At 45.2% G+C, this 57,671-nt stretch carries 39 protein-coding genes (2 of these 39 cut by a window edge); 28 read left to right on the plus strand and 11 right to left on the minus strand.

Translation table 11 applies throughout. The features are described from left to right. The 5 genes from OH455_RS11405 to OH455_RS11425 form a co-directional block, all read left to right on the plus strand. Positions 1 to 861: the 3' portion of an amino acid ABC transporter permease gene (locus OH455_RS11405; RefSeq protein ID WP_269981459.1), read on the plus strand. Its footprint begins 237 nt before the window's first position; 861 of the gene's 1,098 nt are visible here — the last part of the coding sequence; the start codon falls outside the window, past its left edge; the stop codon is at positions 859 to 861. 22 nt (positions 862 to 883) lie between these two features. Next, positions 884 to 1,633: an amino acid ABC transporter ATP-binding protein gene (locus tag OH455_RS11410; RefSeq protein WP_006962120.1), complete on the plus strand. Its 750-nt coding sequence runs from the start codon at positions 884 to 886 to the stop codon at positions 1,631 to 1,633. A 196-nt stretch (positions 1,634 to 1,829) separates the two neighbouring features. Continuing rightward, entirely contained in the window at positions 1,830 to 2,498 is a 669-nt protein-coding gene (locus tag OH455_RS11415) for a Bax inhibitor-1 family protein (protein WP_045973438.1), read from the plus strand. A 131-nt stretch (positions 2,499 to 2,629) separates the two neighbouring features. Beyond that, positions 2,630 to 2,959: a TusE/DsrC/DsvC family sulfur relay protein gene (locus tag OH455_RS11420; protein ID WP_045973436.1), complete on the plus strand. Its 330-nt coding sequence runs from the start codon at positions 2,630 to 2,632 to the stop codon at positions 2,957 to 2,959. 217 nt (positions 2,960 to 3,176) lie between these two features. Next, positions 3,177 to 4,370: a class I SAM-dependent methyltransferase gene (locus tag OH455_RS11425; RefSeq protein WP_206372935.1), complete on the plus strand. Its 1,194-nt coding sequence runs from the start codon at positions 3,177 to 3,179 to the stop codon at positions 4,368 to 4,370. A 42-nt stretch (positions 4,371 to 4,412) separates the two neighbouring features. Here the strand turns inward: OH455_RS11425 and OH455_RS11430 are convergent, their stop codons facing one another. Then, on the minus strand, positions 4,413 to 19,055 hold the full coding sequence (locus tag OH455_RS11430; protein ID WP_269981460.1) for an Ig-like domain-containing protein: 14,643 nt from the start codon (positions 19,053 to 19,055) through the stop codon (positions 4,413 to 4,415). 412 nt (positions 19,056 to 19,467) lie between these two features. Here OH455_RS11430 and OH455_RS11435 point away from each other — a divergent pair, with 412 nt between their 5' ends. The 3 genes from OH455_RS11435 to OH455_RS11445 all read left to right on the plus strand — a co-directional run bounded on the left by OH455_RS11435 (position 19,468) and on the right by OH455_RS11445 (position 21,841). Next, the gene (locus OH455_RS11435; RefSeq protein WP_269981461.1) at positions 19,468 to 20,772 is read left to right on the plus strand and encodes a TolC family outer membrane protein; all 1,305 of its coding nucleotides are present in this window, start codon (positions 19,468 to 19,470) and stop codon (positions 20,770 to 20,772) included. A 1-nt stretch (position 20,773) separates the two neighbouring features. Next, positions 20,774 to 21,382 carry an OmpA family protein gene (locus OH455_RS11440; RefSeq protein WP_269981462.1) on the plus strand — a complete coding sequence of 203 codons (609 nt, stop codon included), beginning with the start codon at positions 20,774 to 20,776 and terminating at the stop codon, positions 21,380 to 21,382. 105 nt (positions 21,383 to 21,487) lie between these two features. After that, on the plus strand, positions 21,488 to 21,841 hold the full coding sequence (locus tag OH455_RS11445) for a DUF2750 domain-containing protein (protein WP_019278084.1): 354 nt from the start codon (positions 21,488 to 21,490) through the stop codon (positions 21,839 to 21,841). A 65-nt stretch (positions 21,842 to 21,906) separates the two neighbouring features. Here the strand turns inward: OH455_RS11445 and queC are convergent, their stop codons facing one another. Both queC and queE read right to left on the minus strand, forming a co-directional pair. Next, on the minus strand, positions 21,907 to 22,602 hold the full coding sequence (queC, locus tag OH455_RS11450; protein WP_269981463.1) for a 7-cyano-7-deazaguanine synthase QueC: 696 nt from the start codon (positions 22,600 to 22,602) through the stop codon (positions 21,907 to 21,909). Between the two features lie 10 nt (positions 22,603 to 22,612). After that, positions 22,613 to 23,263, minus strand: a complete 651-nt coding sequence (queE, locus tag OH455_RS11455; protein ID WP_269981543.1) for a 7-carboxy-7-deazaguanine synthase QueE — start codon at positions 23,261 to 23,263, stop codon at positions 22,613 to 22,615. A gap of 176 nt (positions 23,264 to 23,439) precedes the next feature. Between queE and OH455_RS11460 the strand changes: the two genes are divergently transcribed. Continuing rightward, entirely contained in the window at positions 23,440 to 24,249 is an 810-nt protein-coding gene (locus OH455_RS11460) for a Cof-type HAD-IIB family hydrolase (protein ID WP_269981464.1), read from the plus strand. Between the two features lie 28 nt (positions 24,250 to 24,277). Here OH455_RS11460 and OH455_RS11465 read toward each other — a convergent pair whose 3' ends face one another. From OH455_RS11465 to OH455_RS11500, 8 genes are all read right to left on the minus strand, one after another. Then, positions 24,278 to 25,705, minus strand: coding sequence for a bifunctional NUDIX hydrolase/phosphatase PAP2 family protein (locus OH455_RS11465; RefSeq protein ID WP_269981465.1), 1,428 nt, complete (start codon positions 25,703 to 25,705; stop codon positions 24,278 to 24,280). A 15-nt stretch (positions 25,706 to 25,720) separates the two neighbouring features. Continuing rightward, the gene (locus OH455_RS11470) at positions 25,721 to 26,197 is read right to left on the minus strand and encodes a GNAT family N-acetyltransferase (protein ID WP_269981466.1); all 477 of its coding nucleotides are present in this window, start codon (positions 26,195 to 26,197) and stop codon (positions 25,721 to 25,723) included. Between the two features lie 113 nt (positions 26,198 to 26,310). Then, positions 26,311 to 28,188: a propionyl-CoA synthetase gene (locus tag OH455_RS11475; protein ID WP_269981467.1), complete on the minus strand. Its 1,878-nt coding sequence runs from the start codon at positions 28,186 to 28,188 to the stop codon at positions 26,311 to 26,313. A gap of 57 nt (positions 28,189 to 28,245) precedes the next feature. Then, positions 28,246 to 29,436 (minus strand): 2-methylaconitate cis-trans isomerase PrpF, encoded by a 1,191-nt coding sequence (prpF, locus tag OH455_RS11480; RefSeq protein ID WP_269981468.1) that lies wholly within the window; start codon positions 29,434 to 29,436, stop codon positions 28,246 to 28,248. Positions 29,437 to 29,445: 9 nt separating this feature from the next. Further along, positions 29,446 to 32,037, minus strand: a complete 2,592-nt coding sequence (gene acnD / locus OH455_RS11485) for a Fe/S-dependent 2-methylisocitrate dehydratase AcnD (protein ID WP_269981469.1) — start codon at positions 32,035 to 32,037, stop codon at positions 29,446 to 29,448. An 80-nt stretch (positions 32,038 to 32,117) separates the two neighbouring features. Further along, positions 32,118 to 33,245, minus strand: a complete 1,128-nt coding sequence (prpC, locus tag OH455_RS11490; protein ID WP_269981470.1) for a bifunctional 2-methylcitrate synthase/citrate synthase — start codon at positions 33,243 to 33,245, stop codon at positions 32,118 to 32,120. Positions 33,246 to 33,367: 122 nt separating this feature from the next. Continuing rightward, complete coding sequence (gene prpB / locus OH455_RS11495; protein ID WP_269981471.1) at positions 33,368 to 34,264, minus strand: methylisocitrate lyase; 897 nt, start codon at positions 34,262 to 34,264, stop codon at positions 33,368 to 33,370. 12 nt (positions 34,265 to 34,276) lie between these two features. Next, positions 34,277 to 34,981, minus strand: coding sequence for a GntR family transcriptional regulator (locus OH455_RS11500; RefSeq protein ID WP_269981472.1), 705 nt, complete (start codon positions 34,979 to 34,981; stop codon positions 34,277 to 34,279). Positions 34,982 to 35,253: 272 nt separating this feature from the next. Between OH455_RS11500 and OH455_RS11505 the strand changes: the two genes are divergently transcribed. The 19 genes from OH455_RS11505 to tssK form a co-directional block, all read left to right on the plus strand. After that, positions 35,254 to 36,060 (plus strand): hypothetical protein, encoded by an 807-nt coding sequence (locus tag OH455_RS11505; RefSeq protein WP_333482727.1) that lies wholly within the window; start codon positions 35,254 to 35,256, stop codon positions 36,058 to 36,060. A 191-nt stretch (positions 36,061 to 36,251) separates the two neighbouring features. Next, a complete protein-coding gene (locus OH455_RS11510) occupies positions 36,252 to 38,234 on the plus strand; it encodes a type VI secretion system Vgr family protein (protein WP_269981473.1) in 1,983 nt (660 codons plus the stop codon). 4 nt (positions 38,235 to 38,238) lie between these two features. Next, positions 38,239 to 38,808 carry a DUF6931 family protein gene (locus OH455_RS11515; protein WP_269981474.1) on the plus strand — a complete coding sequence of 190 codons (570 nt, stop codon included), beginning with the start codon at positions 38,239 to 38,241 and terminating at the stop codon, positions 38,806 to 38,808. Beyond that, entirely contained in the window at positions 38,805 to 39,107 is a 303-nt protein-coding gene (locus tag OH455_RS11520; protein ID WP_269981475.1) for a PAAR domain-containing protein, read from the plus strand. Before OH455_RS11515 ends, OH455_RS11520 begins: the two co-directional genes overlap by 4 nt. Before the next feature lie 397 nt (positions 39,108 to 39,504). Further along, a complete protein-coding gene (locus OH455_RS11525; RefSeq protein WP_269981476.1) occupies positions 39,505 to 40,881 on the plus strand; it encodes a type VI secretion system protein TssA in 1,377 nt (458 codons plus the stop codon). A 34-nt stretch (positions 40,882 to 40,915) separates the two neighbouring features. Continuing rightward, positions 40,916 to 41,437, plus strand: coding sequence for a type VI secretion system tube protein Hcp (locus tag OH455_RS11530; RefSeq protein WP_045976068.1), 522 nt, complete (start codon positions 40,916 to 40,918; stop codon positions 41,435 to 41,437). A gap of 19 nt (positions 41,438 to 41,456) precedes the next feature. Beyond that, entirely contained in the window at positions 41,457 to 41,963 is a 507-nt protein-coding gene (tssB, locus tag OH455_RS11535) for a type VI secretion system contractile sheath small subunit (RefSeq protein WP_045976067.1), read from the plus strand. Continuing rightward, positions 41,963 to 43,441 carry a type VI secretion system contractile sheath large subunit gene (gene tssC, locus OH455_RS11540; protein WP_045976066.1) on the plus strand — a complete coding sequence of 493 codons (1,479 nt, stop codon included), beginning with the start codon at positions 41,963 to 41,965 and terminating at the stop codon, positions 43,439 to 43,441. Before tssB ends, tssC begins: the two co-directional genes overlap by 1 nt. 61 nt (positions 43,442 to 43,502) lie before the next feature. Then, positions 43,503 to 44,897: a type VI secretion system contractile sheath domain-containing protein gene (locus OH455_RS11545; RefSeq protein ID WP_045976065.1), complete on the plus strand. Its 1,395-nt coding sequence runs from the start codon at positions 43,503 to 43,505 to the stop codon at positions 44,895 to 44,897. Further along, complete coding sequence (gene tssE, locus OH455_RS11550; RefSeq protein ID WP_045976064.1) at positions 44,897 to 45,319, plus strand: type VI secretion system baseplate subunit TssE; 423 nt, start codon at positions 44,897 to 44,899, stop codon at positions 45,317 to 45,319. The genes OH455_RS11545 and tssE overlap by 1 nt, the downstream gene beginning before the upstream one ends. After that, positions 45,312 to 47,063: a type VI secretion system baseplate subunit TssF gene (gene tssF, locus OH455_RS11555; RefSeq protein ID WP_206372952.1), complete on the plus strand. Its 1,752-nt coding sequence runs from the start codon at positions 45,312 to 45,314 to the stop codon at positions 47,061 to 47,063. The genes tssE and tssF overlap by 8 nt, the downstream gene beginning before the upstream one ends. 20 nt (positions 47,064 to 47,083) lie before the next feature. Beyond that, entirely contained in the window at positions 47,084 to 48,013 is a 930-nt protein-coding gene (locus OH455_RS11560) for a type VI secretion system baseplate subunit TssG (RefSeq protein ID WP_269981477.1), read from the plus strand. Positions 48,014 to 48,084: 71 nt separating this feature from the next. Next, positions 48,085 to 50,697 carry a type VI secretion system ATPase TssH gene (gene tssH, locus OH455_RS11565; RefSeq protein WP_269981478.1) on the plus strand — a complete coding sequence of 871 codons (2,613 nt, stop codon included), beginning with the start codon at positions 48,085 to 48,087 and terminating at the stop codon, positions 50,695 to 50,697. A 36-nt stretch (positions 50,698 to 50,733) separates the two neighbouring features. Continuing rightward, positions 50,734 to 53,268 (plus strand): MFS transporter, encoded by a 2,535-nt coding sequence (locus OH455_RS11570; RefSeq protein ID WP_269981479.1) that lies wholly within the window; start codon positions 50,734 to 50,736, stop codon positions 53,266 to 53,268. Then, positions 53,265 to 54,266: an ABC transporter substrate-binding protein gene (locus tag OH455_RS11575; protein ID WP_269981480.1), complete on the plus strand. Its 1,002-nt coding sequence runs from the start codon at positions 53,265 to 53,267 to the stop codon at positions 54,264 to 54,266. The genes OH455_RS11570 and OH455_RS11575 overlap by 4 nt, the downstream gene beginning before the upstream one ends. Further along, the gene (locus tag OH455_RS11580; RefSeq protein ID WP_045976093.1) at positions 54,263 to 54,976 is read left to right on the plus strand and encodes a substrate-binding periplasmic protein; all 714 of its coding nucleotides are present in this window, start codon (positions 54,263 to 54,265) and stop codon (positions 54,974 to 54,976) included. Before OH455_RS11575 ends, OH455_RS11580 begins: the two co-directional genes overlap by 4 nt. Before the next feature lie 3 nt (positions 54,977 to 54,979). Further along, a complete protein-coding gene (locus OH455_RS11585; RefSeq protein WP_269981481.1) occupies positions 54,980 to 55,918 on the plus strand; it encodes an FHA domain-containing protein in 939 nt (312 codons plus the stop codon). Continuing rightward, a complete protein-coding gene (gene tssJ, locus OH455_RS11590) occupies positions 55,918 to 56,400 on the plus strand; it encodes a type VI secretion system lipoprotein TssJ (protein WP_045976057.1) in 483 nt (160 codons plus the stop codon). The genes OH455_RS11585 and tssJ overlap by 1 nt, the downstream gene beginning before the upstream one ends. Before the next feature lie 20 nt (positions 56,401 to 56,420). Further along, positions 56,421 to 57,671 carry the 5' portion of a type VI secretion system baseplate subunit TssK gene (gene tssK / locus OH455_RS11595; protein ID WP_269981482.1) on the plus strand. 81 nt of this gene lie beyond the right edge of the window, so only the first 1,251 of its 1,332 coding nucleotides appear in the window; it begins with the start codon at positions 56,421 to 56,423; the stop codon falls past the right edge of the window.

Below are 57,671 nucleotides of genomic sequence, written 5' to 3' on the forward strand. Positions count from 1 at the left end.
AGCGTACGATGGGAACAGTTTATGTATGGTTTTTATCCCCAAGAAGAACTGTGGCGCCCTCGACTGTTTTACTTTACGCTTGCCATTTTTACCATATTGCTTGCGTATGAGAAGACACCAAAACGTCTTTGGATCTGGCTGTTTTTCGTCAACATCTACCCATTTATCATTGCGGCATTACTTTACGGTGGTGTGTTTGGACTAGAAGTTGTAGAAACACACAAGTGGGGCGGATTGCTGGTTACTTTAATCATTGCGTTGGTCGGTATCGTGGTGTCGCTGCCTATTGGTGTCGCACTGGCGCTGGGTAGACGTTCTGAAATGCCAATTATTCGAAGTATTTGTACCGTATACATTGAGATTTGGCGTGGCGTACCGCTTATCACGGTTTTGTTTATGGCATCAGTGATGCTGCCATTGTTCCTTGCAGAAGGCTCTGAAACCGATAAACTTATCCGTGCTCTAATCGGTGTAGTTATGTTTAGTGCAGCTTACATGGCAGAAGTGGTCCGTGGTGGTCTTCAGGCGATACCGAAAGGTCAGTATGAAGCGGCGGATGCATTAGGGTTAAGCTATTGGAAAAAGATGGGCTTAATTGTCCTTCCTCAGGCGTTAAAGATCACTATTCCATCTATTGTGAACACCTTCATTGGCCTGTTTAAAGACACCAGTCTAGTACTTATCATCGGTATGTTTGATGTACTGGGCATTGGCCAAGCGGCTAACACTGACCCTGAATGGTTAGGGTTTGCCACTGAAAGTTATGTATTTGTCGCGTTAGTGTTCTGGGTATTTTGTTTCGGCATGTCGAGATATTCGATTTGGCTAGAGAACAAACTTCATACCGGTCACAAACGATAACCAGGAAGCTCAAGGACGTATTATGACGCAACAACAAGATTACATGATCCAAATTAAGGATATGAATAAGTGGTACGGAGAGTTTCACGTACTGAAAAACATCAACCTTGATGTCAAAAAAGGCGAAAAGATCGTTATCTGTGGTCCTTCAGGCTCAGGAAAATCGACCATGATTCGCTGTATCAATCGCCTTGAGGAGCACCAAAAAGGGCAGATTATCGTCTCTGGTAATGAGTTGACCGAAGACTTAAAAAATATCGAGGCGGTTCGTCGTGAAGTCGGTATGTGTTTCCAACACTTCAACCTATTTCCCCACCTGACCGTATTGGAAAACTGCACACTGGCACTGATTTGGGTGAAGAAAATGCCCAAAGAAGAAGCCAAAGCCATTGCGATGAAGTATTTAGAGCGGGTTAAGATCCCTGATCAAGCAGAAAAATACCCGGGCCAGCTTTCTGGTGGTCAACAACAGCGTGTGGCTATCGCTCGCTCGTTATGCATGAGCCCTCAAGTGATGCTGTTTGACGAGCCAACATCAGCACTTGACCCAGAAATGGTGCGCGAAGTACTCGATGTTATGGTTGAGTTAGCCGAAGAAGGCATGACTATGCTCTGCGTGACTCACGAAATGGGCTTCGCGAAAGAAGTCGCAGACCGTGTGATTTTTATGGATGCCGGTGAAATCATCGAAGAAAACAACCCTGTCGATTTCTTCGAAAACCCTCAGTCGGATAGAACACAAAACTTCCTGGCACAAATCTTAAGTCATTAACAAATAATGAGTTAATAATCCAAGAGGCGATTCAGTTCGCCTCTTTTTATTTGTTATATTGTGTTACATATTTCATAATACACAACTTTGTATTTCTATTATCATTTATCCAACTGCATACATTGATAGGGCTTGATTTTTTTACGGTTCACCCTCATAAATGTAGTTATAAACATAAAACCTCACGAGGAAGATTATGAAAAGCCCTATGTTTACGCACTCTTCAAGTGGCACTAGTACACTTGAAATCAACAAGACCCTTAAAAATACGTATTTTTTGCTATCGATGACACTAGTGACCAGTGCTATCGCTGCAATGGCAACAATGGCTATTGGTATTTCACCAATGATGGCGCTTGTTATGCAAATCGCAGCCATTGGTATTCTTTTCTTTGCAATCCCAAGAAGCATTAATTCTTCAATGGGTATTGTATGGACGTTTGTCTTTACAACATTGATGGGTGGCGCACTGGGTCCAATGCTAACCTATTACGCCTCTATTGCTAATGGCCCTTCGATCATTGCACAAGCACTCGGCCTAACTGGTATGGTATTCCTTGGCCTATCGGCATACACAATCAGTAGTAAGAAAGACTTCTCTTTCATGCGCAACTTCCTGATTGCGGGACTTATCATTGTTATCGTGGCGGCAATAATCAACATCTTTGTCGGCTCAACAATCGGGCAATTAGCGATCAGCAGTATGTCAGCTTTGGTTTTCTCAGGTTTTATTTTATATGATACAAGCCGTATTGTACGTGGCGAAGAAACTAACTACGTCAGTGCGACCATCTCAATGTATCTAAATATTCTGAATCTGTTTACTAGCCTACTTAGCATTCTAGGCATCATGAATGACGATTAATTCGTAGACTCAAGTTGGTTAAATAGAGCCCGGAATGTGAAACTTCCGGGCTTTTTCTTTTCTTACATATTGTTGTTCTAACCTAAGCTGCGCTACCCTATTCCCTATCTGAGTTTTTGAGACCTAAAACAATGTTTGAATACAACGGCAAATCAATCGAGACCGATGCACAGGGCTACCTACTCGATCATACTCAGTGGGAAGAAGGTATGATTCCAATACTTGCTGTGCAAGAAGGTATCGAACTGACTGACGCTCATTTGGAAGTTGTTCATTTTGTTCGCAATTTCTACGAAGAATTTAATACATCTCCGGCGGTAAGAATGTTGGTCAAAGCGATGGAAAAAGCACACGGTCCAGAAAAAGGCAACAGTAAATACCTGTTTAAGCTATTTAAACAAGGGCCCGCAAAGCAAGCAACTAAACTTGCTGGGTTGCCCAAACCCGCTAAGTGTTTATAACCCCATAGAGCTATTTGAGGGTTTACAGGTCAAGCCATAGTCAGTGAGTACGAGGAATCTATGCGCAATATCCATCAGCCAATGACTCGGCAACGGGGCCCCATAAGCCCTATAGCATAAAGTACTGAGCTGCCAATCGGCGGCTCTTTTATTTGCTTTTCATTCCTACATCCCTGAGAATATTCAACCTTTCAAAACCAATCAATTGGCTAAACATATGACTCCAGCTATTTATCTTGAAAAAGGCCGTGATAAATCCTTAAGACGTCGACATCCTTGGATTTTCTCTCGCGGTATTCGCAAAATTGAGGGGGAACCTTCATTAGGTGAAACAGTGGACATTTTTACTCATGACGGTAAATGGCTGGCGAAAGGCGCTTACTCTCCTCACTCTCAAATTCGTGCCCGCGTTTGGAGCTTTGACAAAACCGAGATAAACGAAGACTTCTTTGTTAAGCGTATCCAAGACGCACTATTGCTCCGTCAAGACGTGATCGAGCGTGATGGCCTCACAGGCTATCGATTGATTGCAGCTGAGTCAGACGGTCTGCCCGGTATTACCATCGATAAATATCAAGATTATCTAGTTTGTCAGCTTCTAAGTGCAGGCGCAGAATTCCAGAAGCAATCGCTGATAAATGCTCTCCTAAAAGTATTCCCGCAATGTAATATTTACGAACGTTCGGATGTAGCGGTACGCAAGAAGGAAGGCTTAGAAGAACGCACAGGTGTTTTACACGGTGATGAGCCACCAAAGTCTGTTGTTATTGAAGAGAATGGCGTCAAAATCAGCGTTGACATCGTTGGCGGACATAAAACAGGTTTCTACTTAGATCAGCGCGACAGCCGCCAACAAGCGATGAAATACGTCAAAGGCAAAGAAGTGCTTAACTGCTTCTCCTATACTGGCGGGTTCGGTTTGTACGCGCTTAAAGGTGATGCGAAGCGTGTGATTAACGCAGATGTCTCTCAACCAGCACTGGACACAGCGAAATTCAATGCCGAGATTAATGAATTCGATATCTCTAAAAAGCGCGCGGTGTTCCTCAATGCTGACGTGTTTAAGTTACTACGTGAATATCGCGATCAGGGTACCAAGTTCGATGTTGTCATCATGGACCCACCAAAGTTTGCAGAGAGCAAAGCTCAGATCAATGGCGCATGTCGCGGCTACAAAGACATCAACATGCTGGCAATGCAGATTCTAAAACCTGGAGGAACGCTGTTAACATATTCATGTTCAGGTCTTATGGACCAGGTCCTTTTCCAAAAAATCATCGCCGATGCTGCAGTCGATGCAGGCCGACAAGTCAAGTTTGTCGAGCGCTTTGAACAAGCTGCAGATCATCCTACTGATACCGCTTACCCGGAAGGTTTTTACCTTAAAGGGTTTGCTTGTAAAGTTATCTAAGCAGACAAATTCATTTATAGAAAAGGGCCTTATGGCCCTTTTTCAATCATGCGATTTGATGATTTCATTCAGTAAGCTGGTCAAATCGTTGCCCGTGATACTGCCATGGCTAGTATCAATACCATTGAGTTGGTCGACGACGTTATCCAGCTTAATCGACTGAGTGGTTTGTCCGTTATCCCTCTGAATGCTGAGTTCAATGCCATTACTATCGACAACATTGGCAGAGACATCAGATAGTAACTCTTCCATGGTTTCATCTTGTCCTAACAGGTCAGAAATATCGATCTTATCTTCTGACACATGGAAGTCCGTAATTACGTCGGTACCACCATCTAGGTCGCCATCATGCCAAACAAATTCATCTTCGCCATCGCCGCCAGATAGAATATCACTACCTAAGCCACCGATGAGCGTATCATCACCCGCTCCACCGAACAGGATGTCATTACCTGCGCCGCCATCCAAAGTATCATCGCCCCCTTGCCCGAACAGGATGTCATCTCCTGCTCCACCAGTAAGAGTGTCGTCCTGATCACCATCACGGGAAACATCAAAGTCACTGTAATTCTGGCGAACATAGCTATGAACATCTTCTGCGGACACATCAGCTAATGGGCTGCTGGTCTCTGACGCGACGTATTTCTGTAGTGCGGCAATACCTTGGCCATCAATGTTATCGAAATCAATGAGGTCGCCAAATAGAATATCGTCGCCGTGCCCACCTTCGATGTTGTCTTCACCCTGTTCTAAGGTCACTTCCTGACCAAGGATGGTTTCAGCCAGCTTATCTACGTTGATGTTAGGGACAACGACACCATCAGAATCATATTGCGATAATGTGGCTTGATTAATTCCACTGCCAATACCCACCGCTTCGACAGCTGAGATTAACGCCAACACCTGATACATATGACGAGCCTGCACTGATGCATTACTACCATCGGTGTATCTCAATCCACCTGAGTAGCTTAAGTTACCAAGCGTAGCGCCTGTCAGCGGGGATTTAACAGTACCTGAACTTGAGACAATTTCTTCACCTTTATAAGAGACTGCAGTTCCCACAGAATAATTGTCAGGCAGAATATTCTCTAAGGTTACAACATCCTTGGTAGATGCATCATAATCCAACACAAGCTGGTCAAAATCCTCAGAAGTCACATTGAGGTGATTGCTGGTGTTAGGATAACCGTCGGTAATAAAGTAAGTAATATTTTCGGCTTGGTCGTTAGTATTGTCGTCAAACCATTCAACCGCTGCGTCGAAGCTGGTTTCGTAGTTTGTAAGACCACTACCGTTGTTTTCGATATTACTGATCTGGGACACAAAGTCAGCACGAGCAGTTGGGGAGCTTAGGTCCACGGATATCGTTACACCTGAGTTAGTAGCAAACTCAGTCAAAAGGATATTGACTGTCCCAGCATTAGCGCCTGAGTTAGCAGTGCTGAGTAACTGATCGAAAACCTCGATAATCTCTGCTTTCGCCGTACCAACTCTTCCACCCATGCTACCTGAAGTATCTAGAACAAATGCGATGTTATAGTCCTGACCCGCAACAATCTGGATACCCTGTACATCACCAACAATGAGCTCATGATCCCCCTTGCCAACGATAGTGTCATCACTATGTGAGCCTGACTCAAGCACATAGCTACGGAAAGAAAGTGTCTCTTCCGATGTACTATGCGCTGTCTCTTGGTTGGCGGTTTCGATGGAAGACCCTTGAACCTGAATCGGGAACTCTAAGCTACCACTGTAATCGTGAGGTACTTTGATATCGAAGGACGCGTCACCATTGCTATCTAGTGTGATTAGATAAGAGCGATTAGATTGTGAGGCGATTAAGCTATCGTTCACATACACTTCGACTCCTGCTGGAATGCCTGTGACCACAATTTGCGGACCTAAAGACTCACTACTATCAAGATCAGTGAGTTCAACAGAAACACTGACTGGGATTGTTTTATCTTGCGATGTCTCATAGCGGCCGTCATCGGTTTGCTCTGTCGCCACATTCACCACTTCCATTTCACCTATAGTCATTGAGACCTGAGGTGCATCGGCTACTGGCACGACTTGAATAGATAGCGTATCTGACGACCTCGTGTTGGTCGTATAAGTGATAACCGGAAGCTGACCAGACCAATTAGCGTTTGGCGTAAATTCATAAGCCCCGTCGGCATGCATGACAAACGTGCCTTCCGATAAAGTCACGCTGCTGCCTGCAGCGTATGAAACGCTATTGATGGAGAAGTGTTCAACAGAAAGGATGTTGTCTTCGTCGCTGTCTCTACCGTCTATATCCGTCAGCACATTACCAATCGCACTGTGGTCTTCATCAACGACATTAACATCAGATTGCGTCACTGTAGGTTTGTTTTCATGGACGACAACATCTATTGTTGCTTGAGAATCCGCTTCGCTAGTTGAGTTCATCTCTGAAGCTGTGGCCACAACTGTAATGGTAAAATCGTCGTGTGAGCCTGCTGGTGGTAAAACGGATAATGAAGATAAATTCCAATTCGTTACAACCACCTCACCCGATGCATCTATAACCACACTATGGGCCCCACCATCACTCAATGTCGCACCTTGTGGTAAACCACTCAATGTGACCTGCAGCGCTTCAGAGCCATCGTTATCGGTAACAGCGCTCGTAATCTGAGAAAGTGGGATTTCAGTATCTTGAAGCCCTTCGTTGTAACCGTAGACTTCATAGACTTCTACACCATTTATCGATTTGAGCTCTGAAGCCCTGACATCAGATTGATCCAGCTGTGTTTCGTCGGTCACCACGGATAACGCAGAGCTGGTAAGATCAACCGCTGCTGCGCCATTTATAGAAACATCGACATTAAAGTTGCCTGGGCCGCTTTGATTATGGTGATAAATCGCAAGTGGGTAATAACCCGATACCTGAGGCGTAAAGGCACTGCCCTGAATTTGCCCACTTGAGTTCCCCCAGTAGGCTTGATCAGACATAACGCCACCAATGGTGATCGCTAGACTGTCATCACCACGCCCTACAAAGTCATAACTCGTTCCGGCCTCAAGGTACACCAAACCAGTCACAAGCACGGCATTGTCTGCTGCCGTCGCCCAATGACCCGTATCTTGCGCATTAGTGGCTGTATCTGAAGAAGCAAGTTGAGGGTCGAGCGCATCAATAGCTGAAATCAACGTGCTGCCATTCACACCCTGCCCATTGTCGTTTCCTACAATCACTCCCGTCCATGTCGTTACATTAAAGTGCTGTTCTAAAAGCACAGTATCTGGAGTATTGATGTTAAGAACTGGAGTGTCTGCCACGGGCGTAACATCAAGAGTGAGTGTCATTACGTCAGACTTAGCATCACCTTTTTCAACCACAAAGTTAACGTGGGCATAATCCTGATTCAGGTTACCTTCTTCGGTGCCAATATGCTGGTTATATCCTGATTCATTATTTTCAGGAGTAAATCGGAGATTGCCCTGAGACAGATTACTAACGGAGACCAAGTCACCTTCTGAAACTGGTGTCCAGATTCCCGGCGAAGTTTGCACCTCTAAAACACCTGAACTAGGTAATTCAGAAATTGATATTTGTGCATCTAAGTCTGTAATGCCGAAATCAGTGACACCTAAGATGTAGTTTTCGTCTTCATCAAATGTCACTTCCTTGCTTTCAGCATCAAGCACTGACAATACCGTTAGATTAATTACCTTGCTGACTGATTCAGCTGTCGCAGGTGCATTATCTTGTGCGGTTACAACAAATTCTAGCGGATAGTTGCCCTCCTCAGGAACATTCACTTCAAGTCCAGTCAGGTCATTGCTCCATGCAGACAAATCTACACTATTCTTCCCATCTGGCGTTGCTAAAACAGTGATCGAGTGGCCAATGCCATCTCGAATAACAGACCCTTCTGGTAATCCATTAAGTATCAAAGACAAGGTTTCTGATCCGTCAGTATCACTTAAGCCAACAACAATATCGCTAAGCGGGATGAAGCTGTCTTCGTAACCAATGTTGTCTGCTTTCTCTAACGTAATGTCATCGAGCAGCGCACCGTAGCTGTTTGATGACGTTTCTGATTCAAATACAACTTTGTACTCGCCATCCGATCGTGCTTGGAAATTAATACTTTCGGTTTGCCAATTGAGGCTTTGCTGATCGGTGTACTCAAACAGCACTTTACGATCACCATTTTCATCTTCAAGGAATACCGTCATTGGAGAATCATTTAGCCTGCGCGCGACGATATCAAATGAAAGGGTGTAGAACTGGTCTGCTTGCGCGGTAAACTGAGTGAATAGGTGGTCATCACCATGACGACCTTCGATCTCAAAGATTTGATTCGAACTGTCTGAAACACCACCTCGATAGACAGTTTCTTTGCCCACTTCGCTGTATTCATCCGAGTTCTCTGTTCCCCAGATACCTTTTGCACCATCCGATTGAGTAAGCTCACTCGCACTTACATTGCCTCGCCATGAATGATTACCCATGTCGATAAAATCGAAATCATGGAACGAAATCACTTCTGGCTCTGCAATAGTAATCAAAGGCACGTCAGTAACAGCATCAACCTGAACATCGACACTATGTTGCTCTATAAGCTCGTTCGAAGAAGTATAACCTTCAACATTAACCGTAAAGTTCTCGTCACTGTTGTTTGGCGGAGTTATGCTCAACTGCGCTAGCTGTTTTGGAGTCAGCGTTGCTTCTCCATTGCTGATAGCAATGATGTTTTCGCCAGACTTAAGAATCGAACCGTCTGGTAGATCGGTCAATACAACTTCAGTCACGGAGCTGTTCGCAGGTATAGAGATGTACAGCGCAATTTGGCTATCTTCATCACCGCTAGCATGCTGTTGTACGGTCAGGTCAGCTACTTCAACAACGCTTACCGTTGTCGTTGCCGTTTCTGATTGTTGACCCGAAGCATCCGTCACATGGATTTCTATCTCACGATCCGTTTCATCAGGGTTTTCACTGGTATTTTCGAAACGAATCCCTTTGAGGAAAGCTTCAAACTCTAAAGATGATACGCCACCAACTGTATTGGCAGTAATCAACAAGGTAACGCTGGTAGGCGTCACAGTCTGGCTGACGGTGAATCCGGGCGTAGAAGGCCAAGTAAGTTGATCGCCTTCATACTTGTTCGTCAACGTCACTTGCATTGATTGAATAGCGTCTTTGTCGTCAAAAATGTCGACACTTGCATCCGCAATCGAGATTCCATCATCACCTTCAGTGAACGCTATAGCAAAATCAACATTGGTGTCTTGTTTCGAAATTTTGATAACTAAGTCGTTGTAGTCATTGTCATCATTGACGTGATTCTTCTGGTCGTCAAAGCTTAAAACCGTGTCGCCATCGCCATTTTCGGATACTCTCATATGAGAATTTTCGTCATGACTCAAGAACACATTAATATTGGATTGCTCAGCTCCGTTGATAAGCAACTTACCACTTGAATCAACTTCAAACGTTGCGCCTGATGGTGCATTTTCAATTGCATTGGCACCATTTGGAATGAGGAAGTACTCGACGTTGTCCATGCTATCTAGATTCGCAAGGACAGGAGCAAATCCATTTTGACGGGAGTCGTACGAATCCGACATCAAGATTTGAAGCTGCTGTGTCTCTGACGATTCATCATAAATGTAGTAGCCGAATACATTGTGATAACCCGCACTTTCACTGACAAATTCAATCTGATATTCGCTGCCATCTAAGTCGATGGTTGGTTTTTCATTATCTTGAATCGTAGCTGTACCACTAACCTGATTCGATTGATACTCTGTCTTAGCCGCTAACGTGAACGTCTCGTTGTTGTCGGACACCTGATCATCGATCGTTTGTACAGAGACAGTAAAGTCATTTTCACCAGCTGGTAAATCAAACTCAAACACACCATTTTGTAGAGAGACTTGCTCTGATTGCTCAGGGTCCCCATATTTCACCGTCACAACACTACCATTAAAGTCTTCTGGTGAAGTGGCATTAATTTCATTGAGATCTAAAACAACTCGGGTGTCCGAAGTGCTCTCTGCAGACAACGCGACATCGAAACTGACAACACCCCCTTCTTCAATATTTTGGTCGCTGACTGAGGTAACAACCGGACGATCATCATCGGCAGTTTCAGGGCCCTCGCCGTCAGGGTAAACGCTTCCATCATCGACAATGTTCGCCACGCTAGAGTCAGAGCCCTGAACACCAACAACACCGCTAACGGAAAGCTCGAAGCGCTCAGCTCCCTCGTAAACAGGCTGAGAGTCGTCATCGATTGTCTGAACGGTAACACGAGCCTGAGTCACCCCTGCTGGTAACACGACATCACCATTTGGAGCAATCACCAGCGTGTGCCAGCTGTTGCCATCGTGATACTCCACGACCATGCTTGAAACATCAGACGCGTCTGTCTCTAAGTGAGCTAAAGACAAGTTGATAGTCACCGCTTCAGCCGTGTTTTTGCTCAATGAAACGGTGAACTCTGCAGCTGAGCCTTCACTGACATTCACATTTTCAGAAACAGACACCAATGGAATATCTACATTCTCAATTGTGCCTGAGGCCTGCTGTCCACCTAAAATCAGTGTGTAGTCTTCGGAGCTTTCATAAACGCCATCTATCAGGGTTGGGATAAGAACAGAGAAAGTACTAACACCGACAGGAACAACAACTTGTTGTGCCGTGGAGTCATAAGTCGCCCCGTTGGTGAATATCACTTGAGACAAGTCCACATCCGAATTGTCTGCGCTATCACTATCTGACTTACCAAAAGTGACACTGTACCGTGTTTCTTGCAGTACACCTTCTTCCAGTGTCACTTTGTAGACAAGGTTGTCTCCTTCATCTACTGAATTCTCAAGCATTGAGATAGATTCTACTGCGACCTCTTGAGGCAATGGATTCACTACAATTGAAACCGTCGCCTCGGCAAAGCCCCCTTTATCATCAGTAATAACGTAATCAAACGTCGTACTACCAACGAACTCATCGTCTAGATCTATATAAACTATTCCATTCTCAATCTTAGCGCTGGCGTTATTGACTTCAGAGACGTGGGTAATTCGAATATTGTCGCCATTCGGATCAAAATCGTTACCCAATAGTTCAGTCAAAGGAATTTCAAGAACTTCTCCTTGATTGGCTGCGTATGCTCCGTCACCAGACGCTTTAAAGCCTGTTAGGAAATAGTCTGAAGAGTCACTGCCACGGGCAGGAATGTTGCTAAACTCTGTCGCTTCAAAAATAACGCTATCAAATGCGACACCGGCGAGGTCTTGCTCGTCAAAATGATAAGAACCATGGTTGCTACCATCATTGGCGACGAAAGTGCCACTCGCCACTGGGTTATCACCGAGATAGGCCACCCATTTACCTTGCTCATGGTTGCCACTTCCACCTTCATTTTTGAATAGATTTGATACTTCAAAGCTAAACTCTGTCGCAGGCTTATCTAGGTCTACTCTGAACTGCTCAGATTCACCATCTTCTCGGTTGTATTGAATTTGAGCACCCGGCCCTCCATTCTCGTCACCCGCAACCCCACGTTTGACAGCGCTTTGAGTAATAGACTGATCTTGACCTTGATAGCTACCGCTAATACTCACGCCATCATGTGTCCAAGAATTAGAGTTAAAGGTGCCAAGTGCGACCTCAAACGCAACAGGGTCATCTGTGGCAATCGGCGTTTGGTTTCCTTCGGCTAGAGTCACCGTGTGCTCGTCGCTGTAATTTCCATCACTATCTACTGCTCGGTAATCGAAGGTGTCATTTGATGACGTTTCTAGATAACGCAGCTCCCAGTTGCCCGGGCCTTCGGTAGTAACTATCAGCTCTTCAATTTGTCGACCTTCTGGAGCATCAATAGTCACAACATGGAACAAATCTGTATTGCCTGAGGTCTCTTTTGAAACTGGCACTTCGATGATTGAGCCATCATCAAGTTTCGCTTGTACTATCGCTGTTGTTTCAAACTCGTGTCCATCCTCAAACCAGCCACCGAGTCCATCTAACCCTACTTCTACAGACGTTGACGGGCGATGGGTAAAAGCAATCGTAATTGTCTCACCTTGCTGAAGACCGCCATCATTTCCTACTGCAAGTCCATATCCAATATGCCCTGCACTTGGCTGACCAAAGTATTGTGTTAATGCCTGACCTGAGGAAGTAATTGTGATTGAATCGCCGTTGTCAAAAGTCAGAACCCTCTGACCAGCATTGCCTTGAACAGGTTCACCCCAATTTAAGAAATTAGACTGGCTAGCACCACCATCCATGCCATCAGGAGCTTCTTTTACTCCCAGAACGAAGCCTGTCGATTCAGCGTCATTTTCATAACGAATCAGGTTTGGATCACTGAATATTGTTCCTTTCTGCAGCACTTCGCCTTCTGAAGCAAAGCTCGTAAGATCATCAGCGTCGATCAACTGATCGCCGTAATACAGTTGACCCGACTCAGGAAGTTCTGTGATAACAACGCCAACAGGTGTGTTTGTTGCGTCATCTTCGTTATCAGAAATATGATCTTGTTCAGCATCCTCGCTATTAAACAAGATGGTTGCATTTCCATTTGCGTCGAGTGTTGCATCAAAATTTTCTGCTTCAGGTGGATTATCTTCGAAATCTAAAATCGTAGCGCTTGCGGTGGTGTCTGTTGACGCGCTAACTGTTCCGCTCCCCGCACTGACGGACAGGCTAAAGCTCTCATCCCCTTCATAGGTATCATCTTGTTGAGTGAGAACTTTGACGTTTACGGCGCTCGAACCTGCAGGAACAGAAATCTCTCCCGACGTAGGCACATCCAACCAAGTACCATTCGCAGTTTGATATTGGTACGAAGCCAGATCTTCTGTTGAAGTATCTCCCGCATTCAACGTGAGCACGAAAGAAACAGTCGATGTCGCAGTGTTTGATAAATGGACCGTGAAGTTAGCGGTATTACCTTCATTAACGTCCCCACCTCCTGAGATGGAAACTTGAGGGCGGTCGTCGTCATTGCCCTCGCCACCATCTTGAACGGTCGCCTCGCCACTCACTGTTCCCGTCTGACTAGCGCTTGCGCCGCTTAAGGTAAAGGTTTCATCGCCCTCATACACTGGGGCATTGTTGTCATCCGTGGTTTGAACAGACACAGTGTAAGCACTGTTACCCGCTGGAACATCAAAACTGAACTCACCACTGACCGCATTCACCACCGTGCTGGTACCATCGGCAAAGTTGACGGTGATTTGATTAGTGGTGTAGTCATCACTTTCCGCTGTGCCATTGGCCAGCGTCATGGTGACAGGGGTGGCTAGCTCACTTGGGTTACTCAGCCTCACATCAAAGACAGCCGTACCGCCTTCATCGATGGTTGGGCTGGAGATACTGGTGATCTCTGGGCGGTCATCGTCCGGGTTATCCCCTGTACCATTACCATTGTCATCAATAAACGCCGCCGCTTTGGCTTTGCCGTTGTTGTCTGTAGTCACGCCATCGACATCGCGCACCACAAGTTGGAAGCGTTCGCTGCCTTCGTGTACTGGCGCCGCGTTGTCATCCACAGTATCGACTTCAACAAAGATGTCCTGCACACCCGCTGGCACGGAAATCTCGCGACCAGTAAAGTCCAGATAAACTTTGTCGTCACCGTCGAGATAGTACGCGCGCATCTCACCGATATCGTCCGCTTCGGCGGTATTGGCCTTGCCGTTGGTTTTGGCACGCAAGTCAAGAGTGACGGCATGGTCTACAGGGTTAGAAAGATTGATACTGAAGGTTGCCACCTCACCTTCGGAGACAGTCCCTGCGCCTGTCACGGTTAAGTCTGGGCGATCGTTATCGCTGCCCTCGCCACCATCTTGAACGGTCGCCTCGCCACTCACTGTTCCCGTCTGACTAGCGCTTGCGCCGCTTAAGGTAAAGGTTTCATCGCCCTCATACACTGGGGCATTGTTGTCATCCGTGGTCTCAACCGACACAGTGTAAGAATCGTTACCCGCTGGAACATCAAAACTGAACTCACCACTGACCGCATTCACCACCGTGCTGGTACCATCGGCAAAGTTGACGGTGATTTGATTAGTGGTGTAGTCATCACTTTCCGCTGTGCCATTGGCCAGCGTCATGGTGACAGGGGTGGCTAGCTCACTTGGGTTACTCAGCCTCACATCAAAGACAGCCGTACCGCCTTCATCGATGGTTGGGCTGGAGATACTGGTGATCTCTGGGCGGTCATCGTCCGGGTTATCCCCTGTACCATTACCATTGTCATCAATAAACGCCGCCGCTTTGGCTTTGCCGTTGTTGTCTGTAGTCACGCCATCGACATCGCGCACCACAAGTTGGAAGCGTTCGCTGCCTTCGTGTACTGGCGCCGCGTTGTCATCCACAGTATCGACTTCAACAAAGATGTCCTGCACACCCGCTGGCACGGAAATCTCGCGACCAGTAAAGTCCAGATAAACTTTGTCGTCACCGTCGAGATAGTACGCGCGCATCTCACCGATATCGTCCGCTTCGGCGGTATTGGCCTTGCCGTTGGTTTTGGCACGCAAGTCAAGAGTGACGGCATGGTCTACAGGGTTAGAAAGATTGATACTGAAGGTTGCCACCTCACCTTCGGAGACAGTCCCTGCGCCTGTCACGGTTAAGTCTGGGCGATCGTTATCGCTGCCCTCGCCACCATCTTGAACGGTCGCCTCGCCACTCACTGTTCCCGTCTGACTAGCGCTTGCGCCGCTTAAGGTAAAGGTTTCATCGCCCTCATACACTGGGGCATTGTTGTCATCCGTGGTCTCAACCGACACAGTGTAAGAATCGTTACCCGCTGGAACATCAAAACTGAACTCACCACTGACCGCATTCACCACCGTGCTGGTACCATCGGCAAAGTTGACGGTGATTTGATTAGTGGTGTAGTCATCACTTTCCGCTGTGCCATTGGCCAGCGTCATGGTGACAGGGGTGGCTAGCTCACTTGGGTTACTCAGCCTCACATCAAAGACAGCCGTACCGCCTTCATCGATGGTTGGGCTGGAGATACTGGTGATCTCTGGGCGGTCATCGTCCGGGTTATCCCCTGTACCATTACCATTGTCATCAATAAACGCCGCCGCTTTGGCTTTGCCGTTGTTGTCTGTAGTCACGCCATCGACATCGCGCACCACAAGTTGGAAGCGTTCGCTGCCTTCGTGTACTGGCGCCGCGTTGTCATCCACAGTATCGACTTCAACAAAGATGTCCTGCACACCCGCTGGCACGGAAATCTCGCGACCAGTAAAGTCCAGATAAACTTTGTCGTCACCGTCGAGATAGTACGCGCGCATCTCACCGATATCGTCCGCTTCGGCGGTATTGGCCTTGCCGTTGGTTTTGGCACGCAAGTCAAGAGTGACGGCATGGTCTACAGGGTTAGAAAGATTGATACTGAAGGTTGCCACCTCACCTTCGGAGACAGTCCCTGCGCCTGTCACGGTTAAGTCTGGGCGATCGTTATCGCTGCCCTCGCCACCATCTTGAACGGTCGCCTCGCCACTCACTGTTCCCGTCTGACTAGCGCTTGCGCCGCTTAAGGTAAAGGTTTCATCGCCCTCATACACTGGGGCATTGTTGTCATCCGTGGTCTCAACCGACACAGTGTAAGAATCGTTACCCGCTGGAACATCAAAACTGAACTCACCACTGACCGCATTCACCACCGTGCTGGTACCATCGGCAAAGTTGACGGTGATTTGATTAGTGGTGTAGTCATCACTTTCCGCTGTGCCATTGGCCAGCGTCATGGTGACAGGGGTGGCTAGCTCACTTGGGTTACTCAGCCTCACATCAAAGACAGCCGTACCGCCTTCATCGATGGTTGGGCTGGAGATACTGGTGATCTCTGGGCGGTCATCGTCCGGGTTATCCCCTGTACCATTACCATTGTCATCAATAAACGCCGCCGCTTTGGCTTTGCCGTTGTTGTCTGTAGTCACGCCATCGACATCGCGCACCACAAGTTGGAAGCGTTCGCTGCCTTCGTGTACTGGCGCCGCGTTGTCATCCACAGTATCGACTTCAACAAAGATGTCCTGCACACCCGCTGGCACGGAAATCTCGCGACCAGTAAAGTCCAGATAAACTTTGTCGTCACCGTCGAGATAGTACGCGCGCATCTCACCGATATCGTCCGCTTCGGCGGTATTGGCCTTGCCGTTGGTTTTGGCACGCAAGTCAAGAGTGACGGCATGGTCTACAGGGTTAGAAAGATTGATACTGAAGGTTGCCACCTCACCTTCGGAGACAGTCCCTGCGCCTGTCACGGTTAAGTCTGGGCGATCGTTATCGCTGCCCTCGCCACCATCTTGAACGGTCGCCTCGCCACTCACTGTTCCCGTCTGACTAGCGCTTGCGCCGCTTAAGGTAAAGGTTTCATCGCCCTCATACACTGGGGCATTGTTGTCATCCGTGGTCTCAACCGACACAGTGTAAGAATCGTTACCCGCTGGAACATCAAAACTGAACTCACCACTGACCGCATTCACCACCGTGCTGGTACCATCGGCAAAGTTGACGGTGATTTGATTAGTGGTGTAGTCATCACTTTCCGCTGTGCCATTGGCCAGCGTCATGGTGACAGGGGTGGCTAGCTCACTTGGGTTACTCAGCCTCACATCAAAGACAGCCGTACCGCCTTCATCGATGGTTGGGCTGGAGATACTGGTGATCTCTGGGCGGTCATCGTCCGGGTTATCCCCTGTACCATTACCATTGTCATCAATAAACGCCGCCGCTTTGGCTTTGCCGTTGTTGTCTGTAGTCACGCCATCGACATCGCGCACCACAAGTTGGAAGCGTTCGCTGCCTTCGTGTACTGGCGCCGCGTTGTCATCCACAGTATCGACTTCAACAAAGATGTCCTGCACACCCGCTGGCACGGAAATCTCGCGACCAGTAAAGTCCAGATAAACTTTGTCGTCACCGTCGAGATAGTACGCGCGCATCTCACCGATATCGTCCGCTTCGGCGGTATTGGCCTTGCCGTTGGTTTTGGCACGCAAGTCAAGAGTGACGGCATGGTCTACAGGGTTAGAAAGGTTGATACTGAAGGTTGCCACTTCACCTTCGGAGACAGTCCCTGCGCCTGTCACGGTTAAGTCTGGGCGATCGAATTCATCATTGATCGTGCCCACTCCGAATTCACTGAGATTAAAACTCTCACCACCCACTGTGGCACTCGCATTAGCATCCAAAGTAAAGCTTTCGATTGCTTCGAAGATTTCATCATTCACGATTTCAACAGAGACTTGTATATTGGTCGCGTTGCCCGGGATGGAATAACTGCCATCTTGGTTCGTAATAGCAGTTTGAGTAACACCCGCTATCTGAAAACTGACATTGATTGTGTTTTCAGCAAAGTCAGCGGCTTGAGCAGTGTCACCATTGAGATTAAGTGAGAAATTGTACGTTACATCACCGTCAACATTGTTTGACAGCGCAATATCAAAGACAGCAGTGTTGCCTTCAAGCACAGCTGCATTGCTGACAGTGAGTTGCGGAACATCTGATTCATTACTGGTACTGTCCAAAATCGCGGTGCTTACACTGCTGCTACCAGCACCATCTCCAACCAGACCGAACAGAGGCAAAACGTTAATTTGGTAGTCTTCCGAACCTTCAAATGTTGTGTCTTGATTCGTATTGACAGTAACACGAAGCGAAGTGACACCCGCTGGTACTTCTACCGTTCCATCTGCGCCTACTGCGAGAACAAGACGCTGTGATGAAATAGAGTCGTTAGAAGAGCTCAACACTTCAACTCCTAACCCTGCCAAATCCTCTCCTTCAACAGAGCCCAAAGACAGAGTCAATTTTAACGTCGTAGTTTGATTTGACGATTTATCAAATTCGATAGTGTAGCCAGCTTGGCTACCTTCGTTAACTTGAGCATCTCCTAAAACAGATATCGCCGGAATTGGGATGACATCGACATTAATGACGACAGTATCCTTCCCACCATTGCCGTCATCCACCGTCACCTCAAACGAATCAGAACCGTCGTAATTTTCTTCTGGAATATACTCCCATATCCCAGATATAGGGTTGATTGACACAGAGCCATTTGCGGGGGGTGAAGAAATTAAAAAAGTGAGGGAGTCATCGGGATTAGGATCACTAGCAGTCACCTGCCCACCTACCGATGTATCTTCATTAGTCGTTACGGATACGTCGTTTGCAAGAGGGCTGCTGTTTGTGTTCTGGTCGGTAAATGTAGGGGCTTGCTGAAAGGACTGGTACTGTTCCAATAGAGTGAGGCTCTGAGTTCTGGACATACCAAGGTTTTCGAAACCTTGAGTAACAAACTCTGTGCGGGCGATAGTTTCATCACCTGTCCTAACGATGGAGTCGATCGTCGTCAGGCTAGAAGCTATTTGATCGCCTGCGGCAGTTGCAAACTCATCACCCAACTGGGTTGGGTCTTGGCCTTGTTCCAGCGCCGCGATGATATCATCGACTTCGTTTGTTAGATCTTGGAGTTCAGAGTTGTCATCAATAATGCCAATGTTCACATCGGCGACATTCTGATTGGGTTCGCCCAAGGACATCACCAACTCGCCGGGTGCAACGACTTCGTTGCTATCTAACACGCGAACTTTGCCGTCCTTATCTATTGCAATACCACTTCCGGCAGTCAGGTTACCAATTGCCACATATGCACCAAATCCCATGATAAACCCTTAATCCTTTGCAGCGTCTCCCTTGTCAAAGTGATAGCCGGTAACGTAACGACACACGTTGACACTATGGACAAATTAACATCGACGATTTTCAAAACAAACCATTTTTGCTTATTGTGTTAACGACCTCAGCTAATTTGATTGCTATTTCGGAACCATTTTTCTGAATCAACATCATGTCTTGCTAACCTCTAAATGCAGTTTTATGTTGCATTTTGACGCAGGCATTCAAACTCTCTAAGCCGCGTTTTGCTAACGATCAATTCCCCCAGATTCTAAATAGAGGTTAGTCTTCATAAGCGGACAGTGTTATTTTATTGACGTCGCAGATTGATAATTCTCAAAAATGAGACCTTAAGTTTAAGTAATATCTCTCGTTCAGAGATACCCAAGGAGCCCCATCGTGAATTGGAATAGGATTAAGTTGTTGAGTGTTGTTACGATGCTCTCTTTTCCAGCGCAGAGTCAAACACTAGAACAAGCAGTAGCTTATACAATAACAAACAACCCTGACATCAAAGCTTCGTACAACGAATACATGAGTAAGCTTTATGATGCGAAAGCATCATCAGGTGCGTACCTGCCTTCCATCGACTTAGATGCTGGTATTGGTTATGAAAAGGTCGATTTAGCTTCTGGGACAGAAGATGAACTGACCAGAAAAGAAGCTACGCTGAGTCTAACCCAGTTAATCTGGGATGGTTCAGCAACGCTCAATGATATGGATAGAACAGCAGCCGACGCTGAATCTGTCAGGCTTCAGTTGCTCGCAGACTCACAAGATATTGCACTCGAAGTTACCGACATATATCTCAACGCAACCAAAGCCTATGAGGTGCTGGCCCTTTCTGAGAGTAATCTGGCTGTACATAAAGAAATTTATAGCGATATAAAGAAACGCGTTGACTCGGGTATTGGTTCGACTGCGGATCTCTCTCAAGTTGAAGCACGTCTTGCGAAAGCTCACAGTAACCTACTCGCTGCTCAAAACAACCTTTATGACATTCATACCCAATTCACGCGTATTGTTGGTCAATCACCTCAAGCTTTGATTTTTCCAAGAGCCGATGAATATGCGATTCCGTTTTCTGTCGATGAAGCTCTGGACTTTGCTTTTAAAAATCATCCAGTGATTAAAGTCGCTCAATCTGACGTCGACTCAGCACGTTTTCAGTACGACCAGACTAAGGGGGTAAACTACCCAACCCTGTCCATCGAAGCTAACCAAATTTGGCGTGATGATGCTGGGGGAATACGCGGTAATAGCAACGAGTCTTCCGCCATGCTTCGGATGCGTTACAACTTGTACAACGGTGGTTCAGATTCTGATCGAACTGAGAGTGCAGCATACCAACTCAACAAAGCGAAAGATTTTCGTGATCGTACATTCCGCAGCCTTGAAGAAGGACTTCGTCTATCTTGGAGTGCACTGGATCTCACGTTGCAACAAAAAGAGTTTCTTGCCGATCAGGTTGACTCAGCATCTGAAACCGTTGTCGCCTATGAAAAGCAATACAAACTTGGCAAACGAACTCTTCTTGATCTTTTAAACACAGAGAACGAGCTGTTCGAGGCAAGGAAAGATTACCTAGATGCTAAGTACGCAGAGCAGTATGCAAAGTATCGAGTCATGAATGCTACCGGCGGTTTGCTAGCAGCATTGCGTGTCGACACCCCTGAGAATTGGAATAAGGCGGTTGAGTATTAATATGAAAAAATCACTTTTCACCCTTGCTGCTGCTTGTCTATTGTCTACTGCAACCCATGCTGATGACATCTATGACTACCGAAAAACTCCCGTACCACATCAGGTAGCTGACTTGCTCGATGATGACAAAGACGGGGTTATCAACGCACGAGATTTGTGCCCTGATACTCCATTGGGCGCCGATATCGATAACGATGGATGTGGGACATATGTTAAATCAGAAGAAGAAATGAACCTTCATATTTTGTTCGAGAATGACTCCAGTAATATCCAACCTGTATTCCTAACTCAAATTCGCGAGATGGCCGATTTTCTAAAAATTTACCCATCTACGTCGATCGAGCTGCAGGGCTATGCTAGTAAAGTGGGTAGCCACAACCATAACATGGCATTGTCACAACGTCGCGCGGAAGAAGTTGAAAGCGCTCTAGTCAATAATGGAGTCAGCCATACTAGGATAAGAATTGTCGGCTTCGGTGATACTAATCTTTCTGACATAGGAGATGACGAAATCACACATGCGAAAAACCGCAAAGTCGTGGCAACCGTCGTCGGCCATCAAGGCAGTGTAAAGAAAGAGTGGACAATCTTTACTAAAAAAGCGAAGTAACAGGCCTCCTATTGATTTAAATGGGCATTCAATGTGCCCATTTTTATTCAGCTTTTATAGCAACAGTGGTAATCTATGCGCGATTCTACTTATGAGATAAATCCTATGAGCAAATTAACTGCTGATATTCAAGCTAACCTAGAGCTATTCGTATCTGAAACCAAAGCAAATAGCTTGGTTTGGGGCCTTCGCAATGAAGAAGGTTGGCTGTCTTGCGACTCTACGGAATTTGAAAACAGCGAAGTCATGCCATTCTGGTCTTCTAAGGAAGACGCTCAAGCACATAACGTGGAAGAATGGTCAGATTTTGAGGTTTTGGAAATTCCACTAGATATCTTCGTTGAAGACTGGCTACTAACCCTAGCGGAAGATGGCGTTTTAGTTGGAACAAACTGGAATGCACAGCTAGAAGGCAAAGAGCTTGAGCCATCTGAGCTTGCGAAAATGTATCTGGATTAATCACTCCTGATTAGAACAACGCCCTCATTTGAGGGCGTTTTTGTACTAGCTATCTTAGAAAGGCCCTACACTTCACTATTTTGCTTACTGACTAACGAGGCCATAACAGCGTCTCGGTTGTCGATATAATCATTTAAACCCGCTTTTCTTAAATCACACGCGGGGCAATCTCCACAGCCATCACCGATGATGCCGTTGTAACACGTCAGTGTTTTTTCTCTCACCAACTGCAGTGAATCGTATTGGTCAGCCAGAGCCCAAGTTTCCGCCTTATTTAGCCACATCAGCGGCGTAACAATATCTAGATTACGATCCATACCTTGAACCAACGCACTGTTCATCGCTTTAACGAAGTCATTGCGGCAATCAGGATAACCTGAGAAGTCCGTCTCACACACGCCAGTAATCACAGTTTGAGCACCAATTTGATAGGCGTAAATACCCGCTAAGGTCAGAAAAAGAATATTACGGCCAGGGACGAAAGAGTTAGGTAAGCCATTTTCCTGCAGCTCATGTGAGACCGATATGTCATCACGAGTCAATGAACTAATAGCAAGCTCGTTCAGCAAGCCCACATCCATCACTTTGTGCGCTTTAACACCGAGCTCTTTTGCAAGGGCTTGAGCCACTTCAATTTCTAGTTTATGACGCTGACCATAATCGAAAGTGATCGCGTGGACTTCATCAAAATTCTTAAGTGCCTGCACGAGACATGTAGTGGAATCTTGACCACCACTAAATACTACAACTGCTTTTTTCATTTCGTTTCCCTTACGCAATACTTAGATACTTGTGTGTCTGGATAGAGAGTCTCCAGTTACGCGCAATACAAGTATCAATACATAGCTGAGTGGCGCGTGGTTTCTGGCTGATCGGCTGTAGGGCAATAGTCGTGCTTTCAGGCACGCCTGCTCGCTCAATCAAAGCATCGAGTTGCTCAATGTCTTTATCGGTCGCCACTGGGTGTTTAATCTCATTGGCTCGGAGCAAAGCACAATCCAGAACTGGCAGTTTACCTTTCATTGCCACCTTTGGTGACACTGTCACCCAAGTGTTTTCACTCGCAAAAACTGGTGATGTACCACTGGTTTCAATTTGACAAGAATATCCAAGCGCTTCGAATGCTTCTGTGAGAGGACGCAAGTCGTAAATGCATGGTTCACCGCCAGTAATCACAATATGCTTAGCCTGATAGCCTTGTTGACGATACTGCTCGATAATGTCATCTCCAGACACACTACACCATGTTGGTGAGTCTTCCGTTTTCGCGAGCACTTCCGCTAACGGGCGTTCGTCTTGAGGTGTCGCATCCCAGGTTTGTTTAGTATCACACCAAGCACATCCTACCGGACATATCTGTAGGCGAACAAACACTGAAGGAACGCCGGTAAATACGCCTTCACCCTGAATGGTTTCGAACATTTCGTTTATTTTGTACAACTTTGTCTCAGCCTAACTCATCTTCAATATTTTGCAGGAACGAGACCATAAATGACTGCACTGCGAAGGTCAACTAAATCAGAAATTGATCATTGCGATTCACTCATTTAATCTGCTTCTTTCTTTAGTGATAACTTTAAAAAGTTTTAGGTAAGTATATGTACAAGCTAATTGCTTTGGATATGGATGGCACCTTGCTAACTAGCGACAAATCCATTTCAGAAAGAACAAAAAACGCCATAGAAAAAGCGCGCGCTCAGGGAGTAAAAGTCGTTCTTGCTTCAGGCCGTCCACTCGCAGGCATGCAAGAGAAACTGACAGAGCTCGGCATTGAAGGAAACGATGAGTTTGTTGTTTTTTACAATGGAAGTACTGTTAAAGAAATTGGCTCTGGAAAAGTCATTCACCAAGCCTTCATCGATGGTCGGCGTGCGAAGCAAGTGGCGAAGCTTGCTAAAGAGCTAGGATTGTACTGTCATGCATTTAGTACTAAGTACGGCTTAATTACACCTGAAAATAACGAGTTTACTACCTTGGAATCTGACATTAACCAAGTACCGATTACGCAAATGGCGTTCGAATTATTAGAGGATGACCACCCTATCATCAAAGCCATGATCGTCGGTGAACCATCAAAACTGACGCTAGCTGCGAAAGCCATTCCAGATTTACTCCATCAGGAATTCACCATTGTGCAAAGTGCCCCGTTCTTCCTAGAGTTTCTCAACCTTGAGAGTAACAAAGGCGTCGGTGTTAAAGCGATTGCAGACTACCTCGGTATTCATGCTGGCCAAGTTATTTGCATGGGAGACGCGGAGAATGATCATCACATGATTCGCTATGCGGGGCTGGGAGTGGCAATGGAAAATGCCATGGAACAAACTAAAGCCATCGCCGATCACATTACCACCAGCAATGATGATGACGGTGTCGCATTAGTCATCGAAAAATACATACTCAATCAGTGAACTGAAACGTTAATGCTAAAAGCTGCCATTAGGCAGCTTTTGCGAATTTCCTAACGCCCACCACAAACAGAGCCATAAGTACTGGATAACGAACGACATCCAAACCAAATGACAAAACACTGCTTCTGGAAACCAATATTTCACTGTATTCGAACAACCAAAATACCGCGACCATGGATAGGGTGATTGGAATAAGAAGCTCTGATGTAATTTTCTTTTCACGTTCGTCGGTTGTGTAAATCACTCCTAATGCCGCAATCATAATACCTAACCAAACACCAAATACGGGAATCGGCCACACGAAGACCATGACTAGCCCAGCAGCAATCAACCCCAACCACGTTACTTTGGAATGTATCAAAGGCATCACCTCTACATCAGGTTTATTGTCTAACCGAATCAGATGCCATGCACACAAACCGCCAATCAGCAACCCACTCACCATGTCGACAATAAAGTGCGTACCAGTGTAAAAACTGGAAATAGCCAGCCAAGTAATCAAACTCACACCCACACCTACTAGATAATCTGGCCTGTTTTCCCTCATTTTATTGATTAGTAGGGTAATAACACACATCCAAATAGCAAATGGTAAGCTCGGCAAACTATAACCTGAGAATTGTGGCAAAACACTGCTCGCAAGATAAACCTGTGGCGGTGGAAGCTGAAACCCTTGTTTCGCTAGTAAAACAACCAGTGAAGTAATGGTTACAGCGAAAAACACTTTATAGCTAAAATCTCGCCCAAATCGCCAATAAAGATAAGGAAAGAGAACCAGCAACATGAGCGGATGATTGAGTTGAAGGCTTAACTTAAATAGCTCTTCAACAATAGCTTCAGCACGGATTGGTAACTTATCTAGTAACAAACGGAACTCATTTAACCAAGCCAATTCCATTTGATGCAATGTCGGTGCAGATTCGACCAAGTTATCGACATATCGGACTGATTGAGGCGTTGCTTGTTCAAAGTATCCTGCAATCCGTTTAAGTTGTTCTGGGAATCGATATTCGTGCGCATTGATCATCTCAGGTGGGATTAGCATTGCTGACGCAATTTCAACGCCATAATGCGGTGCAAACCATATTGGCATCTGGTGTGCGTCAAATGAGTCATCAATATGGAAAGCAAGGATCTCCGAATCCGAAATACAATCGTAATAGATAGTGTTGTTTCTCTGTCCTAACACTTTATTGATTGAAACAACCAGTCCAGTTTCTTCCCAAGTTTCTCTTTGCGCTGCCAAACCTGGCTTTTCACCTTGTTTGACATTGCCTGCTGGTAGCCATGACTTACCCGTCAAGATTTCATTAACGAGCACTAGTTTGTCGTCCGCACGAATGACACAAGCTGCTCCTTCGATTTCAGGTTGTTTTTGTTCTGCTAATAATAGAGACGAAAAAAATGAGAGTGAAAAAAACAAAAACACTCGTTCCAACTGCTTAAAAATGGCCATTTATTACTTCTTGATTTAATCCACTGGCTTGCGGAGCCAATGGATATGATGTTCGAAACCGAATTCTTTATAAAAATCTAAGGCAATGCTGTTAAAATGCCACACTTCAACAAATACCTGCTTGACGCCACAGTCGTCAAAGCGTTGCTCGATCAACTCACATAATTGTTTTGCGATCCCTGACTTACGACACTCAGGCAATACATAAAGTTCATCGATACTTCCCATTTGCACAGGTCTACTCACACTAGAAGTCAGCTCACAGAAATGACCAGATATGAACCCGACAATCCGTTGTTTATAATGAGCGACGAGTACGATACATTCAGGGTCATCTAAATATCGACCAATACTCTTTTCCTGCTCAATTTCATCAGCAGGTTTAAAGTGCTCTGAACATTGGTTATGGTGCTCATCGTGTAGTCTGAACATCAGATCATTGAGCTGTTCCAAATCTTGTGGTTGGGCTGCTCTAATTTTCACTTCTTGCATACTTTATTTTCGCGCCACAAATAAAGCGACAGTGTGAGTCGAACATAAAAAATTATCAACTAAAAAGCCCCTTTCAAAAGGGGCGATTTAATAATTATGGAACGCCATCTCAACTATGAGTCGAGCGCTTTCTGAATTTCTTCTAAGCTTGAGGGGTCATCAATGGTGGAAGGAATGGTATAGTTTTCGCCGTCGGCGATTTGTCGAATAGTCTTACGTAGAATTTTGCCGGAACGAGTTTTTGGTAAACGTTCAACAACCAGCGCGTGTTTAAAGCAAGCGACGGCACCGATTTCATCTCGTACCTTACCCACAAGTTCACCTTCAAGTTGCAAGTCATCGACTTTGACGCCGTCTTTTAGTACCACAAAGCCTAATGGTAGCTGACCTTTTAAGTCATCATGCACACCAACAACCGCACATTCTGCGATAGCAGGATGACCACCGACAATTTCTTCCATTTCGCCGGTCGACAATCGATGTCCGGCGACATTGATCACATCATCGATACGCCCCATGATAAACAAGTAACCTTCATCATCAAGATAACCACCATCACCAGACACATAATACCCAGAAAACTGACTTAAATACCCCGATTCGAAGCGGTCATGGTTACGCCACACGGTAGGTAAACAACCTGGTGGCAGCGGTCGTTTCAGAGCGACAAAGCCTTGCTTGTTCGGTGCGACCGACTCTCCCAACTCATCAAGAATCTCTACTTGATAACCGGGAATGGGTTTCGTCGCCGAACCTGCTTTCACTGGCAATAGCTCAAGACCTGTCGGATTGCCTGCAATAGGCCAGCCAGTCTCCGTTTGCCACCAATGATCAATCACAGGTTTTTGTGTTTTAGTTTCGACCCACTCTAGCGTTGGCGGATCCAAGCGCTCCCCCGCCATAAAGAGCGCTTTTAAACTAGAAAGATCAAATTGCTTGATAAGCTTCCCATCGGGGTCTTCTTTCTTTATTGCGCGAAAAGCCGTTGGCGCAGAGAAAAGCACATCGACTTTGTACTCTTCACATACGCGCCAAAAGGCGCCTGGGTTGGGTGTCCTAACAGGCTTTCCTTCAAACAAAATTGTTGTGCAACCATGAATGAGCGGCGCATAGACAATATAAGAATGCCCTACTACCCAACCCACATCAGAAGCCGCCCAATAAACACCATCCTGAGGAACATCATAAACTGCACTCATTGAGTACTTCATCGCGACAGCGTGGCCTCCGTTGTCACGCACTACTCCTTTCGGTTTTCCGGTTGTTCCTGAGGTGTAAAGAATGTAGAGGGGGTCAGTAGCCAGAACTGGTACGCACGCATGGGGTAAAGCGTTGTTGCAAGCCTTTATCCAATCTACATCTCGCGCCTGATTTAAATCTGCTTTACATTGTGAGCGTTGTAAAACCAAAACCTTTTCTGGTTTCCAACGGCTATCCATTACGGCTTTATCAACCATAGGTTTATATGGAATCACTTTATTAATCTCGATACCACAAGACGCTGTCATAATAACTTTTGGCTCAGCGTCTTCTATTCGTACTGCAAGCTCATTGGGGGCAAAGCCTCCGAATACAACAGAGTGAATAGCCCCTAATCGTGCACATGCCAGCATCGCCATTGCAGCTTCTGGAATCATTGGCATGTAAATCACAACCCGATCACCTTTTTCAACCCCTTGTTCTGCTAGCATCCCAGCGATCTTAGCGACCTGATCCCTGAGCTCTTTGTATGTGTACTTTTGCTTGTTATTGGTGACAGGAGAGTCATAGATCAGAGCTGCTGTCTCCCCTCTTCCTTGTTCACAATGGTAATCGAGTGCAAGCCAACAAGTGTTAAGCACACCATCAGGGAACCAACGCTCAATACCGTTCTCATCCATTTGCAAAATAGTCTTAGGTTGCTCAAACCAGTCCAATTGTTCAGCTTGAACTTTCCAAAACTGCTGTGGATTTTTCTGTGCCCAAAGGTATTCTTTCTGATATGCAGACATAATGCTTCCTCCAGTATGTCCTGACATTACTTACATCGGGTTTGTTACCGACGAGTTTTATTCTTCAAAGACATTGGAGGGAACACGCACAAAGCCCTCCATCAAAATACGAGCGCTTCGGCTCATTGCGGCTTTTTCTACCACCCAGCCTTGGTTTGAATGAGCAGCCCGCGCGCCTACTTTTAGCGTTCCTGACGGATGCCCAAAGGTCACTGAATGCTTCTCCCCGCCTCCAGCAGCCAAGTTGACCAGTGTCCCTGGCACACATGAAGCTGAAGCAATAGCGACTGCAGCTGTCCCCATCATTGCATGATGCAACTGGCCCATAGATAACGCTCTAACCAGCAGATCTACGTCGTTTTCATCAACCGGTTTTCCGCTTGAGGCTAGATAGCTCTTCGCTTTGCTAACAAAAGCAACCTTAGGGGTATGTTGGCGAGACTCCGCTTCTTCGACCTTATCGATAAGCCCCATTTTTAGTGCGCCGTAAGCTCGTATTTTTTCAAATCGTGCTAATGCCAACTCATCACTATTGATATCTTGTTGAAGTTCGGTGCCAGAGTAATCAAGGGCATCGGCATCAATAAAAATCGTTGGAATACCAGCATTAATTAGAGTCGCATTAAATGTTCCAACCTCAGGCACTTCAAGATCGTCGACTAAATTGCCCGTTGGGAACATACTTCCGTCGCCCGCAGCAGGGTGCATGAAGTCGACTTGAATTTCAGCCGCAGGAAAAGTCACTCCGTCTAGCTCAAAATCTCCAGTTTCCTGAACAAGTCCATTACGGATAGGCACGTGGATGACGATCGTTTTTCCGATATTGGCCTGCCACACTCTCACAGCAACCACACCATTTTCCGGTATACGCTCTGCAGGAATTAACCCAGCATGAATTGCAAACGGGCCAACCGCAGCCGATAGGTTTCCGCAATTTCCGCTCCAATCAACAAAAGGCTTATCAATGGAGACTTGCCCAAATAGGTAATCCACATCGTGCTCTGGTTGGTTACTCGGCGAAACAATGACAGTTTTGCTTGTACTCGAAGATGCCCCTCCCATACCATCGATTTGTTTAGCATAGGGGTCTGGGCTACCAATAACTCTAAGCAGCAACGCATCTCGAGCCTTTCCCGGTTTTTGTGCCTCTTCAGGTAAATCAGAAAGATTAAAGAAAACACCTTTACTCGTACCTCCTCGCATATAGGTCGCGGCGACTTTTATCTGACTCGGTCTAATGTCATTCATAATCACTCCTTACTGAGCCAGAAAGTCTTGGGCGAAACGCTGTAATACGCCGCCTGCGTTGTAAACCGATACTTCGTCGGCGGTATCGAGTCGACACGTAACCGGCACGTCCAGCTTTTCACCATTTTGGCGTGTGACAACTAAAGCAAGGTCTATACCCGGCTTAATCTCACCAATCACATCATAAAGCTCGGTGCCATCAAGCATTAATGATTGACGGTTGACACCTTCTTTAAATTGCAAAGGAAGTACGCCCATCCCAACAAGATTGGTTCGGTGGATACGCTCAAAACCTTCGGCAACGATAGCTTCGACGCCTGCCAAGCGAACGCCTTTTGCCGCCCAATCACGAGATGACCCCTGACCATAATCTGCTCCTGCAACGACAATGAGGGGCTGTTTTCGGTTCATATAGGTTTCGATAGCTTCCCACATACGCGTGATTTTTCCGTCAGGCTCAATACGAGCCAGAGAACCTTGAACAACTTCGCCTTCGTCTCTAACCATTTCGTTAAATAACTTAGGATTTGCAAAGGTCGCACGCTGCGCTGTAAGGTGGTCTCCACGGTGAGTTGCGTAGGAGTTGAAGTCTTCTTCAGGAACTCCCATTTTCGCTAAATACTCACCTGCAGCGCTGGACGCAAGAATGGCGTTAGAGGGAGACAAATGGTCGGTTGTAATGTTGTCACCCAATATTGCTAGCGGCCTCATTGAAGACAGTGTTCTCTCGCCCGCCAATGCGCCTTCCCAATAAGGAGGTCTGCGAATGTATGTACTTTGCGGCCGCCAATCGTATAAAGGATTACTGCTGCTTTGTTCATCATCGAGTTTAAACATCTGAATATAAACTTGATTAAACTGCTCAGGTCTAACGTACTTACCCACTACCGCATCAATTTCTTCGTCAGTTGGCCAAAGGTCATTAAGGTAAATAGGCTTGCCCTCAAAGTCTGTACCCAACGCATCTCGCTCGATATCGAAGCGAATCGTTCCTGCCAACGCATAAGCGACAACCAAAGGCGGTGACGCTAAAAATGCTTGTTTCGCGTAAGGATGGATACGCCCGTCGAAGTTGCGGTTACCAGAAAGTACCGCCGTCGAATACAAATCTCGTTCAATGATTTCTTGCTGAATCTCTGGGTCTAACGCACCACTCATCCCGTTACATGTCGTGCATGCATACGCGACGATACCAAAGCCGAGTTTTTCCATCTCTTCAAGCAAACCTGCTTCTTCAAGATACAACTTCGCGACTTTTGAACCCGGAGCGAAAGACGACTTCACCCATGGCTTACGTACAAGGCCCAATTGGTTGGCTTTCTTAGCAACTAATCCTGCGGCGACAACGTTTCTTGGGTTACTGGTGTTAGTACAGGAGGTGATCGCTGCAATAATTACCGCACCATCGGGCAATTGACCTTCACTCTCTTGCCACTGGCCTGCAATACCTTGTGAAGCTAGCTCTGACGTTGGTAAGCGGCGATGTGGATTCGAAGGGCCGGCCATATTGCGTGTCACCGCAGACAAATCAAATTCGAGCACTCGTTCGTATTGCGCTGAATCTAAGTCATCAGCCCAAAGGCCTGTTTGCTTGGCGTAGTTCTCAACCAGTTCAACTTGTTGGTCATCTCGCCCCGTCAATTTTAGGTAGGTAAGCGTTTGTTCATCAATATAGAACATGCCTGCTGTTGCACCGTATTCAGGCGTCATGTTTGAGATGGTTGCGCGGTCACCAATTGTCAGGTCTCTGGCACCCTCACCGAAGAACTCAAGGTACGCTGAGACAACGCGCTCATTGCGTAAGAACTCAGTGATAGCCAGAACGATATCCGTTGCCGTAATACCAGGTTGGCGTTTGCCCGTGAGCTTAACACCCACAATATCTGGTAGGCGCATCATTGATGGTCGACCTAACATTACTGTTTCCGCTTCAAGCCCACCCACACCAATAGCAATAACACCTAACGCGTCCACATGCGGGGTATGACTGTCAGTTCCGACACAGGTGTCCGGATAAGCAATACCTTGTTTGGCTTGCACCACAGGTGACATTTTTTCCAGATTAATCTGGTGCATAATGCCGTTACCTGCAGGAATAACGCTGACGTTTTCGAAGGCCGTTTTACACCACTCGATAAAGTGAAAACGGTCTTCATTCCGACGCTCTTCGATCGCTCGATTTTTCTCGAACGCATCAGATTCAAAACCCGCATGCTCCACCGCTAGAGAATGATCGACGATCAGCTGGGTCTCCACCACAGGGTTCACTTTAGCAGGGTCGCCTCCTTGATCTGCAATTGCATCACGTAAACCGGCTAAGTCCACCAAAGCCGTTTGTCCCAATATATCGTGACACACTACGCGTGCTGGGTACCAAGGAAAGTCTAAATCGCGTTTGTGATCAATTAGTTGTTTAAGAGAGGCTGTTAAAGACTCAGGATCACATCGTCGCACTAATTGCTCGGCAAGAACACGCGATGTGTAAGGGAGAGTCTCATAAGCTCCTGGCGTAATATCATTGACTGCTTCTCGGGCATCGAAAAAATCAAGATCAGATCCCGGAAGCGGCTTACGATATTTTGAATTCACTGTACTACTCATATCATTGCTTCCATTCAGATAATATTCGGGTATCCGAGCCTCCTTACTAGCTGGTAAGGAGACTCATGGGTAACTGGGTGTTACCTCTTTTCGATAGGAACCCAATCCTGATGTTCAGGACCTGTGTAATCCGCACTTGGGCGAATAATGCGGTTGTTGGCACGCTGCTCATAAACGTGTGCAGCCCAGCCAGTCAATCGGCTCATGACGAAGATAGGTGTAAACAACTTGGTTGGAATGTCCATAAAGTGGTACGCCGAAGCGTGGAAGAAATCTGCATTACAGAACAGCCCCTTTTCACGTTTCATCACCGATTCGACTCGCTCAGAGACCGCATAAAGGTGTGTATCGCCCACTTTATCTGAGAGCTCTTTCGACCAACGCTTGATTAATGCATTTCGAGGGTCACTTTCACGATAGATAGCATGACCAAAGCCCATGATTTTGTCTTTATTGGCTAGCATCTGCATGATGTTGGTTTCTGCCTCATCAGGCGTCTGCCAGTTTTCGATCATTTCCATCGCGGCTTCGTTTGCCCCACCATGGAGCGGACCACGCAGGGTACCAATTGCAGCCGTAATACAAGAATGGATATCCGACAACGTCGAGGCACACACACGAGCCGCAAACGTCGACGCATTAAATTCGTGCTCCGCATAGAGAATCAGCGAGCAATGCATGACCTGCTTATGCAGTTCACTCGGATCTTTGTCCGTGAGCATTTTAAGAAAATAGCCACCAATACAATCTTGAGACTGATCTTCGGTATCAATTCGAACGCCATCATGACTGAAGCGGTACCAGTAACAAATGATGGCTGGGAATAGCGCTAACATTCGCTCCGTCGCGTCTTGTTGCTCAGAAAAATCCATTTCCTGTTCAAGGTTGCCTAGAACTGAGCAACCTGTTCGCATCACATCCATAGGGTGAGCACTTGCTGGGACCAGTTCCAAAGCTTGCTTTAGCTCAGTAGGTAAGCCGCGTAAGCCAATCAGACGCGTTTTGTATGCATCCAGCTCCTGTTGCGTCGGTAAGTGACCACGTAACAGAAGATGGGCTACTTCTTCAAACTGCGCGTTATTGGCTAGATCAGTGATATCGTAACCTCGATACGTCAGACCTGTACCTGTTTTACCGACGGTGCATAATGCAGTAGTTCCGGCGCTTTGACCTCGTAGGCCTGCACCACCAATCTCTTTAGTAGACATGTTGAACTCCTTTTCTGTCCGTTCTACCCTCTGAATGGAGCATTTTCTGTTCGGACAAGTTTCACGTTATTGAATTAAAAATTTTCCGATACTTTTCTTAGGCTTCCGTTTGTTTCTGTTGGCTATTTTCCTTCTGAAAACAGCTGATCTAATTTGTCTTCGTAATCGTGGTACTTGAGGTGCGCATAGAGCTCTTTACGCGTTTGCATCGAATCAAGCAGTGCTTCTTGATTTCCCTCTTTCAACAGGTGGGCATAAACCATTTCTGCGGCTTTATTCATTGCTCTGAAAGCACTTAGTGGATACAGCACCATATCAACATTTGATTTGGCTAGCTCTTCACCACCGTACAATGGCGTTTGGCCAAATTCAGTAATGTTCGCTAATATAGGCACGTGTTGTCCGGTCGCTTGCTTTAGCGCTTCAGAGAACTGTGAATACTGATCTAATTTGTTCATTGCTTCTGGGAAGATCATGTCCGCGCCAGCTTCGACACAGGCAATCGCTCGTTCAATGGCGCTATCCATTCCTTCAACTGCGAGCGCATCAGTGCGAGCCATGATGACGAAACTTTCGTCATTACGCGCATCTACCGCAGCTTTAATTCGATCAACCATTTCCTGTTGACTGACAATGGCTTTGTTTGGTCTGTGACCACAACGCTTTTGCGCCACTTGATCTTCCATATGAACAGCGGCAGCACCGGCTTTTTCCATCGCTTTAATCGTGCGACCAATATTAAATGCGCCACCAAACCCCGTGTCGATGTCCACCAATAAAGGCAAATCACACGCATTAGTAATGCGGTCAACATCGACCAAGACGTCATTGAGGGTCGTAATTCCTAAATCAGGAAGACCGTAAGATGCGTTGGCAATGCCACCACCTGATAAATAGATAGCTTGGTGGCCTATGTTTTTCGCCATCATGGCGCAGTATGGGTTAATCGTACCGACAATCTGCAAAGGATCATTTTGCTCTACGGCGGCTCTGAATTTCGCCCCTGGAGATAAACTCATGACAGTTTCCTTCTAGTCATTTTCAGCAAGTAAAATTTGTTGCTCTATTAACCGTCTGCTGCCTGAGATATGTCTTCTCATCAACATTTCGGCCAACTCTTCATCACGATTACGAATCGCCTGAAGGATAAATTTGTGTTCGTTCAACGCTTCTTTGGGTCTGGATTGCGCCCGTGGCGATTGGTATCGATACATACGCAGCAAGTGATACAGCTCATCACATAAGAGCGCGATCAACTTACTATTGCGACTCGCCTGAATAATGCGATAGTGAAAATCAAAGTCGCCTTCCTGATGAAAGTAAGAAGCGCCTGCAACTTCATCGATGTGCTTTGAGTGCTTGGCAAGCAATAGCTCCAAACTCAACAACTCTTCCTGAGAGATATAACGTGCTGCCAAGCGCGCAGCCATACCCTCTAAAGCCTCTCTAACCGCATAGATTTCAACCAGCTTTTCAGGGGAGAAGGCAATCACTCGTGCTCCGACATGAGGAATGCGCTCAATCAATCCCAGCCCTTCAAGTCGCATGATGGCTTCTCGTAGTGGGCCTCGGCTTACCTCAAGTCGCTTCGCCAACTCAGGCTCAGAGATCTTACTTCCAGGTTCCAGATTACCTTCGACAATCGCTTCAATTAGAATTTCGGTCAGACTTTCTGATTTGGTGTTTTCTTTCTCTGTTGCTCTACTTTTCATACGAGTCGTGAGTTCATCATTCATACGTTTGCTCGCTTACCTGCTCAACCCAATGTGTCAACAGTTCTTATACCATACGTATAAAATAGCCGATCGAATTGTCGACAATCAAGAAGATTGTCGACAATTTAGACTAAGGTATAAGCTAATCCGTTATGGATATCTGGCTTTAAGGAAACAAAGTACGCGATTCTCATTGCTGTTTGTGAGCTCTATCGGCAAGAACAACACAACAACAATGACTTAACTCTTACTTGTCATTAGTATCGGTACTGTAGAAGTAACCATGGATATCTATGATAAGAATGCAGACTCTAATTGGTAAGATATCAATCGCTGCCGCTCTAGGCTTAGGCCTCACAGCGTGCTCAATGTTCTCAGAACCTAAGCGAGAACCCTATTACCCTCCACTTAGAGATACCGTCTATTCTGACGAAGACATTACGGTTATCGAATCAAACAATGTTCTTAAAGCCGCCATTAAGTCCAATCAATATGTCAACGTTGCCGACTACGATAATGTCAACGGCACTGCAGATAAAGTGTTTGCCGAAGTATTAAATAGTTCTGCGGTAACACTGAAAGACATTCAAAATGAACAGTTTCATCAAGGCCTAGAGACCATCATCAAACAGTTCACTTGCGAGCTATATGCCAGCAAACAGCCTGCTGATTCAGTTCAACTTTGTCCACTATCTTCTAAGATTGTCGACAATAATTTGAATTACCTACCATTTGAGGATGGATTGCGCTTTACTCAAAGACTGAGTACAACACTTTATGACAATGAGGATAGGTTCCAGATCGAGTTGTTTCTCAAAAGTACTCACGAGCGCTCACTCGATTCTCTTTGGGGGGCAGTACATGAACTGGGGCATTTCAACAACAGTACCCTCTCGCCAGACAGCGTAGTCTTGACTGTGAATATGAAGGTGTATAAGAAGTCGGACTCAAACTTACGTTGGATGTACCTTCACCCAGAGCCTTTAGTCTTCTTTGTGGTACTACCATCTGTGGACTTGATCATAAGCCGCCCAAACGAGATAGAGAGTATGAACTTCTCCTATCGAAGCGCGAAACTGCTCGTTGTCGATAGCCGTTAGAAGAATGTTGGATTCTGAGAGCGGCTCACACATTCAGTTATTATGGGGCTAAACAGCCCGAATAATCAGTGGTAGGATTTATTTACGATAAGTTTACTGCTACTTTTTATAAATCCAACAAATTATACCTAGCGTATCAGTATAATTTTTAAGGTCTTTTTCGATCAGACTAATTATTTCAAGGATATTATATGGCTGATAAGTATTCAGCGTCGGCTAACTTAATTTCGGCAAAGGACTATAAGAATCAAGAGCATACAGTTAGCGAATTTACTGTAACTCAAGCTTTGTCCACTCCTTTTGAGATTACCGCCGTACTCGTCTCCTCTAGTTTCAGTGTTAAAGACCAACTTGGTCAGCTGTTGACGATAAACCGATATTCCAATGAGTCTGGCAGCAACAAGTTGCAACGCTCTTTTAATGGAGTTATTGCTCGCATCGAACAAATGGGGTTGGACGCTAATCTGCAATTCATGCAGTACCGAATCACGCTTCGACCATGGTTCTGGCTTCTCACACACACACATTCTTTCCGTGTTTATCAAACTCAAACGACGAAAGACATCATCAGCGATATCTTCGATAACGCGGGTTTTAAAGGTAAATACAAACTCTCTAGTTTACCTTCAACAAAAAGAGAATATTGCCTTCAATACAACGAATCGGACTTCGATTTTGTAACACGTTTGCTCGCGGAAGAAGGCCTACATTACTATTTCACACATGAATCCGGTGACCACACTATGGTCATCCAAGATGCACAATCACCTTTCGACAAGGCTGATGTAGCAAAATTTGATATGCAAGAAACCCCTTCAGGAAGCTTGCCTCTGATTAAAACCTGGTCACCAGTGATGTCTTTTCACGGTGCTAGTGTAGAACTAACGGCATACGACTACTCACAGTCTAAATTAGTCACCAGCAAAGCAAAAACCAGCAGCAATACAATCGCAAATAATACGAAGCTGGCATCTGTCCACTATCCTGATTTAGGCATAAGTGGAGATATGACCGACTTATCTAGCAACTTGGCAAAAAGACGGATTGAGCAAATAGAGCAGGATTATCAATCTGTTATAGCTCAGGCCGAACATGATATGTTTGAGGTTGCCACTTGGTTTTCTCTGTCAAGCCACCTCGACAAATCACAACTTGGTGATTTTTCCGTAGTCAGCACATCAACGCATTATTCCGATGATGTTCGCTGCGCTACAGAAATCAAACTAATACCCAAAGCAACACCAACATATCCAGCGCCGCGTTCAAAACAAGTAGTGAATGGGTTGCAAAGTGCTACAGTTGCAGGCTCAACAGCAGGTGAAATCAACCAAGATGATCAAGGCAGAGTCCGTATTCAATTTCATTGGGATACTGAAGCCAGTGGCGATAAAACCAGTTGTTACGTGCGTGTCGCGCAAATGATGGCAGGTAGCGGCTATGGGACGCAGTTTATTCCGCGAGTAGGTCAGGAAGTACTGGTTTCCTTTATTGACGGCGATCCTGATCAGCCAATCATTACGGGCAGCGTGTATAACAGTAAAAACGCGCCGCCCTATAAAGAAGCGAATACCACTAAAACTGGGATTAAGACGAAACTGACAGGCCAAACAAACGAGCTCTACTTTGACGACAAAAAAGACAATGAACTGGTTTATCTTCACGCCGCAAAAGACATCACACAAGAAGTCGAAAACAACCATACTGAAACCGTCAAAGGTGAACTCAGTCAATCAGTAACCAAAGCCATGACGATTGCCACTGAAGACAATTATACACTCAATGTCACTAAGGCGATGAGCGGCTCTGCGAAATCAATTACGCTGGAAGCAGATGACTCCATCGATCTCAAAGTTGGCTCAAGTAAAATTTCTATTTCCTCATCCTCAATATCTATCGAGGCCACTAATATTGATGTAAAAGCAAGCAGTGCGCTAAACCTAGAGGGAACGAATGTTACCAGCAAAGCCACCTCTGCGAATAAAGTTTCAGGAACAACAACAGCACTTGAAGCCACAAGTTCAAACAGTATTAAAGGACTGAGCATTGAAATCAAAGCCAGCACGACTCTCAGTGCTGAAGGCTCTCTCAGTGCCGAATTTAAGTCGGGGCTTAAAGGCACATTCGACGGTGGTGTATTAGGTGAACTCAAAGGCGCGATTGTGAAGGTTAATTAAATCTATGTATAAAAAAATCCCTTACCAGAGCAGTGCTCAAATACTACCAAGATTTCAAGCCTCAGACGAAGCCATGCAAATTATTGGCGATGAGTTACCCATCGACCAAGTCATCAGCAAGCTTCAGCAAGCAAAGTTGTACAACGACCTAGTGCAATTTCTGGCTCATGCTCTACCCGTTCGCGAGAGCATCTGGTGGGCATTGTGCTGTGTATCATCAAGAAATGATATTTGGACTGACACACAAAAGATGTCTCTTGACATTGTTAAACAATGGGCTCAGTCACCGTCGGAGGAACTTCGCAGACGAGCAGAGCTATTGGCGAATCGCCTTGAACTTAACTGTGGGCCATCATGGCTAACCCAAGCGGTGTTTTGGAACGGTTCTGGAAGCATAGTTGCGCCAGATCTACCAGTTGTATTACCAGACCCTTTTCTTTACGCGAAAGCTGTCAGCGGTGCCATTAATCACGCAGCTTCGTTACCACAATGGGATAAATCCGAGCAATATTACGAAAAGGCAGTTCAAACTGCTCTCGACATTGCTTCAGGAGGCAACGGAGGTATTCAATGACACTACCCGCAGCAAGATTGACAGATATGCATGTCTGCCCGATGCAAACTCCAGCGGTTCCACCAATACCCCATGTTGGTGGGCCTATCACAGGGCCAGGAGCTCCAACAGTTTTGGTCGGGAGCCTGCCTGCTGCCACACTGGGAGATATGTGTGTTTGTGTTGGCCCTCCTGATTCCATTATCAAAGGAAGTGCTACCGTTATGATAAACAGCAAGCCTGCAGCACGAATGGGAGATACAACCTCACATGGCGGAAGTATCGTATTAGGTATGCCTACCGTTTTAATCGGTGGATAGAATCGATTCTGGCTGCTTGTTGCAAAACAGCAGCCTTTTCGAACTTTGTGACTATCAATGACCAGTGCAAACACCTAATTTTGCCAGAAAATCACAACATTGCATTTACAGAACAACACCTCTTAAAGGTGATAAATTTCGACAAACCGCCTTAAGAGTACAAAAAATAGACACTTTTTGGTTTTTGCAAACCATATAAAAAACAAGGTATTGATAAAAAATATACGTCATCCGGCCAATTTTCTAGAAGGGGATCACTTTTCAAGGTAAATAATAAAATTGGACGAGCCTTTTTCAAAAATAAGCCTAGACTATGAGAAATACGGTTTTATTAACTAATAATAAGTAAGCACACATTCTATAAACTTTCTTGTGAACTACTAATAACGGACGCTGTATGGTTGATATTGAAGCACTATTGAAACCTATATCTGAAGAACAACCGTCAGGAACATACCTGAAGCTAGATCGTAGTGCCTACCGTACGTTGAGAAACCACTACAACACTGCACAATCGTCATTCCGCCAGTTAATTGAAACCCCAGACGCTTCAAGTGATGAAGCGCTTATCGAAGCGAATCAGAGCAACTGGGACCTGTTGCGTACATCGACATTTGACGCTCTGACTACGCAAACTAAAGATATTGAGTTTTTAGGTTGGTATATAGCTAGCCAGCTTTTTACTCCTGCACCTTATGACAACCTCGCTAGCTCAACGAAAGCATTAGTCGGGATTGTTGAATCGTTTTGGCCAACGCTAAACCCTCATCCTCCAATTGAGAAGTTAAAAAGTAGTGACGAATCAGGTCAGGCTAAAGAACTCGTTGAGTTTCGAACAAAACCGCTTCTGCAGCTTGTTGGTGAAAGTCAAGATTCGACAGCACTTTACATGCCATTGCAAATGATAAGTCTTATTGATGAACTCTCTTTTGGTGATTTCCTACGTGCAGAAAGAGCAGGAAAGATTGCAGAGCTAAAAGATAGAGCACAAACCCTTTTCTCTAACGATGTGCTAAGTACACTAAGTGGCCTGTCAGAAAGCTATCAAAATTTTGATGCGGCAGAAAAACTGATTGCAAAAGAATGTCAAACGCTAGGGGTTGCTCAAGTAAGCTTCAAATTTGTCAAAGCTAACATTGCCGACCTAATCAATGCGATACAGTTTTTGGTCGGCGACAAATTTGCCCGATGGCCGCTAGATGATGAGTTCAAGCCTGTCGTCGATGAACCGACACCAGCGGCTAGTCAAGAATCACAGCCCGCTCCTGCAAACGAAACACCACAAACAGGTGTCGAAGATTCAGGTCTGGTTGCCCCGCAGCCTATGGCTCAAAGTCCAAGTCAACCTCAGCCTGTAAGCTCGGTAGTCACTCATCGAGATCAAGCTTTCCACGAGCTGCGTAAGATCTCTGAATTTTTTCAAAGAACAGAACCTCATAGTCCTATTCCATTTTTGCTTGAGAGGGCAATTCGATGGGGCTATATGAGCTTGCCTGAACTACTGAATGAGATGACAGGCGGTAATTCCGGTGTAATCACTCATATTAATCAAGTTTCTGGCATGGATAACTTAGCGCAAGCAGATCTAAGTAACAAACCAGCCACTTCAACACAAACAGTTTCATCCGCACCTGGGCTATCACAGACAGGTGCTCATGTTCCGTCTCCGCAGACTTCAGCTCCTTCAGAGCCAGTCACAACGAGCGAACAAACTACTCAAACTCAAGCGAACACTACTCAACCTGAAAGTGGTATTAGTAGCTTCGAGTGGTAAAAACACTAAATGCTAATTAGCGAAGGAGATCAACATGGCTTCTATTTTCATGAGAATTGATGGCACTACACCTAAAGGTGCAGCAACTGTAGAAAAGATCGGTGGTAAAGATGGCTTCTTTGCTATTGACACCGTAACTTGGAACGCAGTTCGTGGTGTAGGTATTGATGTAGGTAACGCAAACAACGCTGACCAAGGTATGGTTGCGCTAGGTGAAATCAATATTACTCGTGGGTGTGACGGTGCAACCCCTTACCTAACGACCTTCTTGTACGCTCCTGGCGGCGAGGGTAAAACTGTTGAGATTGTAATGACTAAACCAAACCGTGAAGGTTCAGGTGCAGATCCTTACCTAATCGTTACTCTAAAAGCGGCTCGTATGTCTAGCTACAACATGGCTGGTTCTGACGGTACTCTTCCAAATGAATCATTCTCTCTAACTTACACTGAAATCTCGAAAGCTTACTACATCGAGGGTGAAGGCGGTAAGATCGAGAAAGGCCCAGAAGTAGGGTTCGACGCAACAACTGCAAAAGTGACATCGACAGCTAAATAATTAGCCAAGGAGAACCATTGTGGCACTAAACTCCCAACACAAACGTGTAAGTAAAAACCGCGTAAGTATTACTTACGATGTGGAAACTAATGGCGCGGTAGAAACCAAAGAACTCCCATTTGTGGTTGGGGTGATTGGTGACTACTCTGGTCATAAGCAAGACAAGGAAGACGTTGAAGATCGTACATTCTACAACGTTGACAAAGACAACTTTGACTCCGTGATGAAACGCGTCGGACCAGAGTTGTCTTTGAAAGTCGATAACGTACTTGCAGACGATGATAGTCAGTTTGAAGCAAATTTGACGTTCAATTCAATGAAAGACTTTGAACCTGAAGCCATCGTCGAGCAAGTTGAACCTCTTAAAAAGCTTGTTGAAACGCGTAACCAACTCAAAGTCCTACTTTCAAAAGCAGACCGTTCTCGTGATCTTGAGAAACTGCTGAAAGAAGTTCTACAGAGCGCAGATACTATCAACGCACTGTCAGAAGAGCTTGGTGTCAATAAGGAAGAAGGAGGCGAATAATGAGTACAGAAGCTGAAAATCAAACGCAAACCGAAGCAGCAGAAGGTTCGCTGAGTTTTCTAGACCGAGCAATCGAAGCGACTACTCAAACACCTGCTGATACAACAAAAGAGTTGTTTTCTGTTCTTGCGGAACAAGCGCTTTCAGGAACGGTAACGTGGGATAAAAACGTTACTAAAACAATCGAAAATGCAATTTCTGAAATTGACAAGAAGCTTTCTAAGCAGCTGTCAGAAGTCATGCAACAAAAAGAGCTTCAAAAACTTGAGGGCTCTTGGCGTGGGCTGCAGAAATTGGTTAAAGAGAGCGAACTAGGACGCGATCTAAAGATCAAAATGGTCGACTTCTCCCAAGAAGAGCTTCTAGACCAGTTTGAGGATGCTCCAGCAATCGACCGTAGCCCACTATTTAACGCTGTGTACCAGGGTGAATTCGGTACGGCCGGTGGTGAGCCTTATGGAACATTCATTGGTGATTACGAGTTTAGCGCTAAAGACGAAGATGTTGCCCTACTTCGCTATATGGGTGAAGTTGCAGCAGCATGTCATGCTCCATTTGTTGCAGCTGCAAATGCACAAATGTTTGAGTTTAATGACTTCACCACGTTCGACGAGGGCAAACCTGTAGCAGCTGGTTTTGATTCACCAGCATATGCCGCTTGGAATGCATTCCGTGAAAGTGATGACGCGCGCTATGTGACGCTGACTCTGCCACGAACGCTAGCGCGCCTCCCATATGGTGCTAAAGGCCTTGGAACTGAGCTATTCGATTATGAAGAGCTTGGGACAGATATGGATGGTAACCCAAATCCAGAAAACAACGACCAACTTGTGTGGTCTAATGCAGCCTATGATCTGGGTCTCAAAATGACTCAGGCGTATACTGCTTCTGGCTGGTGTACTTCTATCCGTGGTCTTGATAACGGTGGTAAGGTAGAAAACCTACCTAATCTGACGTACAAAACGGAAGCTGGCGACTTAGTTCAACAGTGTCCAACAGAAGTAAACCTCACAGATGAGCGAGAAAAAGAGCTTAGTGACCTAGGGTTCTTGCCTTTAGTTCATTACAAAAACTCGAACTACGGCGTGTTTATTGGTGGTCAAACGACTCAAAAACCAAAAACGTTCACTGACCCAGATGCGACCGCTAACGCTGCTATCTCCGCTCGCCTTCCATACATCATGGCAAGTAGCCGCATCGCGCACTACTTGAAAGTAATGGGACGTGACAAACTGGGTTCGAACCTTGAAGCACCTGACATCCAGCGTGAACTTCAGTTGTGGATCGACCAATACACTAACGCTGGTGCCATTGGTAACGAGCAACGTGCTAAGACACCACTTTGTGAGTCTCGAATTGAAGTAGTCGAGCAACCAGGTCGTCCAGGCTCCTACTCAGCTGTGGCACATCTACGCCCATGGCTACAACTTGAAGAATTAACAACCTCTGTACGTATGGTTGCTAAGATCCCAGGTTAATCCAATTTAAGGCCGGAGCAATCCGGCCTTCCTTTCTTCCTGTCTACCATCTAAGGACATTATGACATTGAATTTCAGCGCAGATTGGCAGCAGAAGCTTGCCTCTTTAGACAATAAAAAAAGCGACTTTCTCAGAGACGCGCTCTTTTTACTGTCTGAAGTTAACCCTGACGCGTTAGCTAATAAACCGTCACTCGTTAACTTCGTGTCACGTCTTATTTCCTTCTTAGATGGAGCTTTGTCAAAGCAACTTGACAAAATCCTCCATGAGCCTGATTTTGAACATCTACACAGTAGCTGGCTGGGATTACAAGGCCTTGCAACCTTGCCAATCAATAAGCAGCGTACCAAGCTCAAGCTTCTTGATATGGATTGGGATGAAGTGTCAACCGACATCAACCAAGCTTACAATGTCAAAGCTTCCAGCCTATTCAACAAAATAGGTAACAAGGAGTTAAATACGCTCGGGGGTAGCCCATTTGGTTGTATTGTGTACACGCATCCTATCTCTATCGATATGGACTTCGATGCGGACTATGACGACCTTTTTACCGTCGAGCTATTGAGTAAACTCGGCGAATCAACCCTTTGCCCGATGCTTTTCTCACCCGATGAGAAATTCTTTGTAGATCCCGGAGCTGATTGGCTTTCAGATATCAATAGAATCGAAAAAATCATCACCGGCCCAGACTACGGCGCTTGGCAGTCTTTACGCACTAAATCAAGCTCAAGGTTTGTAGGTTTTATTATGCCTTCAATACGAATGAGACAATGCTATAGCAATACCAAGGCAGGCTTCATCTACAACGAAGTCGGCACTGGGCTTTGGGGCAGCGCGACCTTTGCGTTCGCCGCTACCATCATGCGCGAATATCACCGCGTAAATTGGTTTGGTTTTCTCAAATCGCGTTGGAATGACAAATCTCAAGGTGCCATTGTAAACATCGACAAACATAACTGCCTATTTTTGCGCGAACCTCAGACCAGTGTGGTCCTTTTTGGGCAGATATCGACGTTTTATGCACAAAATGGATTTGTACCCTTGACCAAAAGTCCACTCAGCGACAAATACTTTTTCAATGGAAACAACTCCATCTGGCAAAGCGGCTCTTCTGACAACGAGAAAATCTTAACTCAAATTCAGACTAGTCTGATGTCTTGTCGCATTGCCCACTATTTAAAGGTTCAGGTCCGCGAGATGCTTGGCAGTTTTAACACTGCGGCAGAATGTGAATTGTTTTTAACCCAATGGATTGAAAAGTTTGCTAGTAATGTGACTTATGCGAACGAAGAAACGCTCGCTAAATACCCATTAAGCTTCGCTAAAATCAGCGTTTCAGAATCTGAAAATCAACCTGGTAGCTTTGTATGTACATTGAGGATTGTCCCACAATATCAATATGATCACTTCACTGGCGAGGTCATTTTAACCACAGAACTGGATGAGGCGGCCTAATGGGATTTTGGAAAACGTTTATAGAGCCGAATAGCTCAAGCCAAAGCGAAGAGATTGATGATATCAAATATCACCTAACCAAACTTCTCGAGTCTGAATCATCCCTAGTCGATATTGATGATCGATTCACAGAGCTACAGCGTTCTAATTTGCGCTTTGGCATAGAAGATGTTCAGCTCTTGAGTGCCAGCTTAGATCAGACCCAACTAGCATTGCGTCTAGAGAGTTATATCAAGCACTTTGAGCCCCGCCTTACTCAGGTAATGGTTGAGTTACTTGAACGTAAGGAAAATGAGAACGCACTGGTTTTCAATATAATCGCTAGAGCAAGAACCTCCAAAGGAGAGCAAGAACTGATATTCGACTCTAAGATTTCACTCAACGATTTAACCACAGTAATGACGGAGGATAGTTATGACTGATCCTTTGATGCGTTACTTTGAACAAGAGCTGACTTTTGTAAGGCGTGCCCTAGGACAATTTGGTCAGCAACACTCAGAGCATGCAGAACGCCTCAATATTCATCAAGGCCAGATCGAAGACCCCAGCCTCGCTCGTTTGCTCGACGGCGTTGCGTTACTCAACGCCACTGTAGAAAAGCAGCTTTCCGAGCAACTCCCTGAAGTTGTACAAGGTCTACTTGGTGTGCTCTACCCAAGTTACATTCAAACTATTCCTAGTGCCGCCTACCTACAGTTGTCTCATGAGGAAGATGTTTCAGAGTCTGTTCTGATTCCGAAGGGTTCGCACTTTACCTCAGAAGCTAAGGGGAAACTTTGCCAGTTTACCACCGTTGATGATTTAAAGACGGCGCCATTCTCCTTAACGGATACAGCAGCAGCCAGTGCACCATTCAAGTTTAATCGTCCAGCTGGCACTGAGCAGTCTACTGCTGTTATTCAACTTTCGTTGTCAACAGGCGATCCCGACACCTATTTTTCACAACTGAGTCATCAAGATTTAGATCTCTTTGTGCAAGGTTTTGAGAACAACGCAGACTCACTGGTTGAATTACTGTTAGGTCAAACTAAGGCGGTATCCATCTCTGATAGCGAATGCAAAAAACACGTTGTTTTACCAGCAGAAAAGCTAAAGAGTCGTATCAGCGATCTCAACTTTTTGTTTTTGCCACAAAAGGGCAATCAGTTTTCAGGTTTTCAACTAATCAGCGAGTTTTTCTTTTTCAAAGAGAAGCGCCAGTTTTTTCGCTTAAAGGATTTTGGGCAAGCCATTAAGCAATTCGACTGCGCTGACATCAAGCTCAACTTGTTTATGAATTCGATACCAACCGAATTCATGCGTTTATTTGACAATCAAGTGTTTAAACTCGACATCATTCCTGCAGTCAACCTTTTTGAGCAAACGGGCGAGCCGACGAATTATGACCAGAGATGCTTAAGTATTCCTGTTAACGCCGATGCTCACAGCGAAAGTGATATTGAAGTTGTTGAAGTCAAAGAAGTATTCGAGATTACTCCTCAAGGGGAAAAACCGTTAATTCCTTTGTTTAGAGATAGCTATAAGTCAAACCCAAATGCAGATTATTGGCAAAGCTCTCGAGATATTAATGGTCAGTTTAAACTTGCCATCAGTTTAAGACCTAATCACGACCTTGAGTTCAATAAACTCTATGGAACACATCTTCTGTGTACCAATGGAAAACAGGCATGTGGTATTAGCGGCGACATGGAATGCCTTGAAAGCATCGATTTGCCAGGTTCTTTTAAGGCTATTTACCCACCGACTGCGCCCATTGAGCGAGAACAGAACTTGAATTTGCACTGGCAATTTGTTGGCTTACTGAATGGTAATTTTTCGTCCCTTCTCCACTCAGATAACCCAACAGAAAAGCTCAAGCAGATGCTTCAACTATGCAGTCGTGAGCAAGTATCAGCAGAAGAAATTCAGACAATACATAGCGTCTCAATTAAATCTCAGGTTTCAGCTTTACGTATAATGGGTAAGAACGTCTTCTCTCCTGGCACTGAAATAGAGTTGACACTCGATACTCAGAGTGGGTTCCTTGTATTTAGTGATGTTCTCAATCGCTTCTTCCAACAGTTTTGTAGCTTCGACCGTTATATCCAACTGTCTATCCGAATCTATGGAAGAGATGGGGTTGCCAAGCGCTACCCTAAAATTCATGGGAGCCAACTAGCAATGTGATTGTTGGTTGAGAGATACATATGACATTGATTAGCGATTTAACCCAACATCCTCAACAATACGATTTCGCTCAGGCGATGCGATTGCTGAATCATTGGATAAATCAAAACCCGAATCGGGTAAAGCTTGAACTCAAAGCAGAGGCAATGCCTACCGGCGACGCGAGCGAAATACAGTATTTTTCACTTAAAAACAATCGCTTGAAACTTAGGTTAGCCAAGCAGGCATTATCTGGTGTCAAAGGTGTCATACCAAACTATATTTACGAGGAACTTTTATCCGCGCTTCACAATGACGATCATGCACTGAAAGATTTTCTTGATGTATTCAATCAGCGTTATTTTGAAATTGTTAGCCAACTGGAAACAGGTTCTTGGCTTGTTGTTCAAAATGAACTTCAACCAGCAAAAACGGCATTACTCAACCATATTGCTACACTTAGCAACAAACATGGAAAGTATTTTCAGTACTCCATGTTGCTTAACCAAGGTCAGAGAAACCTTAGTACCCTGAGTCAAATGCTTAATGACTATTTTCCGTTCGGTATCAAAGTCTCGACTAAAACTCATGAGCGCCGTCAGCTTCCATCTGACTCTCTGACTCGATTGGGTCGGAAAGAGCAATTCAATAGTCGGGTTGGACAAGGTTTTTTGCTCGGAAAAACCTGCTTAACGCATTTTAGTCATTTGATGGTTTATATAACCCCAAAAACGGAAAATGAGTTGATCGCGATCCAAGCCGATCCACTGCTGGCAAGCCACATGAAGGAATTGATTCAGCATTATTTGCAAGACAATACTCCGACTTCTGTTTACCTCAACGTAAAGCGGGAGTATCTGAATAGACCTCGTCTATCCAGCAACAAATACAACGCGGCGAAACTGGGTGAAGTTGATTGCCTAGCGCCGGAAAGGAAACCACAACAAATAGTAAGTATTCTCCTGAAGTAACGCACTTCAGAACCAAAACGAGTTGGGTATTAAAGACGTATTGATGCCTTTTGAGATACAAGGAAAACGGTATGACGCAAGTTACGCTAACAAATCTAGTCGCCAAGTTGTCACCAGAATTGAAACAAGCACTTGAAGTTTCTGCTGGGGCCGCTATGAATCAAAATGTCCCTTCTATTGAGACAGAACATTGGCTGTTGCAGTTGCTTTCACAGCAAGACAAACACTTAAATAGCCTCATTCAGTCACAAAACCTATCTCAGGATAATTTGGTCAACGAGCTGTCCTCGAAGATTGCTCGTTTTCCAAAAGGGAATGAGGGTCAGCCAACTCTTAGCCAAGCACTCACCGAAATCGTAAAAGACGCTTGGATGATTGCTTCGGTAAACTATGGCCATGGTGAAATTATAAGCCTTCATCTGGTTCAAGCCATGCTGCAACAAAACGTGCTGGGTATGAATACGCTTCAGCTAGAAAGCTTACAAAGTGTTTCACTGGAATCTCTTCAAGGGCTAATCAATAAAACAGCCGTTGCTAGAGCAAAAACTGGCGCTGCTGCAGCAGATGGTACTGGCGGTGCCCCTGTCGGCAATGACGCATTAAGTAAATACACAACGAATCTGACACAGCAGGCATTGGACGGCAATATTGATCCTATCTCTGGTCGAAATTCAGAAGTGCGTAAAGCCATCGACATTCTGTGTAGAAAACGCCAAAACAACCCTATCATGGTTGGGGAACCAGGGGTTGGTAAAACAGCAGTTGTAGAAGGCTTAGCATTGCGCATTGCGGCTAATGAAGTTCCAGGCGCACTTCAAGGCGTACAAATTCATTCATTGGATCTTGGTTTGCTGCAAGCAGGTGCGAGTGTAAAAGGTGAATTCGAGAACCGACTCAAAGATGTGATCAACGAAGTAAAGAATAGCGAAAAGCCGATTATTGTTTTCATTGATGAAGCTCATACCCTAATTGGCGCAGGCGGCGCAGCAGGCCAGAACGACGCAGCAAACTTATTGAAACCCGCTCTTGCTCGCGGTGAGTTCAAAACCATCGCAGCGACCACATGGGCAGAGTACAAAAAGTACTTTGAAAAAGATCCGGCATTAACTCGACGTTTCCAAGTCGTGTCGATCGAAGAACCGAATGCAGAAGACGCGAAACAAATGCTTCGTGGTATTGCGGCGTCACTGCAAAAACACCACGGCGCCTTTATCGCTGAATCCGCTATCGATGCCGCTGTTCATTTGTCTATTCGCTACCTACCTAGTCGCCAGTTGCCTGATAAGGCGATTAGCTTACTCGACACTGCAAGTGCTCGTATCGCACTTACTCAAGGCGCTAAACCTGAAGTTATTGAAGCACTTGAGCAGACTATCCGTTATCAGCAAAATGAAAAAGCAGCGCTAGAAAAAGAGCACGCTCTGTTTGGCATTGCAGAAGATGAAATTGCCGAACTCACTGGCGAAATTGCAGATAACGAAAAGAAACTCGCAGATTACCAAGCGCGTTGGAAGAAAGAGGTCGATTTCGTTGACCAAATCAAAGAGCTTCAGCAAGAAATCAGCGATGAACAAACCGAAAATAGTGTTGATAAAGCCAAGCAAGACAAGCTGAATGAACTTATCGATCAGTTGGGTGAATTGCAGGGTGAAGAGCCGCTAGTCAACGCAATGGTTGATGACAATACCATAGCTCAGGTCATCGCTAACTGGACTGGTATCCCGGTCGGAAACATGATGAGTGATGAAATCGCTCGACTTTTATCCCTAGAAGAAGAACTAGATAAGCGTGTCATCGGTCAAGATGTAGCAAAACAAGAACTAGCCAAAGCGATCCGAATTTCTCGTGCAGGCCTTACCGACAGTCGAAAACCGATTGGCGTGTTCCTCATGTGTGGCCCAAGTGGTGTGGGTAAAACCGAAACAGCCATGGCGCTTGCAGAGCAACTATACGGTGGTAGCAACGATCTGACAGTAATCAACATGACCGAGTTTAAAGAGGAACATAAAATATCTATGTTACTTGGTTCTCCAGCAGGCTATGTTGGCTTTGGTGAAGGCGGAGTTTTGACGGAAGCTATTCGTCGAAACCCTTATTCAGTCTTGTTACTCGATGAAATGGAGAAAGCGCACCCTGGCGTCCATGATCTGTTCTACCAGATTTTCGACAAAGGCCATATTAAAGACAGTGAAGGCCGAACTGTCGACTTTAAGAACACCATCATAATCATGACATCCAACGCAGCAGATCAGGCCATCTGTGATGTTTGTGCGGACAATAGTGATCGCCTAAGCAATGAAGAGCTTCTCGAATCAATTAGGCCAGATCTTCAACACTACTTTAAACCCGCATTCCTCGGACGTACGACTATTGTGCCGTACTACCCATTAAACGATGAAGAATTGTCTAAAATTACTGAAATATCCCTCAATCGAATTAAGAAAAAACTCGCTGAGCAATATCAGGCTTCGTTTACATGGAATGAAGGCTTCGTAGAGTACGTCGTTGGCAAGAACACTGACCCTACGACAGGTGGACGCGCCGTTGAGCAGATCATTAACCGCTCTTTGATGCCTAAACTTGCAGAAGAATGTATCAGTAGATTGAGTCAGCAACAGCCAATCACTCAAGTTTCCGTTACGACCGCAAATTGTGAGGAAGGATTCGATCTTACGATTAAGTAAGTGAGAAAGACGAACAGCAAGATGGATACTGGATACATGATTAAGCCTAGACGATTTATCTCACTAAGAGCCAAACTCATCTTGGCAATTGTCTCCGCCTTGCTGTTCTCTAATGGGCTGAATACAACATTAAACTATCTCAATTTCGATAAACGACTCACCCAGACAAGTGATTCCACCTATCAAGTTGTGCTCGACGAAACGGATAATGATATTCGTCAAGCGATGAGCTTAGGTCTTCCCCTTTCCTCGATATCAAACATTCAATCTTTGATTGAAAGGCGCTCAGACCTTGTTGATGGCATCAGCAAAATTCAGGTCGTCAATCGTACCAATCAAGTATTGTTTACTACTGGTGTAGCCAAATTTGACACCGACAGACTACTGACTACGGACATAGTCAATACATTCAATGTAAAAGAAGGCGAGTTGAGACTTTACTACTCACCGCTATACCTAGAAAAAATCAAACAGACATTATTGTCTCAACAAATTATGGATACCCTTTTATGGGTGTTAGTCGCAGCGGTAATAGGCTACGTTTTCCTGAACTCGCTACTTGATTTTTTGCTCAAAAAAGTTCAGGCAGCCACCAAGGCAATAAACGACCAAGACCTGACTGATAGGCAAGTGATGCTTTCAGTAAGGAATTACATTATTGCAGGGCGCTCTGGGTCCAAGTGGGATAAAATGCGAGCACGATACTTTCCTCTGCTTATCATTCTACTCGCCATTATCTTAACCGTCGCCTCAAATTTAGCCAGTTCCTACCAGTCTTTGAGTAAATTCTCGATCGTCTACGAAAAGCAGCTTGAGCAAAAATCTAACCTAATTGGTGATACGCTATCTCATATGATTGGGCGCATCATTGACGAGGGGGTTCCTCTTGAGCGATTGGTCGGATTGGAGGAAGAATTTTCAGCGTATATTGAGCATCATCCTGAATTACTCTCAATTCGTTTGGAGAACAACAAAGCTGCTATCTATCAATATCCAAAATTTTTCCCAGATTATGTCGAGGCCAGTGAATTATCTATTCCAATAGATACCACTGGAATCATCAAGCTCCAAATGATGGCTGATACCAACATCATACCTCAGATGATCAAAGACAGTATCATGGACATGATCACTGTCCTCGTTGCGTCAGGATTGTTTGTTATCGAAATCATCCTGTTTATCTGTCATTTCATGATCATCAAACCGTGGAAACAAATTAAGCAGCTAATAGCAATGGGCGAAAACAAACAAGTACCCTATCTAGTACAGGTTCAATCTAATGACGAATTTGGTACCCTAATTGGAAAGCTTAACCTGCGGATAAAAGCGGCCTTTGCGCGTGAAAACTTACCTGAACGAAACATTCAGGATTATCGCTTTATCAGGCTCCCTTTGTTTATCTTGATTTTCTCCGAAGCGGCCTCCCTCGCCTTTTTCCCAAACTTTGTCGCCAGTTTACCAAGCAATCAAAACTGGATCCCTGCAGACTTAGTGACCAGCCTACCTATTTCACTCTTTATGTTATGTTGGGCAATTTCTCTTCCCTTTGCGGGTTACTGGTCCGATAAAGTCGGTAGAAGAAAGTCGCTGATTAGTGGTGGGCTTATTACAGCATTTGGTTTGGTTGCGACAGCCTTAAGTCCTAATTTGGAGTTGCTGCTCATTGCCAGAGCACTTACTGCTGTTGGATATGGTGTCGTATTTATCTCAGCTCAGGGATACGTCACTGACACGACGAACACGCAGAATAGAACCAAAGGTATGTCGACCTTCTTATCTGCTTTTTTCTCCGGTTCACTTTGCGGGGCAGCAATTGGTGGCGTCTTAGCCGACAAATTGGGCTACTCGATGACATTTCTACTTGCAGCGACTTTGGCTGTCATAGGTGTGATACTGGTCATAAGCTTCTTTGACCGTGGAGAATCGAATAGCGAAAGTAAGCCCGTACAGCTTAGTGACTTTAAAATACTCTTAAGCAACAAGTACTTTGCTCTCATCACCTTTTTTAGTGCTATCCCTGCAAAAGTAGTCTTGACCGGCTTCTTGTATTACATCTGCCCGGTTTATTTGCAGTCTTTGGGAGAGAGCAGCGCCGTTTCAGGACGAGTAATGATGACATATGGGCTGGCAATCATCATCATCTCGCCTCTCGCCGCGATGCTAATCGATAAGTGGAATAACAAGATCGCCTTTATCTTTGCCGGCGGTATCTTGTCTGCTGCAGCATTGATGAATATTATGTTATTACCGGGAACTTCTGGATTACTGATGATAGTAATATTAGTGGGTATAGCGCATGGCATATGCGTTTCTCCACAGGTGCCGCTTATCATAGAGTTGTTATCGGATTCCGGATTAGATAAAGGCAAAACGATTGGTATCTTCCGATTGACGGAACGCATTGGCAATATTGCTGGCCCTCTGGTTGCAGGACTGGCTTTAAGTGTTTTGGGATTTCAAAATACGATAGTGCTGTTTGGCATTGCACTACTAATCAGTTCTATTGTTCTGCTTAGCTGTTATAGCTTGTTTGTTCGCAGAGATAAGAATCAACTGGAGGTGCTGAAATGAAAGCGTTGTTTTTATGCTTGGCTATTCTTTTCCCGTTTGTAACATCAGCGGAAGATTCTGAAGACAAAAAACATGTCGTCATGATATTGTGGCGCGGTGTGACGGATGCCGAGCGTGGATTCATCGATTACCTGTCCGGAAAAATGAACGTAAGATACACCATCTTGGATGCTAATCGTGACAAATTCGTCCTGAAGCAGCACCTAGAAAACATCGAGCATTTAAAGCCGGATTTGATCTATACGTTTGGCACGACTATCACCCTCAATCTTTTAGGTACTGAGCATAACCCTAGCCAATTCAGAGAGAACAGTGATACCCCCGTTGTATTTAGTATCGTAACCGACCCTGTGGGGTCGAAGATTGTTAACGCTTTAGATGAAGATGGAAGAAACTTTACAGGCGTCAGCCATATCGTTCCTCACGACGTACAGTTAAACGCCATCAGTCAGTTGAGTGGAATCCAAACCATAGGTATTATCTTTAATCCTTTAGAAAGCAATGCCGTAGTGACTGCAAGAAATATACAAACGCTTTCGGCAAGATTTAAGAAAGATGTATACTTGTATCCGCTAAGAACGAGGAACGATAAACCTGATTCTAGCTCCGTTGAAAAAGTCGTCGATCTCATGATTGAGGACGGTGTTCAACTGGCTTATCTTCCCCCCGATTCGTACATCATTAGTCAAGGTAAAAGCATTGTAGACAATTTACATCAACAAGGTATTGCAACGTTTTCTGCAACCGAATCTCCTATACGAAAGCACGACGCACTGTTTGGTATTGTCAGTCGCTATTACAACGTTGGCCAGTTTGCTGGTCACAAAGCGGAACAAATATTAAGTGGAAAATACATACCCAGCGACGTCCCTATTGAACCACTTACTCAATACTCATATATAGTTAATGTCGGTGCTGCTCGTACACTTAATTATTATCCACCCGTATCAATTTTAAAAATTTCCGAACTTATTGGAGGAAATGAATGGTCAGAATGATGCCGTATTTTACTTTCTGCCTAGCGATTTTTCTTGGCCTAGTTACCATAGCCAATGCTTCAGCACAAACTACTTTTGGTCCTGCGCGTTTGCACTTAACAACGCAGGACTGGCCTCCTTACCAGGACTATAAACATGGTCAGATGCAAGGCATTGCGTTGGATAAAGTGAAATGCGCTCTCAGTCATATGGGGCAACCCTACCAGATCACGATGACAGTCTGGTCAGACGCGCAGTTGCGAGTGCAAAGTGGTACTCAACACGGCTTTTTTGTCGCGACTCAAACAGCGGAGCGTGATGAGTATGCGACGTTATCAGCCCCGATCGCACAGCAAAAACTTCGTTGGTACTTTGGCCCTGGAGTAGAGCCTAAAATGGATGAGCTTACCAAAGTTAACCTTAAATTTTCTGCTAAATTTGGGTCCAACAAGTGGTTTTGGTTAAAGCGCAACGGATTCAACGTAGTCAAACAGCCTCGAGATGCTAAAGTATTACTAAAGCTTTTAAAACAAAGGGATATTGATGTCGCACTGGAAGATGAAAAAGTCTTTGAGAGTGAGCTAAAAGAAGCCTCTCTACCAGACGATTTTTTCCAGTCACAGTTGATGGACACTCAACCTATGGGTGTTTACTTCTCTAATCGATTCCTTAAAAAGTACTCTGGTTTCCTATCTGCATTTAATGCAGCGACTTTAAAGTGTGAGGGGTAACGAATGACTATTAGCATTCATTTGATTTCTGTACCCTCTGATGAGGTAGTCACCTCTCGCGTGGTGTACTTACCAAAAACAGGTGGTGAATTTGGAAGGGCAACATCTTGTGACATCTCTTTACCCGACCAAAGCAAACGCATCTCAAGAGTGCATGGCAGTATTCGTCTCACAGACAACGGGTACTGTGTGAAAAGTACAGGACAAAACAGCGCCGTACTTAATGACAAAAACATGGTCCAAGGAAAAGAGTACCCGCTCAACGATGGGGATATTCTAAAGGTAGAAAACTACACCATGCTTGTCTCGACACTCGTGACCTCAAATCAAGCTCAAGACGAAGTAAAAGACGATACGTTGTTTTCTGAGCCATTTTCTCTTCAACTAGATAATGACGAAATCGACTTTTTAGAAGAGGAACCAACCCCAGTGAACAGTCAAAAGAGCAGCCCGTTTTCTGAAGACAACGTACTAAGCGATGACCCTTTTGCTGCGGACCCTTTTGAAGACTTAGACGCAGACGTGATTGCAGCCCATGTTGAGGTTGATGACATCCATGTTAAGGTCCCTCAAAATCCCGAAGCCTCTGAGTTTCTGCCCGTTGATTCGAAAGTTGGTGCTCCTATCGAAGCATCACTTGAAAAACTTCTATCAATGACTGAAAAGAACCATAAATACTTGAGAAATCCGTCTCTGCACCATGAGGCTCTCTTTGAAGCTTTAGAGAAAACTGTAGATCAGTTCTTGAACGAGTTCGCCCCCAATCAGCTTGAAAGACAATTTAGTGATTACATCTCTGGTGGTATGTTTACCAACAAGGAGAAAAAGTACTGGAAGATATACCGTAAACATTTCCAGCACAGACAAGACAACGGCGACTTCAGGCGTCAGTTCAAAGCTCTCTTTATGGAGAATATGCAAAAACAAAGAGAGGAAAATTAATGGCTAAGTGGTGTGTAGTTTTGGCTCTGTTTCTGATCGGATGTTCATCAGATCCTGCGCCTGTTGTGACTCAATACTCTTTAGCAATTAAGTCAGATACATCGACCAACCCTTCGGATTCCAATGAATCCAATCCGGTAGTGGTTAGATTATACCAACTGACTGATGCACAGATGTTTAAGCAACAGCCTTTCATTGATTTGTACAGCAATGATACCCAGTTGCTCAGTGCCAACCTTGTATCAAAGCAAGTTTTACCGGTTATTATTCCGGGTAGTGAGCAAAAAATCACGCTAGATATCAATAATCAAACACAATATCTCGCGGTATTAGTCGAGTTTATTGATTACCAGCAAAGTGAGCCAAAGTCAGTTTCAATGTTGCCTAAAAACTCTGACGAGTATTTACAACTTAGTCTCTCAAGTGACAAGGCCAAACTAGAAGTTATTACGCCAGATTCTCCCTGGTGGAAATTGTTTTAATCATAAGATAGGGAAAGTACGTGGACGCATTCAAAAAAGTAGTATGGCAAGAAGGTATGTTCATTGCCCCACAACATTTTCAGCAACAGGATCGATATGTACAGAACTACGTTCGCCAAAATATTGAAACGTTAGCCGGATTTGCTCCCTTTTATGGTGTCACTGAATTAACCATCAATCACGATTTGCTTAAAATAGGTAAGCTCTCTATCACTTCTTCAGCGGGTGTCTTTCCTGATGGGACTCATTTTGAGCTAAAAGAAGAAGTAGCTCGAGATATCCCTCAAGGTACAATCGAGACTATCGCTTTTCTCGCTTTACCCATTTCATTGCAAGGCAACAATGACTATGGGAGTGACGAATCAGAGCAAAGCCGTTATGTCACTCAATCGATTAGCGTATTTGATACCTCAACATCGGAGAATGCTAGCGTTGAAATAGACGTTGCACAATTAAACATTTCTATAAAGCTTGCCGGTGAAGATACGTCCGGCTTTACACTTATCCCGATATCTAAGATTCTGGAAAGTAACGAGTCTGGTGAGGTTGTCCTCGATCGTGCCTTCATTCCAGCTTGTCTTCACTACGGCGCGTCGACACTGCTCATGGAACGAATGAAAGAAATACACGCCCTATCTTCTAACCGCGCAACTAATTTGCTTAAACGTATTCATGCCGGCCAAGGGCAAAAAAGCCCGCAGTCGATGATGCAAGACTACCTTTGGTTACAGACATTGAACACTTGGCTTCCGTGGTTCGATCTCACGATTAACAACCCCAAATGTCAGACACATGATTTATATCTGGAACTACGTAAATTCGAAGCTCAAGTCATGGCTTTAACGCCTGCGATACCTGAACCATGTAGTCAGCTTCAGTATCAAAAGCTCTATGATAGCTTTAACCCATTGTTCTCTAGCTTGCGCAACATGCTAACGCTAGTCCAACAGGACTCCGTGATCGAGTTTAACTGGGACTCTTCCCTGTTTGAGCGTCGTCGCCTTCTAAGGACCTTGATAAAAGATACGGCAAGCGTCTCTAATCGTCGTTTTGTACTGGCGGTAAAATCTAATATCAGTAGTGCTGAATTGAACGAACTTTTCCCTGTCGCTGCAAAACTGGGTAACAACGCACGTATCGTCGAGCTGGTTAGAAACAGTTTGTCAGGGATCGCATTGTCTCCCCTACCTGTTGCCCCGAGCGAGCTGAAGCCAATGCAAGGCGTTGCCTACTTTGAAGTCGATACTTCAGACAGAATGTGGCTAGAGATG

This window comes from Vibrio sp. T11.5 (genome assembly GCF_027587155.1).
GTDB classification, from domain to species: Bacteria; Pseudomonadota; Gammaproteobacteria; order Enterobacterales; family Vibrionaceae; genus Vibrio; species Vibrio neptunius.

Bases quoted from the DNA above. Each gene is read 5' to 3' on its own strand.
- prpB (WP_269981471.1), bottom strand. From the start codon at position 34,264: ATGAGTTTATCTCCAGGGGCGAAATTCAGAGCCGCCGTAGAGCAAAAT.
- OH455_RS11475 (WP_269981467.1), bottom strand. From the start codon at position 28,188: ATGTCTGCATATCAGAAAGAATACCTTTGGGCACAGAAAAATCCACAG.
- OH455_RS11440 (WP_269981462.1), top strand. From the start codon at position 20,774: ATGAAAAAATCACTTTTCACCCTTGCTGCTGCTTGTCTATTGTCTACT.
- OH455_RS11545 (WP_045976065.1), top strand. From the start codon at position 43,503: ATGACATTGAATTTCAGCGCAGATTGGCAGCAGAAGCTTGCCTCTTTA.
- OH455_RS11420 (WP_045973436.1), top strand. From the start codon at position 2,630: ATGTTTGAATACAACGGCAAATCAATCGAGACCGATGCACAGGGCTAC.
- OH455_RS11585 (WP_269981481.1), top strand. From the start codon at position 54,980: ATGACTATTAGCATTCATTTGATTTCTGTACCCTCTGATGAGGTAGTC.
- OH455_RS11460 (WP_269981464.1), top strand. From the start codon at position 23,440: ATGTACAAGCTAATTGCTTTGGATATGGATGGCACCTTGCTAACTAGC.
- tssH (WP_269981478.1), top strand. From the start codon at position 48,085: ATGACGCAAGTTACGCTAACAAATCTAGTCGCCAAGTTGTCACCAGAA.
- OH455_RS11510 (WP_269981473.1), top strand. From the start codon at position 36,252: ATGGCTGATAAGTATTCAGCGTCGGCTAACTTAATTTCGGCAAAGGAC.
- tssJ (WP_045976057.1), top strand. From the start codon at position 55,918: ATGGCTAAGTGGTGTGTAGTTTTGGCTCTGTTTCTGATCGGATGTTCA.
- OH455_RS11470 (WP_269981466.1), bottom strand. From the start codon at position 26,197: ATGCAAGAAGTGAAAATTAGAGCAGCCCAACCACAAGATTTGGAACAG.
- prpC (WP_269981470.1), bottom strand. From the start codon at position 33,245: ATGTCTACTAAAGAGATTGGTGGTGCAGGCCTACGAGGTCAAAGCGCC.
- OH455_RS11515 (WP_269981474.1), top strand. From the start codon at position 38,239: ATGTATAAAAAAATCCCTTACCAGAGCAGTGCTCAAATACTACCAAGA.
- queC (WP_269981463.1), bottom strand. From the start codon at position 22,602: ATGAAAAAAGCAGTTGTAGTATTTAGTGGTGGTCAAGATTCCACTACA.
- OH455_RS11530 (WP_045976068.1), top strand. From the start codon at position 40,916: ATGGCTTCTATTTTCATGAGAATTGATGGCACTACACCTAAAGGTGCA.
- prpF (WP_269981468.1), bottom strand. From the start codon at position 29,436: ATGAATGACATTAGACCGAGTCAGATAAAAGTCGCCGCGACCTATATG.
- OH455_RS11425 (WP_206372935.1), top strand. From the start codon at position 3,177: ATGACTCCAGCTATTTATCTTGAAAAAGGCCGTGATAAATCCTTAAGA.
- tssF (WP_206372952.1), top strand. From the start codon at position 45,312: ATGACTGATCCTTTGATGCGTTACTTTGAACAAGAGCTGACTTTTGTA.
- tssC (WP_045976066.1), top strand. From the start codon at position 41,963: ATGAGTACAGAAGCTGAAAATCAAACGCAAACCGAAGCAGCAGAAGGT.
- OH455_RS11430 (WP_269981460.1), bottom strand. From the start codon at position 19,055: ATGGGATTTGGTGCATATGTGGCAATTGGTAACCTGACTGCCGGAAGT.
- OH455_RS11525 (WP_269981476.1), top strand. From the start codon at position 39,505: ATGGTTGATATTGAAGCACTATTGAAACCTATATCTGAAGAACAACCG.
- OH455_RS11465 (WP_269981465.1), bottom strand. From the start codon at position 25,705: ATGGCCATTTTTAAGCAGTTGGAACGAGTGTTTTTGTTTTTTTCACTC.
- acnD (WP_269981469.1), bottom strand. From the start codon at position 32,037: ATGAGTAGTACAGTGAATTCAAAATATCGTAAGCCGCTTCCGGGATCT.
- OH455_RS11560 (WP_269981477.1), top strand. From the start codon at position 47,084: ATGACATTGATTAGCGATTTAACCCAACATCCTCAACAATACGATTTC.
- queE (WP_269981543.1), bottom strand. From the start codon at position 23,263: ATGTTCGAAACCATTCAGGGTGAAGGCGTATTTACCGGCGTTCCTTCA.
- OH455_RS11575 (WP_269981480.1), top strand. From the start codon at position 53,265: ATGAAAGCGTTGTTTTTATGCTTGGCTATTCTTTTCCCGTTTGTAACA.
- OH455_RS11500 (WP_269981472.1), bottom strand. From the start codon at position 34,981: ATGAATGATGAACTCACGACTCGTATGAAAAGTAGAGCAACAGAGAAA.
- OH455_RS11505 (WP_333482727.1), top strand. From the start codon at position 35,254: ATGATAAGAATGCAGACTCTAATTGGTAAGATATCAATCGCTGCCGCT.
- OH455_RS11415 (WP_045973438.1), top strand. From the start codon at position 1,830: ATGAAAAGCCCTATGTTTACGCACTCTTCAAGTGGCACTAGTACACTT.
- OH455_RS11520 (WP_269981475.1), top strand. From the start codon at position 38,805: ATGACACTACCCGCAGCAAGATTGACAGATATGCATGTCTGCCCGATG.
- OH455_RS11570 (WP_269981479.1), top strand. From the start codon at position 50,734: ATGATTAAGCCTAGACGATTTATCTCACTAAGAGCCAAACTCATCTTG.
- OH455_RS11410 (WP_006962120.1), top strand. From the start codon at position 884: ATGACGCAACAACAAGATTACATGATCCAAATTAAGGATATGAATAAG.
- OH455_RS11445 (WP_019278084.1), top strand. From the start codon at position 21,488: ATGAGCAAATTAACTGCTGATATTCAAGCTAACCTAGAGCTATTCGTA.
- tssE (WP_045976064.1), top strand. From the start codon at position 44,897: ATGGGATTTTGGAAAACGTTTATAGAGCCGAATAGCTCAAGCCAAAGC.
- OH455_RS11580 (WP_045976093.1), top strand. From the start codon at position 54,263: ATGATGCCGTATTTTACTTTCTGCCTAGCGATTTTTCTTGGCCTAGTT.